The 56,795-nt window shown below is 61.7% G+C and carries 51 protein-coding genes, 3 rRNA genes and 1 riboswitch (1 of these 55 running past the window's edge); of the genes, 18 read left to right on the top strand and 36 right to left on the bottom strand.

Annotated features, from left to right (window positions below; all coding sequences use genetic code 11):
* The first annotated feature begins 47 nt into the window (after positions 1-47).
* On the top strand, positions 48-905 hold the full coding sequence (locus FHU29_RS09840; protein WP_064441015.1) for an adenylate/guanylate cyclase domain-containing protein: 858 nt from the start codon (positions 48-50) through the stop codon (positions 903-905).
* Here FHU29_RS09840 and thiD read toward each other — a convergent pair.
* Positions 902-1,765 (bottom strand): bifunctional hydroxymethylpyrimidine kinase/phosphomethylpyrimidine kinase, encoded by an 864-nt coding sequence (gene thiD, locus FHU29_RS09835; RefSeq protein WP_064441014.1) that lies wholly within the window; start codon positions 1,763-1,765, stop codon positions 902-904. The genes FHU29_RS09840 and thiD overlap by 4 nt on opposite strands.
* Positions 1,766-1,775: 10 nt before the next feature.
* Positions 1,776-3,446: a phosphomethylpyrimidine synthase ThiC gene (gene thiC, locus FHU29_RS09830; protein ID WP_064441091.1), complete on the bottom strand. Its 1,671-nt coding sequence runs from the start codon at positions 3,444-3,446 to the stop codon at positions 1,776-1,778.
* Positions 3,437-3,547: riboswitch (TPP riboswitch) on the bottom strand. (Overlaps the previous gene by 10 nt.)
* A gap of 144 nt (positions 3,548-3,691) precedes the next feature.
* On the opposite strand from thiC, the gene FHU29_RS09825 reads away from it, so the two are divergent.
* The gene (locus FHU29_RS09825; RefSeq protein ID WP_013805353.1) at positions 3,692-4,021 is read left to right on the top strand and encodes a GNAT family N-acetyltransferase; all 330 of its coding nucleotides are present in this window, start codon (positions 3,692-3,694) and stop codon (positions 4,019-4,021) included.
* Between the two features lie 79 nt (positions 4,022-4,100).
* Here the strand turns inward: FHU29_RS09825 and FHU29_RS09820 are convergent, their stop codons facing one another.
* Both FHU29_RS09820 and FHU29_RS09815 read right to left on the bottom strand, forming a co-directional pair.
* Positions 4,101-4,883, bottom strand: a complete 783-nt coding sequence (locus FHU29_RS09820) for an exodeoxyribonuclease III (RefSeq protein WP_064441013.1) — start codon at positions 4,881-4,883, stop codon at positions 4,101-4,103.
* A complete protein-coding gene (locus tag FHU29_RS09815; RefSeq protein WP_064441012.1) occupies positions 4,883-5,473 on the bottom strand; it encodes a peptide deformylase in 591 nt (196 codons plus the stop codon). Before FHU29_RS09815 ends, FHU29_RS09820 begins: the two co-directional genes overlap by 1 nt.
* 159 nt (positions 5,474-5,632) lie before the next feature.
* Between FHU29_RS09815 and FHU29_RS09810 the strand changes: the two genes are divergently transcribed.
* The 4 genes from FHU29_RS09810 (at position 5,633) to FHU29_RS09795 (ending at position 8,604) form a co-directional block, all read left to right on the top strand.
* Complete coding sequence (locus FHU29_RS09810; RefSeq protein WP_013805356.1) at positions 5,633-5,980, top strand: nucleoid-associated protein NapA; 348 nt, start codon at positions 5,633-5,635, stop codon at positions 5,978-5,980.
* A 14-nt stretch (positions 5,981-5,994) separates the two neighbouring features.
* The gene (locus FHU29_RS09805; RefSeq protein ID WP_064441011.1) at positions 5,995-6,513 is read left to right on the top strand and encodes a LytR C-terminal domain-containing protein; all 519 of its coding nucleotides are present in this window, start codon (positions 5,995-5,997) and stop codon (positions 6,511-6,513) included.
* Between the two features lie 106 nt (positions 6,514-6,619).
* Positions 6,620-7,366, top strand: coding sequence for a superoxide dismutase family protein (locus FHU29_RS09800; protein WP_064441010.1), 747 nt, complete (start codon positions 6,620-6,622; stop codon positions 7,364-7,366).
* Positions 7,367-7,434: 68 nt separating this feature from the next.
* A complete protein-coding gene (locus tag FHU29_RS09795; protein ID WP_064441009.1) occupies positions 7,435-8,604 on the top strand; it encodes a glutamate--cysteine ligase in 1,170 nt (389 codons plus the stop codon).
* Here FHU29_RS09795 and mnhG read toward each other — a convergent pair.
* From mnhG to FHU29_RS09735, 12 genes are all read right to left on the bottom strand, one after another.
* Positions 8,577-8,909 (bottom strand): monovalent cation/H(+) antiporter subunit G, encoded by a 333-nt coding sequence (gene mnhG, locus FHU29_RS09790; protein ID WP_013805360.1) that lies wholly within the window; start codon positions 8,907-8,909, stop codon positions 8,577-8,579. The genes FHU29_RS09795 and mnhG overlap by 28 nt on opposite strands.
* Positions 8,906-9,184, bottom strand: coding sequence for a monovalent cation/H+ antiporter complex subunit F (locus FHU29_RS09785; protein ID WP_064441008.1), 279 nt, complete (start codon positions 9,182-9,184; stop codon positions 8,906-8,908). The genes mnhG and FHU29_RS09785 overlap by 4 nt, the downstream gene beginning before the upstream one ends.
* Positions 9,181-9,732: a Na+/H+ antiporter subunit E gene (locus FHU29_RS09780; protein WP_064441007.1), complete on the bottom strand. Its 552-nt coding sequence runs from the start codon at positions 9,730-9,732 to the stop codon at positions 9,181-9,183. The genes FHU29_RS09785 and FHU29_RS09780 overlap by 4 nt, the downstream gene beginning before the upstream one ends.
* A complete protein-coding gene (locus FHU29_RS09775) occupies positions 9,729-11,378 on the bottom strand; it encodes a Na+/H+ antiporter subunit D (RefSeq protein WP_064441006.1) in 1,650 nt (549 codons plus the stop codon). The genes FHU29_RS09780 and FHU29_RS09775 overlap by 4 nt, the downstream gene beginning before the upstream one ends.
* Complete coding sequence (locus tag FHU29_RS09770) at positions 11,378-11,890, bottom strand: Na(+)/H(+) antiporter subunit C (RefSeq protein WP_083962383.1); 513 nt, start codon at positions 11,888-11,890, stop codon at positions 11,378-11,380. Before FHU29_RS09770 ends, FHU29_RS09775 begins: the two co-directional genes overlap by 1 nt.
* The gene (locus FHU29_RS09765) at positions 11,887-14,841 is read right to left on the bottom strand and encodes a Na+/H+ antiporter subunit A (RefSeq protein ID WP_064441005.1); all 2,955 of its coding nucleotides are present in this window, start codon (positions 14,839-14,841) and stop codon (positions 11,887-11,889) included. Before FHU29_RS09765 ends, FHU29_RS09770 begins: the two co-directional genes overlap by 4 nt.
* Before the next feature lie 70 nt (positions 14,842-14,911).
* Positions 14,912-16,324 (bottom strand): hypothetical protein, encoded by a 1,413-nt coding sequence (locus FHU29_RS09760; protein ID WP_064441004.1) that lies wholly within the window; start codon positions 16,322-16,324, stop codon positions 14,912-14,914.
* A gap of 26 nt (positions 16,325-16,350) precedes the next feature.
* A complete protein-coding gene (locus tag FHU29_RS09755) occupies positions 16,351-18,588 on the bottom strand; it encodes an AAA family ATPase (protein WP_064441089.1) in 2,238 nt (745 codons plus the stop codon).
* Positions 18,589-18,700: 112 nt separating this feature from the next.
* Positions 18,701-19,603, bottom strand: a complete 903-nt coding sequence (locus FHU29_RS09750) for a CDP-alcohol phosphatidyltransferase family protein (protein WP_064441003.1) — start codon at positions 19,601-19,603, stop codon at positions 18,701-18,703.
* Between the two features lie 40 nt (positions 19,604-19,643).
* Positions 19,644-20,357 (bottom strand): phosphatidylserine decarboxylase, encoded by a 714-nt coding sequence (locus FHU29_RS09745; protein WP_064441002.1) that lies wholly within the window; start codon positions 20,355-20,357, stop codon positions 19,644-19,646.
* Positions 20,358-20,462: 105 nt separating this feature from the next.
* The gene (gene moeA, locus FHU29_RS09740) at positions 20,463-21,665 is read right to left on the bottom strand and encodes a molybdopterin molybdotransferase MoeA (RefSeq protein ID WP_064441001.1); all 1,203 of its coding nucleotides are present in this window, start codon (positions 21,663-21,665) and stop codon (positions 20,463-20,465) included.
* The gene (locus tag FHU29_RS09735) at positions 21,607-22,134 is read right to left on the bottom strand and encodes a DUF1707 SHOCT-like domain-containing protein (RefSeq protein WP_064441000.1); all 528 of its coding nucleotides are present in this window, start codon (positions 22,132-22,134) and stop codon (positions 21,607-21,609) included. Before FHU29_RS09735 ends, moeA begins: the two co-directional genes overlap by 59 nt.
* Before the next feature lie 90 nt (positions 22,135-22,224).
* Here FHU29_RS09735 and FHU29_RS09730 point away from each other — a divergent pair, with 90 nt between their 5' ends.
* Positions 22,225-22,743, top strand: coding sequence for a PadR family transcriptional regulator (locus FHU29_RS09730; RefSeq protein WP_064440999.1), 519 nt, complete (start codon positions 22,225-22,227; stop codon positions 22,741-22,743).
* 42 nt (positions 22,744-22,785) lie between these two features.
* Here FHU29_RS09730 and FHU29_RS09725 read toward each other — a convergent pair whose 3' ends face one another.
* Complete coding sequence (locus FHU29_RS09725; protein ID WP_064440998.1) at positions 22,786-23,757, bottom strand: NAD-dependent epimerase/dehydratase family protein; 972 nt, start codon at positions 23,755-23,757, stop codon at positions 22,786-22,788.
* 276 nt (positions 23,758-24,033) lie between these two features.
* On the bottom strand, positions 24,034-24,951 hold the full coding sequence (locus tag FHU29_RS09720) for a pseudouridine synthase (protein ID WP_064440997.1): 918 nt from the start codon (positions 24,949-24,951) through the stop codon (positions 24,034-24,036).
* A 308-nt stretch (positions 24,952-25,259) separates the two neighbouring features.
* Between FHU29_RS09720 and groL the strand changes: the two genes are divergently transcribed.
* A complete protein-coding gene (gene groL, locus FHU29_RS09715; RefSeq protein ID WP_064440996.1) occupies positions 25,260-26,885 on the top strand; it encodes a chaperonin GroEL in 1,626 nt (541 codons plus the stop codon).
* A 63-nt stretch (positions 26,886-26,948) separates the two neighbouring features.
* On the opposite strand, the gene FHU29_RS09710 is transcribed toward groL, so the two are convergent.
* From FHU29_RS09710 to FHU29_RS09700, 3 genes are read right to left on the bottom strand one after another with little or no spacing between them, the layout of a single operon-like run.
* Complete coding sequence (locus FHU29_RS09710) at positions 26,949-27,944, bottom strand: PstS family phosphate ABC transporter substrate-binding protein (protein WP_064440995.1); 996 nt, start codon at positions 27,942-27,944, stop codon at positions 26,949-26,951.
* Complete coding sequence (locus FHU29_RS09705) at positions 27,937-28,251, bottom strand: hypothetical protein (protein WP_064440994.1); 315 nt, start codon at positions 28,249-28,251, stop codon at positions 27,937-27,939. Before FHU29_RS09705 ends, FHU29_RS09710 begins: the two co-directional genes overlap by 8 nt.
* Before the next feature lie 12 nt (positions 28,252-28,263).
* The gene (locus tag FHU29_RS09700) at positions 28,264-29,499 is read right to left on the bottom strand and encodes a Na/Pi symporter (protein WP_064440993.1); all 1,236 of its coding nucleotides are present in this window, start codon (positions 29,497-29,499) and stop codon (positions 28,264-28,266) included.
* A 95-nt stretch (positions 29,500-29,594) separates the two neighbouring features.
* On the opposite strand from FHU29_RS09700, the gene FHU29_RS09695 reads away from it, so the two are divergent.
* Positions 29,595-29,858 carry a hypothetical protein gene (locus FHU29_RS09695; RefSeq protein ID WP_064440992.1) on the top strand — a complete coding sequence of 88 codons (264 nt, stop codon included), beginning with the start codon at positions 29,595-29,597 and terminating at the stop codon, positions 29,856-29,858.
* 134 nt (positions 29,859-29,992) lie between these two features.
* On the opposite strand, the gene FHU29_RS09690 is transcribed toward FHU29_RS09695, so the two are convergent.
* From FHU29_RS09690 to FHU29_RS09680, 3 genes are all read right to left on the bottom strand, one after another.
* Positions 29,993-30,451 carry a PaaI family thioesterase gene (locus FHU29_RS09690; protein WP_064440991.1) on the bottom strand — a complete coding sequence of 153 codons (459 nt, stop codon included), beginning with the start codon at positions 30,449-30,451 and terminating at the stop codon, positions 29,993-29,995.
* Positions 30,448-31,728 (bottom strand): acyl-CoA dehydrogenase family protein, encoded by a 1,281-nt coding sequence (locus FHU29_RS09685; protein ID WP_064440990.1) that lies wholly within the window; start codon positions 31,726-31,728, stop codon positions 30,448-30,450. Before FHU29_RS09685 ends, FHU29_RS09690 begins: the two co-directional genes overlap by 4 nt.
* A 122-nt stretch (positions 31,729-31,850) precedes the next feature.
* On the bottom strand, positions 31,851-32,504 hold the full coding sequence (locus FHU29_RS09680; RefSeq protein ID WP_064440989.1) for a TetR/AcrR family transcriptional regulator: 654 nt from the start codon (positions 32,502-32,504) through the stop codon (positions 31,851-31,853).
* Positions 32,505-33,081: 577 nt separating this feature from the next.
* Here FHU29_RS09680 and FHU29_RS09675 point away from each other — a divergent pair.
* The 5 genes from FHU29_RS09675 (at position 33,082) to FHU29_RS23175 (ending at position 39,752) form a co-directional block, all read left to right on the top strand.
* Positions 33,082-34,603, top strand: a 16S ribosomal RNA gene (locus tag FHU29_RS09675).
* A gap of 343 nt (positions 34,604-34,946) precedes the next feature.
* A 23S ribosomal RNA gene (locus tag FHU29_RS09670) occupies positions 34,947-38,078 on the top strand.
* Between the two features lie 87 nt (positions 38,079-38,165).
* Positions 38,166-38,283: ribosomal RNA gene (gene rrf, locus FHU29_RS09665) — 5S ribosomal RNA — on the top strand.
* Together the 16S, 23S and 5S rRNA genes form the textbook arrangement of a ribosomal RNA operon.
* A 181-nt stretch (positions 38,284-38,464) precedes the next feature.
* Entirely contained in the window at positions 38,465-39,277 is an 813-nt protein-coding gene (locus FHU29_RS09660; protein WP_221194903.1) for an alpha/beta hydrolase family protein, read from the top strand.
* A gap of 352 nt (positions 39,278-39,629) precedes the next feature.
* Positions 39,630-39,752 carry a hypothetical protein gene (locus FHU29_RS23175; protein WP_260152438.1) on the top strand — a complete coding sequence of 41 codons (123 nt, stop codon included), beginning with the start codon at positions 39,630-39,632 and terminating at the stop codon, positions 39,750-39,752.
* An 87-nt stretch (positions 39,753-39,839) separates the two neighbouring features.
* Here the strand turns inward: FHU29_RS23175 and FHU29_RS09655 are convergent, their stop codons facing one another.
* Entirely contained in the window at positions 39,840-41,318 is a 1,479-nt protein-coding gene (locus FHU29_RS09655) for an amidase (RefSeq protein WP_074390897.1), read from the bottom strand.
* A 174-nt stretch (positions 41,319-41,492) separates the two neighbouring features.
* On the opposite strand from FHU29_RS09655, the gene lpdA reads away from it, so the two are divergent.
* Positions 41,493-42,896 carry a dihydrolipoyl dehydrogenase gene (gene lpdA / locus FHU29_RS09650; protein ID WP_013805396.1) on the top strand — a complete coding sequence of 468 codons (1,404 nt, stop codon included), beginning with the start codon at positions 41,493-41,495 and terminating at the stop codon, positions 42,894-42,896.
* Between the two features lie 65 nt (positions 42,897-42,961).
* Here lpdA and FHU29_RS09645 read toward each other — a convergent pair whose 3' ends face one another.
* The 11 genes from FHU29_RS09645 to ramB form a co-directional block, all read right to left on the bottom strand.
* Positions 42,962-43,516 carry a carboxymuconolactone decarboxylase family protein gene (locus FHU29_RS09645; protein ID WP_064441240.1) on the bottom strand — a complete coding sequence of 185 codons (555 nt, stop codon included), beginning with the start codon at positions 43,514-43,516 and terminating at the stop codon, positions 42,962-42,964.
* A 13-nt stretch (positions 43,517-43,529) separates the two neighbouring features.
* Positions 43,530-44,381: an SDR family NAD(P)-dependent oxidoreductase gene (locus FHU29_RS09640; RefSeq protein WP_064441239.1), complete on the bottom strand. Its 852-nt coding sequence runs from the start codon at positions 44,379-44,381 to the stop codon at positions 43,530-43,532.
* Between the two features lie 40 nt (positions 44,382-44,421).
* Positions 44,422-46,098 carry an allophanate hydrolase gene (atzF, locus tag FHU29_RS09635; RefSeq protein ID WP_064441238.1) on the bottom strand — a complete coding sequence of 559 codons (1,677 nt, stop codon included), beginning with the start codon at positions 46,096-46,098 and terminating at the stop codon, positions 44,422-44,424.
* Between the two features lie 99 nt (positions 46,099-46,197).
* A complete protein-coding gene (gene urtE, locus FHU29_RS09630; RefSeq protein ID WP_064441237.1) occupies positions 46,198-46,890 on the bottom strand; it encodes an urea ABC transporter ATP-binding subunit UrtE in 693 nt (230 codons plus the stop codon).
* Positions 46,883-47,653 carry an urea ABC transporter ATP-binding protein UrtD gene (gene urtD, locus FHU29_RS09625; protein WP_064441270.1) on the bottom strand — a complete coding sequence of 257 codons (771 nt, stop codon included), beginning with the start codon at positions 47,651-47,653 and terminating at the stop codon, positions 46,883-46,885. The genes urtE and urtD overlap by 8 nt, the downstream gene beginning before the upstream one ends.
* A 41-nt stretch (positions 47,654-47,694) precedes the next feature.
* On the bottom strand, positions 47,695-48,702 hold the full coding sequence (gene urtC, locus FHU29_RS09620) for an urea ABC transporter permease subunit UrtC (protein WP_064441269.1): 1,008 nt from the start codon (positions 48,700-48,702) through the stop codon (positions 47,695-47,697).
* Between the two features lie 113 nt (positions 48,703-48,815).
* Positions 48,816-49,700, bottom strand: a complete 885-nt coding sequence (gene urtB, locus FHU29_RS09615; protein ID WP_064441236.1) for an urea ABC transporter permease subunit UrtB — start codon at positions 49,698-49,700, stop codon at positions 48,816-48,818.
* A gap of 96 nt (positions 49,701-49,796) precedes the next feature.
* Complete coding sequence (gene urtA / locus FHU29_RS09610; RefSeq protein WP_157095253.1) at positions 49,797-51,047, bottom strand: urea ABC transporter substrate-binding protein; 1,251 nt, start codon at positions 51,045-51,047, stop codon at positions 49,797-49,799.
* A 370-nt stretch (positions 51,048-51,417) separates the two neighbouring features.
* A complete protein-coding gene (locus FHU29_RS09605; protein ID WP_064441234.1) occupies positions 51,418-51,954 on the bottom strand; it encodes a DUF6764 family protein in 537 nt (178 codons plus the stop codon).
* Positions 51,955-52,115: 161 nt separating this feature from the next.
* Positions 52,116-52,262 carry a hypothetical protein gene (locus FHU29_RS09600; RefSeq protein WP_013805406.1) on the bottom strand — a complete coding sequence of 49 codons (147 nt, stop codon included), beginning with the start codon at positions 52,260-52,262 and terminating at the stop codon, positions 52,116-52,118.
* Positions 52,263-52,411: 149 nt separating this feature from the next.
* Positions 52,412-53,884 (bottom strand): acetate metabolism transcriptional regulator RamB, encoded by a 1,473-nt coding sequence (gene ramB / locus FHU29_RS09595; protein ID WP_064441233.1) that lies wholly within the window; start codon positions 53,882-53,884, stop codon positions 52,412-52,414.
* A 482-nt stretch (positions 53,885-54,366) separates the two neighbouring features.
* Between ramB and aceA the strand changes: the two genes are divergently transcribed.
* The 3 genes from aceA to metE form a co-directional block, all read left to right on the top strand.
* Positions 54,367-55,653 carry an isocitrate lyase gene (gene aceA / locus FHU29_RS09590; protein ID WP_064441232.1) on the top strand — a complete coding sequence of 429 codons (1,287 nt, stop codon included), beginning with the start codon at positions 54,367-54,369 and terminating at the stop codon, positions 55,651-55,653.
* Positions 55,653-56,579, top strand: coding sequence for a 3-hydroxybutyryl-CoA dehydrogenase (locus tag FHU29_RS09585; protein ID WP_064441231.1), 927 nt, complete (start codon positions 55,653-55,655; stop codon positions 56,577-56,579). Before aceA ends, FHU29_RS09585 begins: the two co-directional genes overlap by 1 nt.
* 179 nt (positions 56,580-56,758) lie before the next feature.
* Positions 56,759-56,795, top strand: the 5' portion of a protein-coding gene (metE, locus tag FHU29_RS09580) for a 5-methyltetrahydropteroyltriglutamate--homocysteine S-methyltransferase (RefSeq protein ID WP_064441230.1). 2,249 nt of this gene lie beyond the right edge of the window; the window shows 37 of its 2,286 coding nt (coding positions 1-37); its start codon is at positions 56,759-56,761; its stop codon lies beyond the right edge, outside the window.

The raw sequence follows: 56,795 nt of genomic DNA, 5'->3' as shown, positions 1-56,795 counted from the left end.
CTCGAACATGGCCGTTGACCCATAGCGATTCACGTATTGTTGGAACGGTGACGGACAACGCGCCGGAGCCCGCGGCATCTCCAGCGGAGGACTCCCAGTCGGATGCCGGTCATGGTCTCACCGAGTGGCTCCAGCGCACCGACCAGAGCCCCCAGCTAGTTGGCTTGGCCAGAAGGATGCGGCGCGCGCTGCCCGGCGATCCGGGTTTCGGGGACCCACTCTCAACGGCGGGTAAGGGGAGCCCGGGACGCATCGCCCGTGTAATGGAACGCGTCCTCGATCCCGCGCCTGGCACAGCCCGTGAGGTGAGCCTGGGCGCGCTACAGGTGTGGCAGGCCGTCCTCGAACGCTGCGGTCGAGGTCGCGGGACACGCGAAGTGACTATCGTTTTCACCGATCTGGTCGGGTTCTCCACGTGGGCGCTCGAGGCGGGAGACGACGCTGCGCTGCGGTTGCTCCGCAAGGTCGCACGATGCGTCGAAACCGAAATTAATGACCATCGCGGACAGGTCGTCAAACGCATGGGCGACGGCTTGATGGCGATATTCCCCGCACCGAGCCTCGCCATTGAGGCCATCGTCAAGGCTCGGCGCGCCCTGAAAGCGGTGGAGGAGAGTGGCTACAAGCCCAAGATGCGGGTCGGTATTCACACCGGTTCCCCGCGCGCGATTGGGGATGACTGGCTCGGCGTCGACGTCAATGTGGCTGCGCGAATCATGGAGTCCGGCGGAAACGGCGGTCTGGTGATTTCGGGCGAGACCCTCGACGCTCTCGGTGACGAAGCGCTAGAAGCGATGGGGCTAGTTGCGAAGCCGCACCGCCGGTTCCTGAAGGTCAAAATGGCGGGCGTACCTGAGGGTGTGCGGCTCTACACCATCAAACGCCGCAAAGCGGAGGCCAGTTAGCTGCCGAGTGGGAGCAGGCGCCATAACGGTGAAACTGGTCCATGGCCTGCCCCGAGGGGGTAGGCGGATTCGAGGCACTTCGTGACCCACCGCTTCGCGAATGTCACCGCTCCGGGTACCGAGTAGCCATGGGCAAGGGCGCACGCAGTCGCGGCGGCGAGAGTGTCGCCGCCGCCGTGGTCGTTCCCAGTTTGCACGCGGTAGCTGGTCAGTTCGTGCCGTTCGGTGCCGTTCGTCAGCAGGTCACGGCTCTCCGCTGACGAGCGAAGGTGACCGCCCTTGATGAGCGCCCACTCGGCACCCAGTTCGAGAAGCTTCTCCGCAGCGTGCGCTTGCGTCTCACTATCAACGACGTTGATCCCGGTGAGGAGCCGAACCTCGTCGAGGTTGGGCGTGACGATGGTGGCCTGGGGAATCAGCAAGTCGCGCAGCGCATCGAGAGCATCGGAACGGAGCAGTGGGTCGCCGTGCATAGAGGCAGCAACCGGATCGACGACGAGAGGTATCTTCTGCCCTCTGCCGGTATTCCCGATGCCGAGATCCGCACACTCAGCGACGACCGCTTCGATGATCGGCGCGGATGACAGCATTCCTGTTTTGGCCGCACCGACACCGATATCCGTCACCACAGACCGGATCTGAGCGGCAACAGTCTCCGGCGGGATTTCGTGAACACCTGTGACACCGACAGAGTTCTGCACGGTTACCGCAGCTACGGCAACACATCCGTGCACCCCGCATAGCGACATTGTGCGCATGTCAGCCTGGATGCCCGCACCACCGCCGGAGTCAGATCCGGCGATGGTGAGGGCGCGCACGGGCGTTTCACCAGGCCTACTTACAGGGAGCAGCCAGTCCATTCGGTTTCCGCTATCGAGACGTGAGCGGCAGGTACACCTGATTGCCAAGTTCCGCGAACTCGGCAGATTTCTCTGCCATGCCTTCCGCGATCACACGGTCAATGTCTTCTTGCGTGGCGAGGCCATTCTGTTCGGCGTAATCGCGAACATCCTGGCTGATGCGCATGGAACAGAACTTCGGCCCGCACATCGAACAGAAATGTGCAGTTTTCGCGGGCTCCGCGGGGAGCGTCTCATCGTGGTACTCGCGAGCGGTGTCCGGGTCCAGCGACAGGTTGAACTGATCAACCCAGCGAAACTCGAACCGCGCCTTGGATAGCGCGTCATCCCGTTCTTGCGCGCGGGGATGACCTTTCGCCAGATCCGCTGAATGTGCCGCAATCTTGTAGGCAATGACGCCCTGTTTCACGTCATCACGATTAGGCAATCCGAGATGCTCCTTCGGCGTGACGTAGCACAGCATTGCGGTACCGGCCTGAGCAATCATCGCAGCACCAATGGCGGACGTTATGTGGTCGTAGGCGGGTGCGATATCGGTGGCGAGCGGTCCCAGCGTATAAAAGGGCGCCTCTTCGCAAAGTTCCTCTTCGAGCCGGACATTCTCCGCGATCTTGTGCATCGGCACGTGTCCGGGCCCCTCGATCATGACCTGAACACCGTACGACTTCGCGATCTTCGTCAACTCGCCCAGCGTGCGCAGTTCAGCGAACTGAGCTTCGTCGTTGGCATCGGCGATAGAACCAGGCCGAAGGCCATCACCAAGTGAGAAAGTCACGTCGTACTTCCGGAGAATCTCGCATAGCTCGCGAAAGTGCGTGTAGAGGAATGACTCTTGGTGATGCGCTAGGCACCACGCCGCCATGATCGAACCGCCGCGCGACACGATTCCAGTGACCCGCCTTGCAGTCAGCGGAATGTAGCGAAGCAGCACGCCCGCGTGCACAGTCATGTAGTCCACACCCTGCTCGCACTGCTCGATCACAGTGTCCCGGTACATCTCCCACGTGAGCTTCGTCGGATCGCCCTTGACCTTCTCAAGAGCCTGATAAATCGGCACTGTCCCAACCGGCACGGGGGAATTGCGCAGGATCCACTCGCGAGTCTCGTGGATGTCCTTACCGGTGGAAAGATCCATGATGGTGTCCGCGCCCCAACGGGTCGCCCACACCATCTTCTCGACCTCTTCGGCGATGCCGGAACTCACGGCAGAGTTGCCGATATTCGCATTGATCTTCACGCCGAATGCCTTACCGATGATCATCGGCTCGATTTCCGGGTGTTTGTGGTTGGCGCAGATAACTGCGCGTCCGGCGGCGACCTCGTCGCGGACCATCTCCGGCGCAACACTTTCGCGGGCCGCGATGTACCGCATCTCGTCGGTGAGGATCCCGGCGCGTGCCCACGCGAGCTGCGTGGAAGCGCCATCGACAGGGGCAGGCTTGACCCAGTTGTCGCGCTGCTTGGGCAATCCGTTTTCAAGATCGATCTGTGCGGTGGTATCCGTGTACGGCCCCGAGGTGTCGTACAAGTCGAGATGGTCACCGTTGGTCAGATGGACGCGGCGCATAGGAAACGTGAGGCTGTCCGTTCCCGGCACCGGCTTGTACACCTTGCTGCTGCCCACGATCGGTCCAGTAGTAACAGTGTCGACAACAGTGGTGGTGGCAGAATTTTTCGACAAAATTCCCTCCCTACGCCGGCATTACCCGGTCAGGTTCATACGGTCGACGGCCCAATAGCCGTCCTCTCAGCCCGCTGGTGCGAGCCCCCGTTGGAGATGTGCAGTTGCGGTTCCCCACCCTAGCGGATGTCACAAGATCATGTGACTCGGAATACACATTAGGCAGCGCCGTAGACCCCAAAGAGAGCGCGAAACGCAATCCGGTGGGAAGCTGTCCCTACAAGACTCAACGCACGGGAGGCGCGATGGCAGCCAGCGAACACTCCATTGAGGTGCTCGATAACCAGTCCCGATCACGGTACGAGATCTGGGTGGACGGCGTGCTCGCGGGAATCGAAGGGTACGAAATCGCTGATGACGGCGTGATCACCCTGCTGCACACCATCATCGATGAAGACTTCAGCCGCCAGGGATACGCGCGTGCGATGGTGCGCGGCATCCTCGATGGCATGCGTGCCCGCCAGCAGCAGCTCCGTCCACTGTGCACCTACGTGCAGCGCTTCCTTACCCGGTTCCCGGAGTATCAGGATCTGACTGCGCCACTGCCCGAGGGGGCCGCACACCGCGTTCCGTGACGGCACACCGCCACCCCGACGGTACACCCGCTGTAGACGGGTCCTGGCCGGCAATCACGGTGTTTGGTACTAAGCTGCCCTACTTGACTGCAATGTCCATGATGACGGGGGCATGATCACTCGCGCCTTTGCCTTTACGTTCGTCGCGGTCGATCCGGCCACCCGTGACATGCGTTGCTGACGACACCAGCATGTGATCGATACGCATGCCCTCCCGGCGGGGGAACCGCAGTTGGGTGTAGTCCCAATAGGTGTAGACACCAGGTCCAGGCGTGAACGGACGGACCGCGTCGCTGAACCCCAGGTCGGCGAAGCGCTGATACGCCTTCCGCTCCGGGTCTGAGACGTGCGTCGAGTTGCCGAAAACGGCCATGTCCCATACGTCTTCATCCAGGGGAGCGATGTTCCAGTCCCCGACGAGTGCCAGCGGCCTATCGGCGCTGGCATCGAGCCAGCTCGCGCTCGCATCCCACAGCGCATCGAGCCAGCGCAGTTTGTACTCGTAGTGCGGGTCATCGAGTGTCCGGCCGTTCGGCACATACAAGCTCCACACCGTGACGCCGCCGCAGTCGGCGCCGATCGCGCGTGGCTCAAGCTGGTCGCGAAAGGCAGGCTGGCCGGGGAAGCCGATCTGCACGCTGGAAAGCCCGATACGGGAGGCGATGGCAACGCCATTCCACTGATTCGTACCGTGGTGGGCTACCTCGTAGCCGACTTCTTCGAAGGCCAGGGCGGGGAACTGGTCATCGCGGCACTTTGTTTCCTGGATGGCGAGCACATCCACGTCGCTTCGGGAGAGCCACGAGGTGATTCGGTCGATACGTGCTCGCGCAGAGTTGACGTTCCAGGTGGCGATTCGCATTAGTCGTCATGTCCAAACGGGTCGGGAACGGTGCCTGGCATCCAGGACAGCCCTGGCACGCCCCAGCCGTTCTTCTTGATGGTCTTTTTCGCGGCGCGTGCATTGCGCCCAATGAGCCGGTCTACGTAGAGGAAGCCGTCAAGGTGTCCGACCTCGTGTTGCAGGCAGCGAGCGAACAGCCCGGTCCCCTCGACGTCGACGGGATTGCCCTGAACGTCCACGCCAGTGACTCGCGCCCATGCCGCGCGTCCCGTGGGGAACTGTTCGCCCGGAACCGAGAGGCATCCCTCGAGGTCATCCTCAGGATCAGGCATTGTTTCAGGAATTTCCGATGTCTCGAGCACAGGATTGATGACCTCACCGGTGCGGCGCATTACGGTCCCGTCTTCGTCGCGGTCGGGGCAGTCGTAGACGAAGACACGAAGGTCGACTCCGATCTGGTTCGCTGCCAGGCCGACACCATGCGCCGCGGCCATCGTGTCGTACATATCCTGTACGAGATCGGCCAGCTCTTGCGGTGGCTGTTCGACAATTCTGGTCGGTGCGTGGAGGACCGGATCGCCGACGACGCGGATCGGGTGGATTGCCATGATCCGACAGATTACTGATTCCGCGTGCCAATCGAGAAATGCGGGCCTTGAAGGGTGCCCCCCGCGCGGGGACTCGCCGCAGCGAGCGACCGGAGTTCAATGCTCAACGGTGGTTCAATGAAGGGCGAAAGACATGCACGTAATTCCCTGAGGAGCGAGATGGAAAGCGCAGCAGCGCGAGCCGGGCAGCCAGCGCAGGAACCGCACGGATCACTTGAGGCGCCTGCACCAGATCTCGCGATTGACGACGATTCGGGCCTGTCCCGGCGAGAACGGGACATCCTTGCGTTCGAGCGACAGTGGTGGAAGTATGCGGGCGCCAAGGAAGAAGCGATCAAGAACCTCTTCGGATTGTCGGCGACGCGCTACTACCAGGTGCTGAATGCGCTGATCGACCGGCCCGAGGCGCTGAGCGCGGACCCGATGCTCGTGAAGCGGCTCCGGAGATTACGTGCGGGTCGGCAGAAGGCTCGCGCGGCGCGCCGCTTGGGCTTCAGGACCACGTAGTCGGGAGATGACCGGTGAGTACTCCACGCCCTGATGTGAATCGACTGCCGTTGCGGTCATTCGCATTCATGTTGCTGTCCGCGGCAGTCGTGTTCATTGCCATCGGTGTATTTGTTCTGCGCGATGCCAGCGCCGATTCGGAGCCGCAGGCTAGTGCGCCGCTGGCGGCGACGACGACAACCGCAGCGCCCTCCACGACCGCGGAACCGACGCCCGAACCCACCCCGGAGGAAACCACGACTCTCGCGCCGCCGCCGGTACCTGCTGTCCAGGTACACGTGCTGAACAACAGCATAGTCCAGGGTCTCGCCGGCCAGACTGCAAATACGCTGCGCGGTTCGGGCTGGCAGGTCGGCAACACCGGCAATTACAGTGCGAGTGTTGTCGGTGGAACGACCGTCTACTACGGCGATGCACCCGGCGAACAGCAGGTCGCCGAGCGGGTCGCGGCGACGCTCGGGGCGTCGACAGCTCCACGGTTCGCCGGTATATCAGATCAGCCTCCCGGCGTCGTTGTGATCCTCACGGGATAGTGGGGCTGCTCGTCGGTTGTGTTGCCTCCACAGATATGCTGTGGCTGCGACAATGCGGTTCGGCCCCAGCCCGGGCAACGACCTTTCTGGTGAAGGAGCTTTTGTAATGGCCTCACAGGTACGGCGGACACTCCACGGTCGGGGAGTATCGTGGCGGAACCCGGGAGTGGCTGCGGCGGCAGTCGCGGCGGGCGCGCTCATTATCAGCGGGTGTGCGGCTCCATACGAGGCGCCGAGCACCATGACTGAAGAAGTGCCGCCACCGCCGGTCTGGACCGGGGAGCCTGAGCCGGTTGACTTCCATGAGGATGAGGATGAGCACGGCGATGAATCCTCCTCGCCGGGACGGACTCTGGAGGCGCAACTGGCGCTGGCAGACGGCACCGAAATCGGTCTGGTCACAATTACAGAGACAGAAGATTTCCTCCGCATCCGCGCTGTCATCCAGGCTGATTCAGATGATCTGACCCCCGGATTCAAAGGCTTCCACATCCACGAAGTCGGTGCGTGTGAGGCCAATGGCGAGGACGATGCGTTCACATCAGCTGGCGGCCACCTCAACCTCGAAGGTGCGACGCATGAAGGCACCGGGGCTAGCGGCGATCTCGTGTCCATCCAGATTCTGGAGAATGGCCGCGCGGAGCTCGTCACACTCACGGACCGCGTGACAGTCGATGACCTGCTCATCGGTGACGGAACCTCATTTATCGTGCATGAAGGACCGGACAACTTCGCCAACATCCCTGACCGCTACGAGCATGCGGAGGGTGACGACGTGCCCGACGAGCAGACCCTCGCGACAGGCGATGCGGGCGACCGAGTGGCCTGCGGTGTGATCGAGGTAAGTAGCTAAACGCACCGGAAGAAACGGATACGAGGCGCTGCTCGGCTGAGCGGCGCCTCGTATGGTTCTATCAGGGTGTGGAGATTCCGTTCAGCGGTTCACCCCGTCCCACGCTCGGAGTCGAGTGGGAGCTTGCGATCGTCAACCGGGACGACCGCGATCTGGTGAATGCCGCTGAAGCGGTGCTAGAGGACCTGGCTGAACGGCACGGTATCGATAGCACTCAAGCGACCTCACCGGTGCACAAAGAGTTTCTCCGCAACACGGTCGAGCTGGTCACCGGTATCTGCAACACCGTTGACGAAGCGATGGCGGACATTTCGCGGTCCTTGAAGGCAGTGCTCGCCGCGGGCGATCGGCTCGGTGTCGATTTCTTTTGCGCGGGCAGTCACCCGTTCGCGCACTGGACCGACGACATGCTGACGGACAAACCGAACTACGTCGAGATCATCAATAGGAACCAGTATTGGGGCCGGCAACTGCTGATCTGGGGTGTTCATGTGCATGTGGGGGTGTCACACGCAGACAAGGTCTTCCCGATCCTGAACGCGCTGCTGATGAAGTACCCGCACTTGCTCGCCTTGTCGGGTTCCTCACCCATCTGGGACTCGAAGGACACCGGTTACGCGAGCACCCGCGCCTTGCTCTTTCAGCAGCTTCCCACAGCGGGGCTGCCGTTCCAGTTCGAGACGTGGCGTGAATTCGAGCGCTTCGCCGGCGACCAGATGAAAACGGGGATCATCGAGTCGCTCGGTGGGCTTCACTGGGATATCAGGCCTGCACCATCGTTGGGCACCATCGAGGTGCGCGTCTGCGACGGGATCCCGACGCTCCGTGAACTCGCAGCACTCACCTCGCTTATCCACTGTCTTGTCGTCGACCTCGACCGTCGGCTGGAGGCGGGAGAGGATCTGCCCTCGATGCCACCGTGGCTTGTACAGGAAAACAAGTGGCGGGCTGCACGATACGGCCTGGAAGCTGAGGTCATTCTGGATCGCGAATGCAGGGAGCAACTCGTCACTGACGACCTCGCAGTGATGCTGGAGCGACTCGAGCCAATCGCCCGGCATCTGGAGTGCGCGGACGAGTTGGCTGATGTGGCAGATATTCCGCGGATCGGTGCTTCATATCAACGGCAGCGCCGGATCGCCAGCCAGGGCGGCAGCTGGGCCTCGATCGTTGACTCTCTCGTCAGCGAATTGCGCGATGGAGTGGAGGGTCAGTCGTCGCGGTTGGGTTCCATCTGATCAATTGTGATGAGGTCCTTGCGATAGAGCTGCTCGCGATATGCGAGCCGGCCAACGCGGTGCGCGACCACCGGGACGGTGAGGCCAGCGAAGAGTATCGCAAGGAAAAGCATCCCTACGTCAACCGAACCCCACAGTCTGATTCCGGCTGCGCTCAGGACAAGGATGACGCTGAGGATTTGAGGCTTCGTCGCGGCGTGCATGCGCGTCAGAGTGTCCGGAAAACGCACCACACCGATGGCGGCGATCAGGGCAAGGCCACAGCCCGCGAGCAGCAGTGTCGCGACGATGATGTCGATGATCATGGGCCGCTCGTTCCCGTCTCGGTATCAGATACGCGGTACCGGGTGATCGAAACTGAACCGATGAACCCGAGCAGAGCGAGCGCGACCACAGCGGACACGACCGTGGTGTCGCGGGAATATGCCGCCCATGCAGCAAGTCCACACAAGCAGAGTGCGACGAGCATGTCCACGGCCACTAGCCGGTCAAGTGAGTTCGGCCCCGCGAGCAGACGGTACGTCGTGATTATGCTCGCCGCTACGAGCATGGCCCCACAGACCAGGAACACGATGTTCATAGTTCCTCCCGCCCCATTGACGCGTTCGAGGTGATGTCCCGCCACTCATCCCGGCGCTCGAAGGCTCGCACGAACCAGCGGACCAGCCGATCAGTGTCTTTGTGGAACTTGGCGATCGCGCGTTTGTCGGAAATATCGATGACGTGAACGAAGACCACTCGCTGTACCTTGTCGACCTGCAGGACGAGACTGCCAGGGATAAGACTCAGCGCGTCGACGATGAGCGTGAGAACAAGGTCGGATCGCACATCCACCCGCCGCTTCAGAATCGCGCTGTTCGGTGGCGGGCCGGGCCGAATCGTGATCCAGGCGACCTGCAGCGTGGCGCGCAGCAGCATGAACGCGACAACGGCGTTGAGAACTAGGAAAGAAATCGGGTGCAGGCGCCCGCCAATCGGAATCCGCGGCAAGGGCAGCAGGTACACGACGGCCAGGCCGATGAGAATCCCCGAAAGAACATTGCCGACCGACACTGTTCCCCACAGCAGCACCCAGATACCGGCGAGCCAGAGAACGCCTGATATTCGCAGCAGCGCGGTGCGTATCAACGGTCACCTCCGAGGGCATCAGTCCCGCTTATCGGTGTGTCGAGGCCTTGGAGTACCTCGGGGTCGACGTCAAGAACGGTACTGATGTAGTCCGTGCGTTCACGCAGGTTCTCGGCGGCACGATTGGAGTATGCGAAGAACGGTCCCGCGAGCAACGTGAGAGTGAGCCCGAGAACGGCTAGTCCTGCAGTCGGCGCGACCATGAGGGCGGGCATGCGTCCTACATCAGCGCGCTCGCCATAGGGGACGTCGAACGCATCGTCAACGAGAGCGGTAGGCCGGGAAGCGATGAGATGGCCTTCCGGCGCGTCCTCGCGTTCACGCCAGAACGCTTTCGTCCAGATGCGCGCTACGACGTAAAGAGTCAGCAGGCTGGTGACGATACCGCCGGCGACAAGTATCCACGCCAAGAAGCTCGCATCGTCAACACCTGCCTGGACGAGTGCCACCTTCCCAATGAAACCACTGAACGGGGGAATCCCGCCCAGGTTCAGCGCGGGCACGAAGAAGATCAGCGCGAGCAGTGGGCTTGCCTTCGCGAGACCACCCAGTCGGCGCAGTGACGCGGAACCAGCCTGCCGTTCGATCAGACCGACCACAAGGAACAGGGTGGTCTGGACGATGATGTGGTGCGCTGCGTAGAAGATGGCGCCTGCCAGCCCCAGACTCGAGGACAAGGCGATTCCGAACATCATGTACCCGATGTGGCTGACGAGAGTAAACGACAGAAGGCGTTTGATGTCGGACTGCGCGATTGCTCCGAGGATGCCGATGAGCATAGTAAGAAGCGCCGCCACGAGCAGTACATCGTCGAGCAGTCCGCCGGGGAACACGAGCGTGTGGGTGCGGATGATCGCGTAAATACCCACTTTGGTCAGCAAGCCCGCGAACACCGCGGTCACCGGGGCTGGCGCGGTGGGGTAGGAGTCCGGGAGCCAGCCGTACAGGGGAAAGACGGCTGCTTTGACACCGAAAGCGACGAGCAGGACCGCGAAGATCGCGGTGCTGGTGCCTTCCGGCACGTCCTGCATCCGTACAGCCATATGCGCGAGGTTCAGTGTGCCTGTGGCCGCGTACGCGAACGCGATACCGATGAGGAAAATGATCGACGACACCATCGATACGAGCACGTAGGTAATACCGGCGCGGACACGTTCCTTGCTGACACCGATCGTCAGCAGCACAAAGCTCGCAGCGAGCAGGATCTCAAACCCGACGTAGAGGTTGAACAAGTCACCGGCGAGAAATGCGTTGCAAATACCTGCGGTCAGCGCCAGATATGTCGGAGCGAAAATCGATACGGGCTGTTGATGGTGGCCGTCGCGAATACCCTGCCCCACGGAATAGATAAGGACCGCAAGCAGCACCGCCGAAGAGATCAGCAGCATCAGCGCTGAAAGCCGGTCCGCGACGAGCGATATGCCTACCGGCGCGCCCCACCCGCCGACCTGAACGACATGGGTGCCGTACTGGTCTGTGAGGTACATCAGCATCGCTGCCACCACGAAAACTGAACTCAGAACGGCGAGCGTGATGTATCGCTGCACCCGATAGTGGCGGCTGAAGAACAGGGTGGCGGCCGCGCCAAGAAGCGGCAGCAGTACGGGCAGCGGGATGAGGGCCGGGGCGATCGATTCGTTCAGCATCAGCTGTCACCACGCTGTGTCTTGCCGTTGGCGCGGCGCTCCGATTCGTCGAAGTCAGAGTCGGAACCATCCACGGGAGGGCCGTAGGGACCTTCGGGTGATGCTGGTGTTTCGGATTCCGGTTCGTAGTCGGGCGCTTCGATGCGGGTCCGGTGCGCGACTCGTACGTCTTCAGTGTCGTCGTCGACATCGTCCACGGTCTGGAGGGTGAACGACCGGTAGATCAGCGCGATCACAAACGCGGCAAGTCCCATACCGATGACGATGGCTGTCAGAATAAGGGCCTGCACCAGAGGATCCGCCATATCGCCATGTTCGGCCGACTCTCTGCCAATGATGGGCGGTGCACCAGACAGGCCGCCCATGTTGATGATCAGCAGGTTGACGGCGTTGGTCAGAAGAAGCAGTCCGAGCAGCATCTTCAGGATTGTGCGTTCGAGAACCAGGTAGATGCCGCAGCCAAACAGGATGCCGACGATGAGGAGCATTCCAAAGCTAGTAGTCAAGCTCATTGCCGTGCCACCTCGATCCGGGAATCAAGCCGCGCGCCTAGGCTGCGGAGCACATCGACCACCAGGCCGATGACGAGGAAGTAGACGCCAATGTCGAAGAACAGCGCTGTCACCAGTTTGACCTCACCGAACAGTGGTACATCGAAGTACATCGTCGCCGATGAGAGTGCGGGCGCGCCGAAAAGTATCGACGCCATAGCGGTCCCCGCCGCGAGCGCGAGACCGAACCCAAGGATCTTTCCAGCATCGACGCGAACCGACTCGCCGAGTTCGTATCGCCCACCGGCAAGGTAGCGAAGGACCAGTGCGAGTCCGGCTACGAGGCCTCCCGCGAACCCACCACCTGGCGCATTGTGGCCGGCGAACAGGAAGTACAGCGAAAGCACCATCATCGCGGGAAATAGCAGCCGGGTGGTGACCTCCAGAATGAACGACCGGTTGCGGGGATTGCGGAGTTCGCTGCCACGCAACCAGACGATCTCGGTGTATTCGAGGTGCCTGCGCGTTGGCATGGCGGCCATTTCTGGGGAAGCCGTTTCTGGACTGTCGTCATCTGGCTGCTGGTCGGGTGCAACGACTTCCTGCCTTCTCTCGACAGCGGCAGTGACTGAGACCTCGAGAGGCTGCTGAGACTGAACGGGCGCATCCGCGACGCGGGGGGCGCTGCCGTAGCGGCGGTGCCGGAAGATCAGACTGGCCACGCCCGTCGCCGCGACAAGGAGCACGCTGATCTCGCCGAGTGTGTCCCACGCGCGGATGTCCACAAGAACCACATTGACAACGTTCGCGCCGCTTCCCTCCGAATACGCCAAATCTGGCAGAAATGCCGAAACGGGCTGCGCCGAGCGTGCGCTCACAGCGAAGAGACCCACTATCACGACCATGACACCCGATCCGAAACCGAGTGCGGCGCGGATCGCGCGGTGCCCCATGGGGCGGTAGGGGTGGGGTTCCGCGGGTAATTTGCGCAGCAGCAAGATGAAGATCACCAGCGTCAGCGTCTCCACCACCACTTGCGTGAGCGCAAGGTCTGGGGCGCCGTGCAGCGCAAAGATCACCGCTGTCCCGTAGCCGGTGATGCCAATGAGCAGCACAGCCGCGAGGCGGTTGCGCAGTACAGTCACACCGAGCGCGGCCGCGACCATGATGCCTCCGACCGCGAGTTGCAGGACTGACCCTGGCGGCCCGCTGGGCAGAGATGGCCACTCCGGCCACAGTAGGAGGGCGAGCGAGGGCAGCGCGATCAGCGTCGCAAGGATGATGGCCTGTGTGAACTGCAACGACCCGCGCTGCGTCACACTCGTCACCCGCTGCGACAGCAGGTCAGCGATGCGGAGCGTGGCGTCGTACACGCGGTCCGCGTTGCCCAGCGGTGGTGTGCTGAACCGCAGTTTAGAGACGGTGCGGTGCGCGAAGAAGACGAAGATACCGGCGATGATGGCGAACGCACTGAGCGCCAAAGCCAGCTTCGATCCACCTAGATGCGGGTGCTCACCCTCAAGGCCAACGGGGAACAGATCGACATACGGGAGCATCCAGTCCACCAGCGGAACTGTCAGGAATCCGGCCGCAAGTCCACCTATGGACAGGATCGCGGGGGACGTCAGGAAAAGCTTGCCGGGTGGTGTCATCTCTGACACCGCTTGGCTCGGTTCAGGCTTGCCCTTCCCCGCGAAAGCGCCAGACACGAACCGCAACGTGTAAGCGACCGTGAAAACAGATCCGAGCACGATCGCGATCAGTGTGGCGATTTGCCAGCCCTGGAATGGTCCATCCGACTCGGAGAGCGCTGTGAACGCGGTCTCCTTACCGTAGAACCCGAGAAACGGCGGGAGACCGGCCATGCTCGCGGCCGCGGCGATGCTGATCGCGGCGAGTACCGGAGCCCGTCGTCCCAGCCCCCGGAGCTTTCGCACGTCGCGGGTGCCGGTGGCCCGGTCGATGATGCCGACGACGAGAAAAAGTGTGCCCTTGAACAGCGCATGGGCGATGACCAGCCCGATTCCGGCAAGGGCCGCATGGCGGGTGCCAATACCGACGAGGACCATCAGGAAGCCGAGCTGACTGACGGTCCCGAAGGCAAGAATGAGTTTCAGGTCGAACTCGCGCAGCGCACGCCAGCCTGCGAGGACCATCGAGAGCGCCCCGAGGGTGATGATGACCAGTCGCCATGGCGACGCATCGGCGAAAGCGGGCGACAGCCGCGCTACAAGGAAGACGCCGGCCTTGACCATGGCGGCGGCATGGAGATAGGCGCTCACCGGTGTGGGCGCGGCCATCGCAGCCGGCAGCCAGAAGTGCAGGGGCACGATCGCGGACTTTGAGAGGGCTCCGACGAGAATCAAGACCAGGGCGACGTCAGCGAGCGCGCCCTGCGGTGGCGAAGCAAGCAGGTCTGACATCAGATAACTGCCCGTCATCTGACCGAAGATGATGATTCCGACGAGCATCGCCAGCCCGCCGAAGGTCGTGACGAGCAGCGCCTTAGTTGCAGCGCGGCGACTGACCTGTTTCTCCGCCTTGTAGCCGATGAGCAGAAACGACAGGACGGTTGTCGCTTCCCAGAAAATGAACAGCACCAGCATGTTGTCGGAGGTGACGATGCCGAACATCGCCCCCGCGAAGGCGACAAGGTACGCGGCGAAGGAGCCTAAGCGGATCGCGTTCGGCGGAAAGTAGCGGGCGCAGTAAATGAGAACGAGCGCACCGACCCCGAGGATGATGCACGACATGATGGCTGTGAGGCCGTCGAACCAGAGCTCGATGTCCATTCCGAGTTCCGGCGCCCAGGGGATGCTGATCCGGTGCGGGTCGCTGAAGTGCGCGAGAGTCCAAAGGAAACCGCCGAATGGGACGACCGCCAGCACCAGGAACGCGTTTCTCCCGAGAATCCGGACGAGCAAGGGCGCAATGAGGGCGGCGAGCGCATGTGCCACGAGGACCGCGATCAAAGGCCACTCCGTCCGGGTCGTGGGCACGAGCGCCCTGGGCGGGATGCGTTCTCATCTTAGGGCCTAACGATCAACGAGAAGTTAACCATCGGCGACGAGCCAGGCGGTACGCACTGTAACCCACCGTGAGAACACCCACACCGCACAGCCCAATGAGACTCACTGCCAGGATCGAGCCTGAGCCTTCGGGTATCACGGCCCACCAGGAGTGCGGCACCTCGACCGCGCTCGCAGAGAGGGGCGTTGCGGGGACAGCTCCGCTGGAGGGGCTGGCACCGAACAAAGCGCCGTAGGTCTGCGCGGTGAGCGGAACGCCGAGCGCCAGTACGGTGGCAGCGGGCCCCGCACCTGGCAGACACACACCGATCGCGAAGCCGCCCCCCACCGCAAGCAGGACGAGTTGGAGCAGTACAGCGAACGCGGTTCCGTCGGCGATGAGCCCGATTACGGGGACCGCCGCGAGAAACAGGAGTCCGTTGACGGCGTGATAGCCGCGGTGGCGCTGCGTGACACCAGCAGCGACCGCGGCGGCGAACAGGGCGGCGGGAATCAGCAGCATCCACTGGGTGCCTATGCGAGGGGCCTCAGACACGACCGGCAGGGCAGCTGCAGCGAACGCGGACGTGACGAGGATAAGCGCGCCAGACCAAGGGCTGTCCTGCAGTCCAAGCCACATCGCGGCGATCCAAGTCGCAATGAACAGCAATCCGATTACCGCTGCCGCGGCGGTGAAGCGTCCAAGCGGCGGCCAGAAAAGAGCGGTACGTGCGAGCACGTCGACGCCAAGAACCTGCAGTGATGTGAGCGCTCCAGCGATGAACACGAGACCCGGCACGGAGCGCGGCATTCGCGCTCGGGACAGACTCGCTGGCGGCGGCGCGTCCATGATCATGGCAACGGTAGCGACGGCTACCGCTCCGGTAAGTATGACCCAGGTGAAGAAGGTGGCACCACCAGTCGATCCAAGGAGATAGGCGCCAGGAATGAGGCCCGACCCGGGTCGGGCAATCGCCTCAGCGAGCAGCATCGAGACCCCGAGTCCGCTCACAGCGGCGACCGCGGGTATCGCTGACGCGTGCGTCCACGCGCGCGAGAAGGCGGCGCCGAGCGCCACACCCGCGCCGATGACCAAGACGCACCGGAGAAGCAGGTATGAGTTCACCGTGACTGCGCCGAAGTAGCCAGAGCTGCCGAAGAAGGCCAGCAGCACCATTGGCACGAGTAGTCCGAAAAGTGAGATCAGCCAGGTGCGATGGCTGCGTCCAGCCACTGCCGCTGCGATCACGGCGGCCATGACACCAGCGCCTGCCGTCAGGGGCTCTCCGTACGCCAGTGCCGTGATTCCTTCGCTGTACGCGGGAGTCGTCACCGTCACTGGAATTGCGCCCGCGAGAAGCAGCACCGCGGCAGCGGGGATCAGGAAGGTCGCGAGCGCTGCGATCGGGAGCAGACTGTGGTCCGAGCGGAAGTCAGTGGCGGTCATCAGCGCCTAACGTACCTGCTGCCATCTCACTCAGCGGACCGGCGATCAGCGAACGCTTTGATGCTCGCGACTTGATCGGGATCAAGCGAGGGCCGTACTGCCTTTCTCGCTGTGGCGACGTCGTCCGCGGTGACGTCGGTCGCATCCATTGACCGTCGCATTGCCGCGAGCGCGGCTTCGCGCAAAAGTGCAGCACAATCGGCCGCCGAGTATCCGTCAAGGTTCTCGGCCAGCTCATCGAGGTTTACATCGTCGGCAAGTGGAATGGAACCACCGGCCGCGCGCAGGATCGCGGCGCGGGCATCGCTGTCCGGCGGCGGGACGAAGACGAGCCGCTCGAGCCGACCTGGCCGAAGCACCGCCGGATCAATGAGTTCGGGCCGGTTGGTCGCTCCCAGTACGACGACGTCGCGCAGCGGCTCCGTACCATCGAGTTCGGTCAGCAGTGCGGCCACTACCTTGTCGCCGACGCCCGAATCGGTGCTTTGACCGCGCCGCGGGACCAGTGCGTCGATCTCGTCGAGGAAGATGAGTGAGGGTGCGGTATTGCGGGCTCGCTGGAAGAGATCACGCACTGCTTTCTCGGACGCTCCGACCCATTTGTCCATGAGCTCGGAGCCCTTCACCGAGTGCACACTCAGCTGACCGGAGCTGGCGAGCGCGCGGACAACAAACGTCTTGCCGCACCCTGGCGGTCCGTAAAGAAGGACACCGCGCGGTGGGTCCACACCGAGTCGCTTAAACGTGTCTGGGTGCCGTAGTGGCCACAGCACAGTTTCGGTCAGGGCTTGTTTGGTTTCGACCATGTCGCCGACGTCGTCAAGTGTCAGACTTCCGATCGACAGTTCTTCGGTGCCGGAGCGGGAAAGCGGACGGATGACCTCGAGCGCACCGAGAAGATCGCGCTGTTCGATCACCCCTTCCGTGCCATCTTTACTGGCGCGGGAGGCCGCTCGAAGCGCTCCTTCCCGGCGCAGAGCCATTAAGTCCGCCGCGACGAAACCGGGCGTGCGCAGCGACACCGCCTCCAGATCGAGTTCAGCAGTGGGCACGTCGCGCAGCAAGTGATCGAGGAGCGCTCTTCGCGTCGAACTGCCGGGCAGCGCAACGGTGATTTCCCGATCGCAGAGGTCTTGGCCCCGGATCCTCCTGTCAACACCATCGGGATGCGCGGTTGTCGCGATCAGGACGACGCCTTCGTCGCTAATGGCGCGGCGGAGCCGACTGAGAATCAGGCTCGACACAGGTTCCGGGTCTGAGGGCAGCAGCGCGTCAATTTCCGTGATCAGGAGTACGCCACCGCCGCGCGCTGACTCAATAGCCTGCGACACGGTTTCCGCGCGGCTGCCGGCTTCGAGCGCGCCGGTGCCCGGCCCGTCGAGTTCGACCAACGCACGCTTCGCACACACCGCCCTGGCGAAAGTCGCTTTGCCGACTCCCGCGGGGCCGGTGACGAGAACCCCGAGACGCGGTGACGCTCCAAGCGAAGCCAGCAGTTCGGGCTCGTCGAGCGCGAGACTCAGCCAGTCTGTGAGCATGGTGACCTGTTCAGCCATGCCAACTAAGTCACCAACCGAGATTCCCTCATCGTGTTTGGGCGTCTCCGGCTGCCAGTTTGAGCGTGTTCCTGTGTCGTGCTGTTCACGCTGATGGACCGTGATCGTGCCTGCTCCGGTACCAGATGACTGCCGCGCGGCTGCATTCGAGGATTCGAACGTGCTGGAAGGCCGCGCACCTGGCTGCTGGCGGGAAGTGGTCTTGTCCCAGGACAGTGCTGAGTTCGGCTGGACACTCACTGCGCCGCCGGGGTCTGTGCTGACGACAGTCAGAAGTTCCGAGGTCCACGTGATGCCGACCGAGAGGCGCAGGGCCTGTGTCGCCGTGGAAGTGCTGGTGCCAGGCCCGAGGTCGCGAGGGAGCAGTGACACGGTGTCACCCACAGCCAGAACCTTGCCGAGGAGCGCCTGGCGCAGCGTGCCAGGGTCCAGCGAGGTGGTGGTCAAAGCGGAACCGCTCAGCACGATTCGGCGCGCGCCCTGCACAGCGATGGGGCGGACGATTACCGTTGCGTCTTCGCGGATACCGGCGTTGGACAACGTCACGTCGTCGAGTAGTGCGACCCGCGGTGCGGTTCCCTCGGGGGAGCGCGCGACGACTGCGGCGGTACTGCGCGTCCCGTACAGCCCAATCGCGTCCCATTCGCGCAGGCCCAGCGCGGACAGGACCTCAGCATGGACGCGAACAACGCCCCGGCGGGAATCCATGTGCGACGTGTTGAGCCGCGCGACCAGGGTTACTTGTGCATCCTCGGCGTGGTTCACGATCACGAGCCTAGACGAGACCCACGGTCTCTACCTGAGCGGATTTGCGTATGCGCTACCGGGCGCGTCCCCGGCCCGCCACGCGGGAGGAGCGGCCCCTCGGTTTCGATCGCCGGAGACCGAGTCTGGCTAGCGAGCGGCGCTGAGCGTTGGAACGGCGCAGCGCCCGCCGTTCCGCGGGTGGGATGTGCCACGTTTCGGGCCGTGCCGCTACCCAGCGTTTCGTATGAACCGCGTACGGGATGTGCGCGAGATAAAGGAAAACCACCGCGATCAGAAGGATGTAAGGGTAGGTCACTAGTCCGGCTGCCATCAGCGCTACGGAAATCAGTAGCGCGACCGCCATGCGCGGCGGTACTGAAACCTGCTTCATCGCCAGCGTCGGGATGCGGCTGACAATGAGCGCCGACGCGATGACCATCCAGATCACGACAAGGGGGAATGAAGACCACCAGCCCGCACCCCACTGCGCGTATGCGGCGAGCGGTGCAAGTGCGATGAGGCCACCTGCTGGAGCCGGGACCCCTACGAAGTAGTCCTTGTGATAGGCGGGCGCTTCAGTGTCGTCGATAAGTGTGTTGAACCGCGCGAGCCGGAGAACGATTGACACCGCGAAGATCAGCGCCACTACCCAGCCGAAGTTGTTTCCGGTCAGCAAAGTTACGTAGAGCACGATGGCTGGCGCGACACCGAACGAAATAGCGTCTGCCAGCGAATCAAGTTCGGCGCCGATACGCGTGGTCGCGTCGAGGAGACGCGCGATGCGTCCGTCCACGCCGTCAAGTAGCGCTGCAGCACCAATGAGCGCAATCGCGAGTCCTACGCTGCCGTCGAGCGCCATCTTGATTGCAGACAAGCCAGCACACATCGCCAGGACCGTGATAGCACTTGGGACGAGCCGGACACCGGCCGACCGGATCGGCCGGCCCTGCTCGCCGGTCATCTCGTGCTCATTCATCAGACGCCACGTTCATCCTTGACCTCACTCACCCTGTGTGTCACGGGAGTTCAGCGATCACCGTTTCCGCGCCGATGGTCCGCTGCCCTCGCTCAACGAGTACACGTGATCCAGCGGGAAGGAAGGTGTCGACACGCGAACCGAACCGGATCAGTCCGTACGTTTCACCGAGGGTGAGGACGTCACCAGGCCGTGCGTCGCAGATGATCCTCCGGGCAACAAGACCAGCGATCTGCACGACGACGATCTCACGGTCGTCAGGGGTGCGGATGATCATGCTGTTCCGCTCGTTCGCGTCGCTCGCTTCGTCTAGGTCAGCAGACATGAACCTGCCCGGCTGATGGACCACGTTGACTACGTGTCCCGCAACAGGGCAGCGCTGGACATGGACGTCCAGCACCGAAAGGAAGATGCTGACTCGCGGGAGCGGAGCAGTACCCAGTCCTAGCTCTGCGGGTGGGGTGGCGGTGTCAACGAGTGTGACTTCACCATCGGCTGCCGCCACGACGACATCGGTCCTGTTAGGCGGGACCCGATGGGGGTTGCGGAAGAAGGCGGCGTTGGCTGCGGCCAGAGTGAGGCCGCTCCTGCGGATCCAGCGCTTGTTCCGGCCGAGAGCCGCGATAGCGAGCGGTACGGCGATGAAGGGGAGTCCCGCCGGGTGGACGGGAGGGATGTGCGAGCGCACCAGGGACAGCGCGTGCCCCACTGCATTACTGGGCTGCTGCCCGGGCGGCGTCGGTCTTCGGGCCACTTTCTGTCGGCACCTCTCCAATTGGGGTATCGGGTTCAGACGTCGAGTTCTCGTGTCAGAGTACGGCACGCCTGCAGTCCCATAGTTGCGTCGAGTATGCCTTATTCAGCCCGATTCAAGGTCCCACACGGTCACAGCATCTCCAGCGTTCAGATCGGTGGACCCTTCGGGGACGTCCACGAGGCAGTTCGCTGACGCCAGCCAGCGCAGGTGGTGGGACGCCGGTGGTCCGATCGGCTTGACGGTGCCGCATACCCGGTCCAGGATGCCTCGGCGGAACTGGCGCTTTCCGGCCGGCGAGCGGACGGGTTCAGTGAGTTCCGCCTTGATAACCGGACGTGAGATGGAGGGCAGACCCATGGCCCGGCGCAGTGCGGGACGGATAAATACCTCGAACGAAACGAGCGCACTCACCGGGTTCCCTGGCAGTGTGACAATAGGCGTGTTCTCGAAGACCCCGCAGCCCTGCGGCATGCCCGGTTGCATCGCTACTTTGAGGAATTCGACGCCGTGCTGGGCCAGCGAATCCTTGACGACCTCGTACGCTCCAGCGCTCACCCCGCCTGAAGTGATGATGAGGTCAGCCTCGGGTGCGCGGTTGCGAAGAGTTTGCAGGAACTCGTCTGGATCGTCGCTGACGAAACGCAATTGCGCAGCCTCGCCGCACGCCTCGCGGACGGCGGTGGCGAGCATGATGCCGTTTGATTCGTAGATCTCGCCCCTGCGCAACGGCTGCCCGGGAGCGACGAGTTCGCTTCCCGTCGAGAGGACGATTGTTCTGATTGGTGGAATGACCGGCGCGGTGGCGTAACCGAGCGCGGAAAGTAAAGCCAGGTGCGGAGCACCGAGGACTTGCCCGCGACGCAGCGCGACCTCCCCGGCGGAAATGTCTTCACCCGCCCGGCGAACATGCTGGCCCAAGCGCGGCGCTTGGTGAATCTCGACTGATTTGGTGCCACCGTCGGTAAGTTCTACGGGTACTACCGCGTCGGCCCCGCTCGGCAGCGCCGCGCCCGTCATGATCCGGTGGGCGGTGCCCGCGTCCAGTGGGGGTCCGTCGGTACGCCCAGCGGGGATATCTTCAGCCACGCGGAGTACGACAGGTGTCTCGGTGTTCGCGGTCTCGGTGTCCGCGGAGCGCACGGCGTAACCGTCCATCGCGGAGTTGTCGAAGCCGGGGAGAGCGCGCGTGGCTACCACGTCGCGCGCTAGCACCCTCCCTGCGGCGGCGGACAGTTGAAGCTCTGTGTCAGGCCTGCTCGTAACGAGTGCGGCGATGGCGGCTTGATGATCGGTGACCGAGCGCATGCAGCCATTGTTCCCGGTAGTCGTGCGCGAGGTGCACAGCAGGGCGCGAATCAGCTGATCTTCCGCACGCGCGCCGTTCAGGACCAAAGGACCTGGCGATCAGGACTGCACCCCAAGGTCCAATTACCCACATTGGCCAGGGGTATAGCACCGAGCCCGCAAACAGTGAGGTCAACAACCAGATTCCGAGGCAGAGAAGACCCACCCCGGCCCATGTTGCCCATTCGGCACGAAGCCAGATTGGCGCGCGGCTGCCCCGTGGCGCTGCGGGGTTTGCGACAGGAGCCGGCGTCGGCAGGTCTTGCAGCACGGCTTTGATGTCGGCAGTTGTGACGGCGCGGTAGACGTGATCGACGCGATGCTCGAATTCCTCGAGCGTCAACCGTCCGTCGCTCGCATGTTTGCTGAGTGCTGTGACGGCATGTTCGCGGTCGTTGCTCGATGCGCGTACGCCGTTTGCGATGTCCATGGGTTCCTCCCGCCTCAACATTCCACTGTGGAAGGTCTATTGTTAATAGTCGACCTAGCACAATGGAATGTCAAGGGCGGAGGGAGCGACATGGCCCGCCAGATCAACTCAACGGCTGCGGCTCTGCTTGGCTTTCTTCATCAAGGCCCCATGTCGGGGTGGGACCTTGCTGCCATCGCCAACCAGCGCATCGGCGACTTCTGGACGGTCACTCGCAGTCAGGTGTATCGAGAGCTTTCGTCGATGGCCGAAGCCGGCCTCGTTTCGCGCGGTGAGGCGGGGGCTAGGGAACGCGTCCCGTATTCGATAACGGACCAGGGAAAAGCGGCCTTCCGGGAATGGATCATGCGCGAGCCCGGCAGCGACACGATTCGTGTCCCGATGCTATTGACCCTGACGTTTGGCGAGCACTTGCAGAATGCTGACATCAAGGCGATTCTCGAACGCCACCGCAAGGAGCATGAAGTACGTTTGGCCGGCTACATGAAGCAAGTAGATGTGGGTGTTGGCTCTCCCTACGGCCGCGCGACGCTGGAGTTCGGAATTCTCTACGAGAAGGCAGTGCTTGAATGGTTCGAACGGGTGCCGGGCATCCTGGCGGGCCGCTGACGTCAGCTTCCCCAAAAACGGGACACATTCATGGGAAACGACTCATGCATCTGTCCCGTTCCGTGTGAGTTTGTTTCGCTCCTCGACCTTGAAGCCGGTCGCCCGTGCTATTTCATCGAGGCCTACCACGTGATGCAGGTGCTGAAGCCCTGGCTCCAGCCGCTCGGTGAAGTCGGCGACGCTCGCGGTCACTGTCGCGGTGGCGTGTGACTGTCCGCGCCCAGAAATGTAGCTGATCGCACCGAGGTGAGTGCGTGCAAGCACAAGCCAGCGGTCAGTTGTTCGTGGCAGTGGCTTTCCGGAGGTGAGTTTCGGGGCCCACGGGAGCCGGGTAAGTAGCGCTAGGCCGCCGGTTGCGAGTCGTGAGTCGAGCATGAAGTAGCTGCGTACGGGGGTCTGGAACTCACGGCTAAGGATGTGCTGGTCTGAGAAATCCGCACGATAAACGCGGCGCCTCCCGTAGCCGGGCACCTCGACGATGACCGGCGCGCTGAAGTTCCGTACCCGCGTGCCGTGGTCAGAGAAACTGGAACCCACCAGCCGAGCGGTCCACTCCGTCGCAGCGGCTCCGTGGTGCTCGCCGGCGCCGAGCGCGACAATGATGTCGATCGGTCCGGGGCTATTCCGGTGCATTCGTGCTGCGAGCAGGTTGGTGAGGCCAGGAGCGATGCCGACGCTGACGAGAACGGGCGCCTGGAATTGTCTAGCTGAGAGGGCGCTGATGTAGCTATTGGTGGCTGTGATGTCAACGAACGCTGCGCCGGGCTCGGTGACGGCCGACGCCAGCTCGGGGTCTTCCGAACCAGTCGCATTGATGACAAGATCGGCGCCTTTTGCCGCTGCGGCTGCGGAACTGGAATCTGTGATGTCGAGGGCCGTGTCCACGCGGTCAGCGTCACGGCCTGCGGTACGGACGGAGTGACCGCGCTCGCGCAGCTGGCGTGTTACCGAAGCGCCAACCGCGCCATACCCGCCGAGTACTAGGACGTTCTTCGCGGGGGAGTGTGTCGCCACTGTGGCTCCTAAGATGAACAACGCTGTATGAGTTACCCAACTTATCCGAAGACTGGCTGATCGCGGTCTATTGCAACGTCGTGCATGGCGCTGTCGAGGAAGTCGCGGCAGGGCGCCTGGGGGAACGGGATGCGGCGGCCGCTATCACTCAAATATTGGACCGCGCGTTCGCGCCTGTGTGACCGGAAGCGCATTTCCGAGAGAAACCGTGGATTTCCTTAGGAAACAACCCGAGTAAATGTCCAGCTTCTCGAGGAAATCCTAGTCGCAGTCGCCTCACAGGCCAGTGAGGGTGCGCTCGCTGACAAACCTTCGCGCAAGCTGGGTAATTGGGTCGGTGAACGCCAGCGTCTGCGCCAGCAGTTGTAGCGGTTCTTTTGAGTAATCTGCTGGTGTGACCGTCGTGACATTCGGAAACAGATTGTCGCCGCGGATTGGAATCCCTAAAGCGTTCATGTGGACCCGAAGCTGGTGCGTGCGGCCAGTGACGGGCTGAAGACGGTAACGCCCCCACACCGCGTCGTGCTCCTCGAGGTCTATATGAGTGATGGCATTAACCTCGCCCTGGACCTCGCATGCCCGCTGTGCGTCCCGAGGTTTGACGATTCTGCTGGAGCGTGTCAGCGGGAACGTGAGATCCGGACTATGGGGTGCGATGGCAAGGTACTCCTTCGTGACACCGTGCCGCGCGAAAAGCTCCTGATATGCGCTGCGAACCCCCGCGTGAATAGTGAAGAGGAGAATCCCTGCGGTCATCCGGTCAAGTCGGTGGGCGGGAGTGAGCTCAGGGAGCCGGAACTGTCTGCGGAGCCGCACGGTTGCTGTCTCTGCGACGTGCTGGCCTCGTGGCATGGTCGCGAGGAAGTGGGGCTTGTCAGCGACAACGATATTGCAGTCCTGGTAAAGAACAGTGATATCGAACGGGACGGGGTCCTCAACCGGGAGATCGCGGTAGTAAAACAGCGTCATACCGCGCCGCAGCGACGTGTCCTCGTGAACGGGGAGCCCGCCCTGATCGACGACCTCACCGCTTGCGAGCCGCTGCGCGAACCGCTCCCAATGCGCTGGATATCTGACGCTGATCGCCTCGCCCACTGTCGTCCATGGCGAGAAGTCAGGAAAACGGATCCAGGCGGCGTCGATTCCGTCGCGGGAGGGCAGGGGTGACTGCCGACTGGGGGACCGATGGGGCATGTCACTCCATTCCTTCCTTGCGAAAAATGATCGTCACCGCAGGCAGTGCCAGCAACGGTTCAGGCTGCAGGCGTGTTCGCTCAGCGCGGATCCGACGGGCCGCCGCACCATCTTGCACTCACATGCTACGAGTGCTAAACATGGATCTGGCACTCAAGACATGAGAGTGCTAGGTCGGGACGGTGAGGCCGGGGCTGACACCCCCAGTCGTCCGTCGCGGGCACCGCGCCTGGCCAACCGCGCAGCTGGAGCGATCTGTCAAACAATCGCTCTGTGTGTCAGCCTCATACCTGGAGGATCACTACGCAATGGCCAAGATCATCGCGTTCGACGAAGAGGCACGCCGTGGCCTCGAGCGAGGGCTCAACGCTCTCGCCGACGCAGTAAAGGTGACGCTGGGACCCAAGGGTCGCAACGTCGTTCTGGAAAAGAAGTGGGGCGCCCCCACCATCACCAACGATGGCGTCTCAATCGCTAAGGAAATCGAGCTCGACGATCCGTACGAGAAGATCGGCGCTGAGCTCGTCAAGGAAGTTGCCAAGAAGACTGATGACGTCGCCGGTGACGGCACGACGACAGCCACGGTCCTGGCACAGGCGCTGGTCCGCGAGGGCCTGCGCAACGTCGCTGCTGGCGCTAACCCGATGGCGCTGAAGCGCGGCATCGAGAAGGCAGTCGAGACGATCGTTGCACGTCTCCTCGAGACCGCCAAGGAGATCGAGACCAAGGAGCAGATCGCTGCTACCGCCGGTATCTCCGCAGGCGACCCGCAGATCGGCCAACTCATCGCAGAGGCGATGGACAAGGTCGGCAAGGAAGGCGTCATCACTGTCGAAGAGGCTCAGACCTTTGGGCTGCAGCTTGAGCTCACCGAGGGTATGCGCTTCGACAAGGGCTTCGTCTCGGGCTACTTCGTGACCGACCCTGAGCGTCAGGAAGCAGTCCTCGAGGACGCCTACGTCCTCCTCGTCTCATCCAAGATCTCGACGGTCAAGGACCTCCTACCGCTGCTTGAGAAGGTCATTCAGTCGGGCAAGCCGCTCGCGATCATCGCTGAGGACGTCGAGGGTGAAGCGCTGTCGACCCTCGTCGTGAACAAGATTCGCGGAACCTTCAAGTCGGTGGCCATCAAGGCGCCTGGTTTCGGTGACCGCCGTAAGGCAATGCTGCAGGACATGGCCATCCTCACCGGCGGCCAGGTCATCAGCGAAGAGGTCGGTCTCTCGCTCGAAACCGCTGGTCTCGAGATGCTCGGACGCGCCCGCAAGGTTGTCATCACCAAGGACGAGACAACCATCGTCGAGGGTGCTGGTGATGCTGCTCAGATCGAGGGCCGCGTCAACCAGATCCGTGCCGAGATCGAGAAGTCGGACTCCGACTACGACCGCGAGAAGCTGCAGGAGCGCCTCGCCAAACTCGCCGGTGGCGTCGCAGTCATCAAGGCGGGAGCAGCGACCGAGGTTGAGCTCAAGGAGCGCAAGCACCGCATTGAGGACGCTGTCCGCAACGCGAAGGCAGCTGTCGAGGAGGGCATCGTCGCCGGTGGTGGCGTCGCACTTCTGCAGGCATCGCCTGCTCTCGACGACCTGCAGCTCGAGGGCGACCAGGCAACTGGCGCGAACATCGTTCGCGTGGCGCTCGAAGCTCCGCTGAAGCAGATCGCGTTCAACGCGGGCCTCGAGCCTGGCGTCGTCGCGGAGAAGGTTCGCAACCTCCCCACCGGTCACGGTCTGAACGCTGACTCGGGCGATTACGAGGACCTCCTCGCTGCCGGCATCAACGACCCGGTGAAGGTCACCCGCTCGGCGCTGCAGAACGCAGCATCGATTGCGGCACTGTTCCTGACCACCGAGGCTGTCGTCGCCGACAAGCCAGAGAAGAACGCGGCTCCGGCCGGCGATCCGACGGGCGGCATGGGCGGCATGGACTTCTGATCCAGCCAAACCTGAAAGCCCGGTGCATCTCAGATGCACCGGGCTTTCGTCACATTCTGACCCTCATCTTTCCTGCAGAGTCTCCATAATTGGCCGCGCGGTGAACGGGTCACCGCCGAACATTGTGCCCGTGATGCGGTCGTCGAACCGCTGCTGTACGAGCGGATATGCGTCCGCTGGGAGCGCGTAGAAGAACACGCGCGGCAGCATCCCCCGTACCGTTCTGAGGTAGTACTCAACGAAGTCAGCGACGGCCGCGTCCTCTGCCGCCGATGCCGATACGTAGATGAAGAGTGGACGCGTGAAGGGTTGATAGGTCCCATCCTGGGCGTTGCTCCGACTCGGTGCTACACCCTCCACTGACACATTCGCGATGCGGTCGCGGTACTCCTCGTCGGCCGCCAGGTAGTTTCCGGCGCCCATGAATCCGAGGCTGTTTTCATCTTCGGCGATCCAGCGTGCAAGTTCCGCCATGTCGTCGGTGGCTCGGTAGTCGCTTCTGATTGAGCCAGCTTCTCCGACGGCGAAGTGCGTGAAGTAGTCGAATGTTCCCGAACCGTCAGGGCGCCCGTACAGGCTGATCGCTTCTGCAGGCCAGTCTGGGCGAATGTCGCTCCAGCGCGTGATCCCCGAATCTGGTGACCAAATTCGCTTCAGTTCATCGAGCGTCAGATCCTGAGCGAAGTCGTTCGCTTCGTTGCGCACCAAGCTGAGCGCGTCGAGGCCGATCGGAAGCTCGATGTACTCGACTCCGTTCTCGGCGCACATCGCAACGTAATCTGTCCGCTGGCCAGGCCCCGGGATTGCTTCAGAGGCGTTGTTGATCGGAGTTTCACCGTTGCAGAAGCGAGCAAATCCGTCTGTCGTGCCTTCCGGCGTGACTGCCACATCGAAGCGACCGTCCCGCGCAATCGCTTCAGTTATTGGTGCGACGGTCGACGATCCGGATACCTCGATCGGCGCCGCCGCTTCTGAACTGCTGCATCCCGGCGTGACGAGGAGCGCGAGCGCTGCGACTGAAACCACAGGAAGCGCCCGCTGAGTGAGAAGGTTACCCACGGTCGTTCTCTCCTTCGTGCCGTGCTGTGATCCCGGTCGAGCGGGCCTGGCTGGCGGACTCCCGGGAGAGCAACTGGCTCAGCACGTCTTCGAAGAAGGCGCGAACCTCGCTCCATTGGACCCGTGCGTTCGCCATGTGCTCGTCGAGCTTGTCGATTTCTGCATGCTGAGCTGCGAACTCACGACGGCTATGGAGTTCACGGCGCAGCCGGACGACCGTCGCTTCGGCTTCCTCGAGCAGCTGCTCGAGCTCACGGTCAAGGTCGGCCCCGCTGCGCCCGCTAGCGAAATCCTGGTTGTCAGTCATTTGTTTCTCCGGTCAGAAGAGGACGGTGAGGGCGATCAGGGCGAGTGGTACTAGGACGAACACGCCGAGCACCCAGGTGGCTGCATAGAGCTTGTTTTCCGTGGCCATTCCAGCAAGCCAGCTTGCGCCCCGCAGCGGCACGACGCGCAGGAACGGAAGCCCGAAGATCAGTGTTGTCGCGAATAGGTTGAATAGCAGGTGCACGTACGCGGCTTGTAGCGCGAGGGAGGCCTCGATCCCGGTGAACCCGAAAGCAGCAATGAGTGCGGTCACCGTTGTGCCGATGTTCGCGCCGATTGTGAAGGGATAGATCTGGCGCAGTGAGAACTGTCCAGAGCCGGCCAGGGGTACTGCCAGGCTGGTGGTCGTTGAGGAGGACTGCACCATCACCGTTACTACCGCGCCAGACGTGATGCCGGTGAGAGGACCGCGGCCGATGGCCGTATGCAGTACCTCAGCGGCCTTGCCCACCATCAGGACCTTCAGCAGTTTTCCGATGAAGCTGATGACGAACAGGATCAGGGCGATGCCGATGAAGATCAGCGAAATGCCGTACCACGGGTCGGGGAGCGGCCCAGCGGCCCACTTCACGGCATCTGCGCCGGGTGTGGTTACCGCCTTGACGAACTCGCCCAGACCGCCGAAGACTGTCGCGAAGATACCTCCGTCAGTGCCCGAGGTCTGGTCGGCCAGCCAGGCGGAAGACCGTGCAAGGACACCGAACATCAACTCGAGTGGCAGGAAGATTGCCACCGCAATCAGGTTGAAGAAGTCGTGGATGGTGGCCGCGGCGAAAGCGCGTTTGAAACCCTCTTTGTCGCGCACCATGCCCAGGCTGACCAGTGTGTTCGTCAGTGTTGTACCGATATTGGCGCCCATCAGTACCGGAATCGCGATTTCGAGGGGCAAGCCGCCGGCGACCAAGCCGACCGTGATTGACGTCGTTGTGGAGGACGATTGGGTGGCTGCGGTCGCTAGTACACCGATCATCAGTGCGATGAACGGGTTGGACGCGAACTGGAACAGCTGGCCAGCCTGATCGCCCGTCGCTGCCTTGAAGCCCGCCCCGATCAGACTCACTGCGGTGATGAGTACGTAGACGCCAGCGACGACGCCGAGCCAGTTCGCGTACTTCTGCGCCTGGCCACTCAGCGGCAGAAAATCCAGTGGACCGCGAATTCGAGACGGTGGCCGGGAGGCTTCACTGGCGACGGTCGCAGACGTGCCCCCTCTTGGCGGGTTGGACATCTGTGCTCCATTCCGGATGACTAATAGGCGAATAACACCACGAGTCGATCACCGGAAGCCGTGCGCAGTCCCACGGGGAGGTAGCGCAAAGGTGAATGGTTGATGTAGAGCATGAGTTGTCCGTAGATCGGCGTGTCTACCTGGAGGCCCCGCACCGCAACCTGCTGAATTTAAGCTGGCTGGATAACGTCGCCTGGTCTCACGATGCCGTCGTAGCAGCGGCGGCAAAAGGCGAGTCGGCAGAATCTTTCAACGCGTTCGGGCTCATCAAAGACCGCTCGGAGTGCGGGGTTACGCGCGCATTTGCGCGGCACCGACGATGGTTCGGCAGCCGCGTCAGCATCGAAGGCGCAGGCTAGGCGGGAGGACGACGGTGCCATTGGATGACGGGCCGGGAGGCGATCAGGAACTGATTCGCCGGATCGACGCGAGCCCTGAATCCGATGAACGTGGCCTCGCCATCGGGCCACTGCTGGGGCCTGACTGAGTTTGGCTACGTTCCGTGCTTACGCAACTGATAGATCCCGTGGGTGGTAGCGACTACCTGCCCACTGGTGTCGGTGAGTTCGGCATCTAGTTCGAAGTCTGCTTTGCCATTCGCTTCGGCCGCCTCAGCAACTGTCTCGACGATGTCAGTTGGGAGCACGGTTGTCGCACGAATCGTCGTGGTGGCCGGACGACGGAAACGGATTCGCACATCCTTCACGATGGGGTAGAAGTTCGCGCTGTCGAATGTCGGCAAACAGATTGCACCGCCGAGCACCTCAGCGACGGTGAACAGCACTCCAGCGTAGATGGTCCCGATATGGTTCGTGTTGCCGTCAACCGGGACTTCACCGACGACACGGCCTTTCTCGAGCTCGACAATCCTTACGCCCATGCGGTGCGCTGGCGGCAGCATGTGCTCGATCCCGGCGTTGGCCATCATGAGATAGGGAGGTTCGTCACTCATTTACCTAGCAATCCCTTCGCGACGTGGGTGATTTGGACTTCGTTGCTGCCCGCGTAGATCATCAGCGACTTAGCGTCGCGCGCGAGCTGTTCGACTCGGTACTCCGACATGTATCCGTTGCCACCGAAGAGTTGTACGGCGTCCATAGCCACTTCAGTGGCGGTTTCAGAGGCGTACCATTTCATTGCCGATGCTTCCGCCAAGGAGGGCATCTTGCCTGCTCGTCCCATTTCGATGCCCTGGAAAACCATGTTCTGGACGTTGACGCGCGCCACCTCCATCTTCGCGAGTTTGAGCTGAATCAGCTGCAGATCGGCTATTGGTGTGCCCCAAAGCTTTCTGTCCTTCGCATACTCGATGCACAGGCGCCGACACTCATTGATGACGCCGAGGGCCATTGCGGCTACGCCCATCCTCTCTACGACGAAGCCCTCCTTCGCGCTTTGGCGGCCGTCCCCGCCTTCGTGGTTCTCGGTTTCGCCGAGAAGGCGGTCGCGGCCGAGGCGGACGTTGTCGAAGAACAGTTCACCGGTGGGGGAGGAGTGGAGACCCATCTTGCGCATTGGCCGGGATTGGGTGAAACCCTCCATCCCTTTGTCGAGCACGAATGTCAGTACCTTACGGTCGCGCGGCGGAGTGCCGTCCTTCTCATCTAGCTTCGCGTAGACGATCACGGTGTCGGCATAGGGTCCGTTCGTGATGAAGGTTTTCTGGCCGTTGAGCAGGTAGTCGTCACCGTCACGTTTGACGGTGGTTTTCATGCCACCGAACGCATCGGAACCAGAATCGGGTTCGGTGAGCGCCCAGGCGGCGACCTTCTCCATGGTGACGAGTGGGGGGAGCCACCGTTCCTTCTGTTCGAGCGTGCCCCGTGCCTGGATGGTTGCGGCTCCCAAGCCAAGGCTGACGCCCATGGCGGCGAACATCCCCATGCTTACGCCGCAAAGCTCGCTGCACAGAATCGCGCCGAGCGATTCTTGTCCTCCTCCAAAACCGGCCGAACTTCGCCGTTCGCCGGACTTCTTGTTGGCGTCCTTGTCGGGTGGGGCTTCGCCCGCTGCGACAGCTGCCTCTCGTGCCCGCTGTTTGTCGAGCATCTTTGTCACAGTCTCACGAGCCATCACGTCGATGCCGAAAGACGTGAAGAGTTTCCTCAGCAGGTCGTACGGCGGCATGTCGCCGTGCTCGAGTTCGTCTACGTGCGGGCGGACCTCTTTGTTGATGAACTCGCGGATAGCATCGCGCATCATGAGGTCGGTTTCGGACCACTCAATCATGTGATTCTCCGTTGAATCGGCGCGTTCACTGGGTGTACGCGCGACGTCGCCATCGAGCCCCCATTGAAGTGAGGACGGCTGTCATCAATCTATTTGTGATCGTAAGGGCCGTCAATCAGAAGTTAAGAAGTTGGGCGTCGCGGTGCGTAGGAATTGAGGATGAGGATGACGCAGTGATCGGTGAGTTCGTCACGGGTGACGCGCAACGTGCCCGCGAGCCACGCAGAGAACAGGGCGCCGAGAGATCCGGTGAGTCCAAGGGCGGTCATCGCCCGGGAGGTGCGGCTCGGCCGATCGGTTCCGGCGGGGAACTGGGCGCGCATCAATTTTGTGATTGTCGGCCCGAACGTCACGCCCACGCCGGTCAGCGCCTTCTCAGCGAGTGGCTCGACGAGCAAAAGCCTGCCCTTGCGGGGATCATCGATGGCGAACGAAAGGAACGCATTGACGATCGTGCGCGCTCGAGTTTCGAGTGAATCATCGGGAAGGCTCGAGATGGAGTCCCGGAGAAGAGTGAGAGCTTCTACGGCCACTTCGTCGAATGTTGTAACGACAAGATCGTCGCGGCCGTTGAAGTTCTCGTAGAAGTATCGATCCGTCAGGCCGGCTTTGCGGCAGACCGACCGGACCGTGACCGCCGTGCAGCCCTCGTCTCCGATTAGAGAGAGCGCGGCTTCCATCAGATTCCGCCTGCGCTCGGCCCGACGTTCCTCAAGTGTGGTGCCAGCCCAAACTTTTCGCTCTGATCCTTTTGGTGAATCGTCCGGGGCAGCCATATACACCTTTCCGATGCGCCTGCGTGAAGACAGTCTAGTGCGGGTGCGGGTTTCTACACTCGCTCTCGGCGTCGGTCAGGGTGCCGCACAGCGAGGGTGGGCGTGCCCGTTGCGGCGTGCGGGTGGTGCCCCGACGTAAGACAGGCAAGCTCCCTACCAGCGCATTTGTTTTTCCGTTTGCATGTGTGTAACTTTCTTGGAGCCAGCGGATGCGGAGAGAAACTTCCCCCAGCCGAAGGCAGTCCCTCAAAGCACACCGACTCACTCAAACAAGGTCCCTTCGCGGAACTTGCGGGAGCGAATCAGCGCTGCTAGGGTGGACGATCGTGCCCTGAGGGGGTCTGGACTGTTTGGTTTGGGTCTTGGGGTGTGTTGTTTGAGAACTCAACAGTGTTTTGGTTTTTGTTTGATGGTGCCGGGATTGATGGCAGTCCTTTGGTGCTGTTGTTTGGATGCCTGATTCAGATCCCTAGTCGGGGTTGGGTGTCTGTTTTTTGTTTTTTTTGCCAGTTTTTGGCTCTGTTTTTCTGATCGTGCTCTGGTGCTCCTTTGTGGGGTGTTGGGGTGTGTTTGGTTTTTAACGGAGAGTTTGATCCTGGCTCAGGACGAACGCTGGCGGCGTGCTTAACACATGCAAGTCGAACGGTAAGGCCTTTCGGGGTACACGAGTGGCGAACGGGTGAGTAACACGTGGGTGATCTGTCTTGCACTCTGGGATAAGCCCGGGAAACTGGGTCTAATACCGGATAGGACCTGCTCCTGCATGGGGGTGGGTGGAAAGCGCTATGTAGCGGTGTGAGGTGGGCCCGCGGCCTATCAGCTTGTTGGTGGGGTAATGGCCTACCAAGGCGGTGACGGGTAGCCGGCCTGAGAGGGCGACCGGCCACACTGGGACTGAGACACGGCCCAGACTCCTACGGGAGGCAGCAGTGGGGAATATTGCACAATGGGCGCAAGCCTGATGCAGCGACGCCGCGTGGGGGATGACGGCCTTCGGGTTGTAAACCTCTTTCAGCGCCGACGAAGCGAGAGTGACGGTAGGCGCAGAAGAAGCACCGGCCAACTACGTGCCAGCAGCCGCGGTAATACGTAGGGTGCGAGCGTTGTCCGGAATTACTGGGCGTAAAGAGCTCGTAGGTGGTTTGTCGCGTTGTCTGTGAAAACCTACTGCTTAACAGTGGGCGTGCAGGCGATACGGGCAGGCTGGAGTACTGCAGGGGAGACTGGAATTCCTGGTGTAGCGGTGAAATGCGCAGATATCAGGAGGAACACCGGTGGCGAAGGCGGGTCTCTGGGCAGTAACTGACGCTGAGGAGCGAAAGCGTGGGGAGCGAACAGGATTAGATACCCTGGTAGTCCACGCCGTAAACGGTGGGTACTAGGTGTGGGTTCCTTCCACGGGATCCGTGCCGTAGCTAACGCATTAAGTACCCCGCCTGGGGAGTACGGCCGCAAGGCTAAAACTCAAAGGAATTGACGGGGGCCCGCACAAGCGGCGGAGCATGTGGATTAATTCGATGCAACGCGAAGAACCTTACCTGGGTTTGACATGCACTAGACGCGTCCAGAGATGGGCGTTCCCTTGTGGCTGGTGTGCAGGTGGTGCATGGCTGTCGTCAGCTCGTGTCGTGAGATGTTGGGTTAAGTCCCGCAACGAGCGCAACCCTTGTCTCATGTTGCCAGCACGTAATGGTGGGGACTCGTGAGAGACTGCCGGGGTCAACTCGGAGGAAGGTGGGGATGACGTCAAGTCATCATGCCCCTTATGTCCAGGGCTTCACACATGCTACAATGGCTGGTACAGAGGGTTGCGATGCCGTGAGGTGGAGCGAATCCCTTAAAGCCGGTCTCAGTTCGGATCGGGGTCTGCAACTCGGCCCCGTGAAGTCGGAGTCGCTAGTAATCGCAGATCAGCAACGCTGCGGTGAATACGTTCCCGGGCCTTGTACACACCGCCCGTCACGTCATGAAAGTCGGTAACACCCGAAGCCCATGGCCCAACCCCTTGTGGGAGGGAGTGGTCGAAGGTGGGATCGGCGATTGGGACGAAGTCGTAACAAGGTAGCCGTACCGGAAGGTGCGGCTGGATCACCTCCTTTCTAAGGAGCTTTGCTCTTAGAGATAATTATTGCGGCCTGGCTTGCGTGACCGTTCGTGTCACGGGCTGTGGGCCGTGCCGGGTGGACATCATCAAACAATTTCTCCGCTGTGTGCGGGGTGCTGGAACACTGTTGGGGTTCTGAGGCAGCATGCCTGGTCTCTCCTGTTGTGGGGGGATTGTGTGGGTGTGGTGTTTTCAGGGGCATGGCTGATAGTGCCTGGCGGGAGTGGATGTTCACACGGTGTGTGGGGTCTGTGGCTGGGTGGTGTTGGTTGTGTGTGTTGTTTGAGAGCTGGATAGTGGTGTGACGAGTGTTTATTGCTTGTGATTGATTTTTTGTGTTGTAAGTGTTTAAGGGCGCATGGTGGATGCCTTGGCATCAGGAGCCGATGAAGGACGTGGGAGGCCGCGATAGGCCTCGGGGAGCTGTCAGCCGAGCTGTGATCCGAGGGTGTCCGAATGGGGAAACCCAGCACGAGTGATGTCGTGTTACCTGCCGTTGAATGTATAGACGGTGTGGAGGGAACGCGGGGAAGTGAAACATCTCAGTACCTGCAGGAAGAGAAAACAATTGAGTGATTCCGTGAGTAGTGGCGAGCGAAAGCGGATGGTGGCTAAACCTTGTGCGTGTGATACCCGGCGGGGGTTGCGTATGAGGGGTTGTGGGGCAGTGTTGTTCTGTTACCGCCGTGACAGTCAGATCCAGTGTGTGTGTTAGCGGAAGCCGCTTGGGATGGTGTGCCGGAGAGGGTGAGAGTCCCGTACGCGAAAATGTATGCCTGGTCTGTGACGTTGTACCCGAGTAGCAGCGGGCCCGTGAAATCTGCTGTGAATCTGCCGGGACCACCCGGTAAGCCTGAATACTCCCTGATGACCGATAGTGGATAAGTACCGTGAGGGAATGGTGAAAAGTACCCCGGGAGGGGAGTGAAATAGTACCTGAAACCATGCGCTTACAATCCGTCAGAGCCTTCCCCTTTTGGGGTGGGGTGATGGCGTGCCTTTTGAAGAATGAGCCTGCGAGTTAGTGGCATGTCGCGAGGTTAACCCGTGAGGGGCAGCCGTAGCGAAAGCGAGTCTGAATAGGGCGTTGCAGTGGCATGTTCTAGGCCCGAAGCGGAGTGATCTACCCATGGCCAGGGTGAAGCGTCGGTAAGACGTCGTGGAGGCCCGAACCCACTTAGGTTGAAAACTGAGGGGATGAGTTGTGGGTAGGGGTGAAAGGCCAATCAAACTCCGTGATAGCTGGTTCTCCCCGAAATGCATTTAGGTGCAGCGTCACGTGTTTCTTGCCGGAGGTAGAGCTACTGGATGGCCGATGGGCCTCACCAGGTTACTGACGTCAGCCAAACTCCGAATGCCGGTAAGTGAGAGCGTGGCAGTGAGACTGCGGGCGATAAGGTTCGCTGGTCGAGAGGGAAACAGCCCAGATCGCCGGCTAAGGCCCCTAAGCGTGTGCTAAGTGGAAAAGGATGTGGGACCGCTCAGACAGCCAGGAGGTTGGCTTAGAAGCAGCCACCCTTGAAAGAGTGCGTAATAGCTCACTGGTCTAGTGGTCCTGCGCCGATAATGTAGCGGGGCTCAAGCACACCGCCGAAGCCGCGGCGCTCCAGCATGACATCCGCACACCTCTTTGGGGGTGTGTGCAGTGGCTGGGGTGGGTAGGGGAGCGTCCTGCATCCAGGGAAGCAGCCGTGTGAACGAGTTGTGGAGGGTGTGGGAGTGAGAATGCAGGCATGAGTAGCGAAAGCAGAGTGAGAAACTCTGCCGCCGGATGACCAAGGGTTCCTGGGGCAGGTTAATCCGCCCAGGGTGAGTCGGGACCTAAGGCGAGGCCGACAGGCGTAGTCGATGGATAACGGGTTGATATTCCCGTACCCGTGTGGGCGCGTCCGTGGTGAATCGGTGAGACTAACCACCCAGAAGCCCTCTGTCCCGCTTCGGCGGGTGTGAGGGTGGATGCGTGGGACCTGATCCGGTAGTAGCCAAGCGATGGGGTGACGCAGGAAGGTAGTGGGGCCAGTCAGTGGTAATACTGGTGTAAGCCTGTAGCCCGGTGGATAGGTAAATCCGTCTGCCATCAAGGGTGAGAGGTGATGCGACCCCGTTGAGGGGGATTCCATGATCCTATGCTGCCGAGAAAAGCCTCTAGCGAGTTCCCGCATGGCCCGTACCCCAAACCGACACAGGTGGTCAGGTAGAGAATACTAAGGCGCTCGAGTTAACTGTGGTTAAGGAACTCGGCAAAATGCCCCCGTAACTTCGGGAGAAGGGGGACCACGCCCGGTGAGCCACCATTGCGTGGGGAGCTGGGGGTGGTCGCAGAGACCAGAGAGAAGCGACTGTTTACTAAAAACACAGGTCCGTGCGAAGCCGCAAGGCGAGGTATACGGACTGACGCCTGCCCGGTGCTGGAAGGTTAAGAGGACCGGTTAGCCCGTTAGGGCGAAGCTGAGAATTTAAGCCCCAGTAAACGGCGGTGGTAACTATAACCATCCTAAGGTAGCGAAATTCCTTGTCGGGTAAGTTCCGACCTGCACGAATGGCGTAACGACTTCTCTGCTGTCTCAACCACAGGCTCGGTGAAATTGCATTACGAGTAAAGATGCTCGTTACGCGCGGCAGGACGAAAAGACCCCGGGACCTTTACTGCAGCTTGGTATTGGTGTCTGGTTCGGTTTGTGTAGGATAGGTGGGAGACTGTGAAACCCTCACGCCAGTGGGGGCGGAGTCGTTGTTGAAATACCACTCTGACCGGATTGGGCATCTAACCTCGGACCCTGAACGGGTTCAGGGACAGTGCCTGGTGGGTAGTTTAACTGGGGCGGTTGCCTCCTAAAAAGTAACGGAGGCGCCCAAAGGTTCCCTCAGCCTGGTTGGCAATCAGGTGTTGAGTGCAAGTGCACAAGGGAGCTTGACTGTGAGACGTACATGTCGAGCAGGGACGAAAGTCGGGACTAGTGATCCGGCACCCCCGAGTGGAAGGGGTGTCGCTCAACGGATAAAAGGTACCCCGGGGATAACAGGCTGATCTTCCCCAAGAGTCCATATCGACGGGATGGTTTGGCACCTCGATGTCGGCTCGTCGCATCCTGGGGCTGGAGTAGGTCCCAAGGGTTGGGCTGTTCGCCCATTAAAGCGGCACGCGAGCTGGGTTTAGAACGTCGTGAGACAGTTCGGTCTCTATCCGCCGCGCGCGTTAAGAAACTTGAGGAAACCTGTCCCTAGTACGAGAGGACCGGGACGGACGGACCTCTGGTATGCCAGTTGTCCCACCAGGGGCACGGCTGGTTAGCCACGTCCGGAAGGGATAACCGCTGAAAGCATCTAAGCGGGAAGCCCGTTCCAAGATGAGGTTTCTCACCAACACGATTGGGTAAGGCCCCCCACAGACCATGGGGTTGATAGGCCAGAACTGGAAGCACGGCAACGTGTGCAGGTGACTGGTACTAACCGGCCGAGGACTTACACACAACCCAACACAACACAAAAACACGCGCACACCACTACCCAGCATCTGAAACAACACACCACCCCTTGCCACAACAAAAAAAGCTTGTCACGGCGGCCATAGCGGAGCGGGAAACGCCCGGACCCATCCCGAACCCGGAAGCTAAGCCCTCCAGCGCCGATGGTACTGCACACGCGAGAGTGCGGGAGAGTAGGACACCGCCGGACACCAACAAACAGAGGGGGACCCACCAGGGTCCCCCTCTGACCCATTTCTGGACCAATTTTCGGCTACTTGGCCCGCTGCTGGTTACTCCGCGTTACGCGCACTAGAAGCATCACAAGATCCAATCGCCTACTGTGGAAGCATGATCGGTAGGGGTGCACAGTGATCACCATCCCGGTACAGATGCCTGACTCGAGTGTCACGCCTGTCCGCGTCTTCGAAGCGTCAGAAGGTGCGCCGGTGATCGTGGTGTGGCCGGGATTCGGGCTATCAGCCAGCTACTACGATCCGTTTGCCACAGCGCTTACAGAACACGGTATCAACGTCGTAGTTGCTGAATTGCGAGGCCAAGGGGCCAGCGAACCCAGTCCTAGCCGGGAAAGTTCCTTCGGATACCAGGAAATGCTTACCGTTGATTTCCCCGCTGTGCTGGAAGTCGCGCGTGAGCAGTTTCCCGCAAGCACCCCTTTTCTGCTCGGCCACTCCGTTGGTGGTCAGCTGGCAGTGATGTTCGCCGCGCGGGTTGGGCACAATCTGGGTGGGCTGATTCTCGTGGCGGCAGGGTCCCCATATTTCAAAGGCTTCCCGGGAGCGCGCGTGTTCGGGCCACTAATCGGTGCGCAAGCGATGTCGCTTACCGCCAACATCGCTGGTTACTGGCCGGGGGACAAAGTGAACTTCGCGGGTTTCGGGCCCCAATCCAAGACACTCATCACCGATTGGTCGAGGTTCGCCCGTACGGGACGGATGGCGCCCACAGGCGCTGATATCGACTACGAAGAACGAATCGCTGAGATCGATCTACCTGTGCTGGCTGTCTCCGTTGCGCGCGATGAGCTGGCTCCTGGGCAGTCTGTCAAAAACCTAGTCAACAAACTGCAGTCCGCGAGGGTCACGTCGTGGCGCAACACTCAGCCGCTAGGTCACGTCGGCTGGATTCGGGAACCCGCCACGACAGTCGCCCGGATAAAGGACTGGCTCGAGGGGTTGAGTTGAGTTCTCTCTTTACTATCGGGCCGTCGTTAATGTTCGATTAGGGTAGCGGTTTCGCACCGGCCTACTGCAACTGCCTTCCACTACCTGGCGTTTCAGGCGCTGTTTGCTCAATACCCCTAATAATGGATTAACCCGTACGAAAATTTATTAGCAGAACTAATGTGCGCTTCACACTATTTATTCCACCCACTGTTGTGAATTTCACGGTAATCAACTGTGATCTGTCCGTGATAAAAGTACACGTACAATTATGGTATTGCTCTTCCAAATTTGAGCCCCAAATGTTCCAATATCCTTGGGCGCCATATGGGGCCTATGTAGGGAATCTGTTTTCAATCACACAGGAGTGAACATGGGAAGCCTGGAAGCTTTTGCCGACTTCGGCGCGATGTTTGATGCGTTCTTCAACTTCTTCGACTTCTTCGGTGGCGGTGGAGAAGCCGGTGGCGACGGAGGCTTCACCTTCCTCAGCTGATGCCGGAGACCGTCTATCGGTCTCCGCTGACTGAAGCCGACAAGGCGCCCGGGCTACACGCTTCGGGCGCCTTGTCTGTTGTGCGGCCTAGTATTCGACGCGCCGTGCCGGAGGGCTCCAGCCACCGAGGCCAGTCTCGAGCGCCAGTGCAATACGAAGGGCGACGTGATCGTTGCCGGGTGCCGCCGCCACCTGAAGACCAAGGGGCAGCCCAGAACTATTAAGCCCGGTGGGTACTTGAGTGACCGGTAAGCCGAGGATATTGAACACGATCGTGTTGCTCGCGAGCCATGGCTGTCCGTAAGTGGTGAAGTGTCGGGGTGCGAGCCGCGGAAACGGCGGAAACAGGAGCGCGCCGTCTCCCAGGAGATCGGTAAGGTGGTCCGCGGCCTTCTGAGCACCGTCGACGAGACGGCGGGCAGCCCGGGTGCGTAAGCGCCGCGCAGGCGCTGCTTCAGCGAGACGTAGCAGAGCGACAGGCGCCGTGGCGAGGCTCCGAAGAGCCGACGGGTTCGCGGTATTCGAGGCGCCAACGATTTCGGCCACAATGCTCGCGAAGTCGAGACTTGACGAAAGCGCCGCGAGCGCCTGGGCGATTGTCCAACGCAGCGAAGGGAGTGAAACCTCGGTGACCTGAGCTCCTTGAGCTTCGAGCATCCGCCCTGCCAAGAACCGCGCCGTCTCGAGGTCCGCCCGTGGCTTGGTAAGTGTCGCGCCGGTGGCCAGCACCACCCGGAGCCCGGCGAGGCTAACGTTCTCGGGGTCACCGAGAGGCATCAGGGCGGAGACAGGGTCACTCGCATGAGGACCGCCGATGATCTTCAAAACGAGGTGAAGGTCCTCAGCGCGTCTGGCTACTGGGCCCAGGAACAGCGTCCTGCGGGCATCCCCGTTTGCCATCGGGAAATGTCCAGTAGTGGGGACGAGGCCAACAGAGGGCAGGTGCGCGAAAACGCCGTTGAAGAACGCGGGGATGCGCAATGACCCGCCGAGGTCCGACCCAATCGAAACAGGTGATCCGCCGCACGCAACGGCGGCTCCATCGCCTCCCGACGAGCCGCCAGCGGTGCGTGACAGATCGTAGGGGTTGTTGACCCGCCCGTAGAGGGGGTTGTACGTCTCCATCCAAAAGACGGGACCAGCTGAATTAGTGACTCCGAGGACGATCCCGCCGGCTGCGCGCAAGCGGGCAATAGCAGGAGCGTCTTCCTCGGGGATGACGTTGCGCCGGTGCGGGAAGCCCGCAGAATTGGGCAACCCCCGGACAGCGATGAACTCCTTGACTGTAAACGGGACCCCGCATAGCGGCGGTATGGGTGTGTCTCGATGCGCACTAGCCAGAAAGTCATCCGCACGCTCGGCGTCGGCAAGCGCTTCAGCGAAGCGGCCGCGCGCGATCGCACCGAGATTCTTGTTCCGCTCGAGCATCAAAATGTGCTCTTGCACGACTTCGCGTGATGTGAGTTGTCGCGATGCGATGGCGCGGGCGAGTTCACGCGCTGACCATTCGGTCAGGCGTTTCTTCCGCCCAGCGCGGACCTGCTGTGGCTCCGCTAGTTCCGTCATAACCAGCCCCTCACCGTTGAGTACTGGTGCGTGTGTTGAGACTGAGGTCAGTATGGACCACTGTGAATTGAGTCGCTGACGATTGTCCCGATTGTGACCGTATGCGCGATCCCACATCAGTAAATCCGACCCAACTCAGGACAGCGACTGGGCACACGACTACGATTTTGTAGCGTGGCTGCACATTATGACGTTGTTGTTCTCGGAGCTGGACCTGGTGGGTACGTAGCGGCGATCCGCTGTGCGCAACTAGGACTTAAAACTGCGATTGTGGAAGAGAAGTACTGGGGTGGGGTCTGCCTCAACGTGGGCTGTATCCCGTCGAAGGCGCTGCTGCGCAACGCCGAACTCGCCCACCTCATTACTAAAGAAGCCAAGGTATTTGGCATCGAGGGAGAAGTGAAGCTCGATTTCGGAGCTGCCTACGACCGGAGCCGTAAGGTCGCTGACGGCCGGGTCAAGGGTGTCCACTTCCTCATGAAGAAAAACAAGATCACCGAATATGAAGGGCGCGGCTCCTTCACGGATGATCACACGATTTCTGTCGAGTTGTCTAAGGGCGGGACTGAAGAGGTCACGTTCGACAACGCGATCATCGCGACTGGTACCGAAACCAAGTTGCTGCCGGGCACGGAGCTCAGCGAGAACGTTGTGACCTACGAAGAACAGATCATGACTCGGGACCTGCCGGGGTCGATCGTCATCGTCGGTGCTGGCGCGATCGGTATGGAGTTCGGCTACGTGCTCGCCAACTATGGTGTCGACGTCACCATCGTTGAGTTCCTCGACCGCGCGCTGCCAAATGAGGATGCGGACGTCTCGAAGGAAATCGAGAAGACGTACAAGAAGCTCGGCGTCAAGGTCAAGACAGGCGCTTCGGTGCAGAGCATCGAGGACGACGGTTCGTCCGTCACGGTGAAGATCAAGGACAACAAGACCGAGAAGACCGAAACCGTTACGGTCGACAAGGTGCTTCAGGCAGTCGGATTCGGTCCGCGCGTGAAGGGTTTCGGGCTCGAAAACACGGGTGTAGAGCTCACCGATCGTGGGGCGATCGAAATCGACGCGCGCATGCGTACGAACGTGCCGCACATCTATGCGATCGGCGACGTCACCGCCAAATTGATGCTCGCACACGTTGCAGAGGCGCAGGGCGTCGTGGCCGCGGAAACGATCGGTGATGCCGAGACGCTCGAGCTCGGTGACTACCGGATGATGCCGCGCGCTACCTTCTGCCAGCCTCAGGTTGCGAGCTTCGGGCTCACCGAGCAGCAGGCCAAGGATGAAGGTTACGACATCAAGGTCGCGACCTTCCCGTTCATGGCTAACGGCAAGGCGCATGGCTTGGGGGATACGACCGGCTTTGTGAAGCTCATCGCTGACAAGAAGTACGGTGAACTCCTCGGCGGGCACCTGATCGGCCCGGACGTGTCCGAACTTCTTCCCGAGCTGACTCTCGCGCAGAAGTGGGACCTGACGGTGAACGAATTGGCACGGAACGTGCACACGCACCCGACTCTCAGCGAAGCGCTCCAGGAAGCGATTCACGGCCTCGCGGGACACATGATCAACTTCTAGACAACCGACTGTGGAGGGGTGCGCTGCTCACGAATGGGGCAGCGTACCCCTCCACATCGTTTGGGCTACTTCGGTGCTAGCGCACCGCGCTTGTGGTCACGTTCGATGCGCAGCACGCGGATTGTCGTTGCGAGTGCGTCATATTGACCGATGAGCATGACGATTTCGATCAGCTCACGCGTCTTGTAGAACCGGCTCAGTCGTTCCCAGGTCTCATCATCGATATCTTTAGTTTGTATGACCTGGTCCACTGCTGTTAACAGAGCGGCGTGACGAACTGACCACCCAGGAGCAGACGGCCCACGCTCGATGCGATCGATGATCGCGGGGCTGAGCCCCGCGCGCTTTCCGAGGCGTTCGTGATGGTCATACTCGTAGTCGCAGCCGCGCAAATAGGCGATTCGCAGAATCGCCATTTCCACCTCGTACCGGGGAATCGAGCCGAAGGGCATAAGCCGTGCCGAGAACATCAGCCACGCGCGGAAGAGTCCGCGCGCCTGGCCAAGCGTGCTGAAGAGATGCACGTCGTCGACGCGCATCACCTGTGACGCGAGACGGCTGAACCCCCAGTTGGCTGGGCCGAGTTCGGCGAGGGAACCAGGCGAAATCCGGGGCTTCATCGTCACAGTTCTCCTACTCAGGTTGCGGGGTCGTGAGCGGCGCCCGCTCAGTTCGGGCCACCTCGAGGGCAGCGGCAACGTTACGCCGCACCGTAAGGTCGACCACGCGCTGGGCGAGCGGCCGTACGTAGCGTAGTGGCTTCGCATGCGAAGGCGCTGCGATGACCCTTGCGCGGCTAGCGATTCCTCTTTCGAGCGCCGTAATCGCTGATTCGAGGGGGGCCACTCCTGGCAGATGTGACGATTTCGTCAGCGCGTGCGCCGCGTCAGTGCCGAACCCGCGGCTTGTCATGTCGGTGTCGATCCTGCCGAAATACGCTACCCCTACGCGGGCGCCGGTCGGGTGGAGTTCAGTCCGGAGGGTATTGCCGAGCGCTTCTACGCCCGCCTTGGACGCGCTGTACGCGCCGACCAGGGGCAAGTTGATGACAGCAGCGAGGGAGGAAACGAGGAGAAAGTAACCGCGCTTGCCTGCGATGTGGGGCGCTGCGGCGTAGATGGTGTTGTAGGCGCCAGTGAGGTTGACTTCGATAGTGCGGCGGAAGATTTCGGGATCACCCTCGATCAGCGGCAACTGTGCCGCGATGCCGGCGTTCGCGACGACCACATCGATGCCGTCCAGGCGTGTACGAACCGAATCGACAGCAGCGTGAACGCTTTCTAGCTTCGCGACATCGCATTCGTGCCACGGTGCGCCGCCGCACTGCGTGGCGACGCCTTCAAGCAGATCGGGTTCGAGGCCGATCAGGCCGACATGCGCGCCCCGGTCAGAGAGGCGCTGAGCAAGTGCCGCGCCGATTCCCCGTGCCGCGCCGGTGATGAGTATGCGGCGGCCACTGAGCTTCTTATCGAGTTTCCCCGTCACGCCCCCACCATACGTGCCGGGAGCGTGCGCGCGACGCAGTTCATCTGTGTGCACGCGCGGATGGGGTTTGATACGCCGCCCAGCCCCCGTATCCAGAAATGTCGTTACCCTCGGGTTCGCTGCAGCCGAATCCGACTACCCACCTTCCGTCCTCGAGTTCAGTTTTGCCCAGTGTCATTGGGCGGGGAAGTGCCGCAAGGAAACGCCCGAGACCTGCGTGCGGGAGCCGCCATAGTTCGCCCCTGAGGCTCACACCGTCGGCTGCCCGGATTACTGCGGGCTTGGCGATAGGTCCAGGCAGAGCGAACATCTGATAAGCGGCGGCGGTTCGCACATCGCTGACGAACCGCGCCCCAGCATCCAGAAGCTCATGATTCAGCGGGAAGCCGCGCATGTGTGCGCCAAAAACAGCCACCTCGGCGCCGGTTTCGGTGAGGATCCCCGGCTCGGTGCCGGTTATCAGAGACGCAATATCAATTGCCGCTTGATCGTCGAAAGCTCGCGTTACGACGCTGACACCGAAGAGTCCGCCGTCCGCCGCACCTGCTGGCACGGCGACCGCAGCCATGTCGAGCAAGTTCAGAAAGTTGGTATAGGTCCCCATCATGGCGTTGACGCCGAGCGGGTCAGCGGCAACTTCGGCGAGGGTGGGGTGCGTGGGCGCTGTGGGAAGGAGCATCGCATCGAACCCCTCGAGCAGTGCCTGCGTCTGGAGCTTTACGCCGCGCAGGTGCTGTTGGTCGCGTGCCAGTTGCGCGCCCGTGACGTGCTGCGCCTTGGCCGCAATCTGCTGGACTGACGCGTCGGCGGTCACGCCTGCGCCGGTCACGAACTCACCGAATGACGCATAGCGTTCCGCGACGAGCGCCCCATCGTAGAGCAGTCTGGCGGCACTGAGGAACGTGGAAATATCGATCGCCGACACTCTCGCGCCAGCAGCTTCGAGCTGTGTCACCGCCGCGGCGAAACACTCACGCGCCTCGCGCGAAAGCAGGCTCAGATCCTTCTCGGACGGTATTGCTATGTTGGGCGTCAGCGGTGCTGCGAGACGGGCATCTGGAGGCCATTGCCGTGATGCTGGGTCCCTTGGTGAAGGCCCCGCCATGGTCCGCATGACGCGCACCGTATCGGCGAGTGTCGGCGCGAACGCGGTCAGACAGTCGTATGAGGGGCATGCTGGGACAACGCCGTCTGCCGGGATCAGGCCCAGCGTGGCCTTCATACCGACGATTCCGTTCAGGGCTGCTGGCACACGTCCCGACCCTGCCGTGTCTGTCCCCAGCGCGAAGTCCGCAATCCCAAGTGCCACTGCGACTGCGGACCCTGAACTCGAACCTCCTGCGATTCGCTCAGGGTGGTGCGCATTCCGGCACGCACCGTAGGGGCTTCGCGTGCCGACGAGGCCGGTAGCGAACTGGTCGAGGTTCGTTTTGCCGAGCACGAGCGCCCCCGCATCGACCAGCCGCTGAACTCCAGTCGCGGAGCGCTCTGGGGTGTAGGCGAACTCTGGGCACGCTGCTGTAGTAGGCAGCCCGGCTACGTCGATGTTGTCCTTGACGGCGAACACCGTTCCTGCGAGCGGAAGCGCGGAGTCTACTGCCGCGGCCTCCGCAAGCACATCCCCAATTGGGCGCAGGTGAATCCAGACCTCTGGGCGATCCGTCTCCGCGATGCGTTCGTAGGCTCGAAGGACTCGGTCTTGGGGTGTCGGTGACATGGCACTCACTCCTTATCTGTCACACGATAGAAATTGCTGAGCGAAATGTGCGCCCAGATGACACCTCAGCAGGGCACCTGGGCGCAGCGCAGGCGCTTATCAGATCGTCATGGCAGCCCGAACCTCGTGGGCCGCTGCCGTACCGCCCGGGCCAGATGCAGTGACGCGGCCGGCTTCCAGGACGTAATACCTACTCGCAGCGCGCAACGCGAACCCGATGTGCTGTTCCACTAGCAGCACACCCAGCCCGCCCCGCTGCGTGAGCGTGAGGATCTTTTCCTCGATCTCCTGAACAACCGAAGGCTGAATGCCCTCCGTGGGTTCGTCGAGGATCAGCATCCGGGGCTCCGTGATCAGTGCTCGCGCGATAGCGAGCTGCTGCCGCTGACCACCGGAAAGCAGCCCAGCACGCCTCGTGAGAAGCTCCTTCAGCGCGGGAAACATATCCAACGATTCGTCGATGAGCTCCTTGCCGCGGGCTCGCCCATCCGCGACAACCTGAAGATTCTCCATCGTCGTCAATTGGCCGAACGACTGCTGGCCCTGCGGAACATACGCAAGCCCGCGCATGACCCGGGCGCTGGGTCGCATCGAGGTGACGTCCTCACCGTCGAAGTGGACGCTGCCTTTGCTAGCTTTAAGCAGCCCGACTGCGGTGCGAAGCAGAGTCGTTTTCCCGGCCCCGTTGTGGCCCATGATCGCCACAACCCCGTCCGTCGGGACCTCGATCGACACGTCGTGGATGACGGTGGTTTTGCCGTAGCCAGTGTGGACGCCCTTCAGCTCAAGCATCGTCACCCTCCTCAAGTTCGGTGCCAGCCGCGGCGGCTGTTCCGAGGTAAACCTGCTGGACCTTGGGGTCGGCCTGTACTTCGGCCACGGTGCCCTCGCTCAGCACTTTTCCGCCGTGCAGCACTGTCACCGAAGTAGCGAACTGCCGCATGAAATCCATGTCGTGCTCAACAACGACGACAGTCCGCTCACCCCCGATGCGGCGAAGCAGGTTTCCGGTTTCCTCACGTTCCTCATGGCTCATGCCAGCCACAGGTTCGTCGAGCAGCAGAACAGTCGAATTCTGGACGAGCAGCATGCCAATTTCGAGCCACTGCTTCTGCCCGTGCGCGAGAACCCCCGCGGGTTCGTCGCGCAACCCGCTGAGACCGATGATGTCGAGCGCCTCGTCGATCTTCGCCTCCACGCCCCTCCGGGTACGGAGCAGCGCGAGCGCTGAACGCCGTGCTCCCGCAGCGATATCGAGATTCTGCAGGACCGTCAGGTTCTCAAAGACACTCGCGGTCTGAAACGTGCGGCCGACACCGAGGCGGGCAATCTTGTGTGCCCGCTTGCCGATCAGTTCAACACCAGACTTCTGGACCGAACCGGTGGCGGAGACAAGGCCTGTAATGGCATCTACCAGCGTTGTCTTTCCGGCGCCGTTGGGGCCGATCAGGAAGCGCAGATCTCCCTGCAGCAGCGTCATGTTCACGCCGGAAACCGCTTTGAATCCGTCGAAGTCGACAGTCAGGTCCGAGATCTCTAGGTACTCGGACCCCATACCGACGTTGCCGCCGTAGGCGGGTGCATGTGTGGCAGTTGTCACGGGGTGCCCTCCTTCTGCTTCTTGCGCCGACGAAGCAGGAACAACGACGCGATCCCGCCGGGCAGGAACCCGACGACAAGCACGAACAGTGCGCCCTGGGCGTACGTCCACGCGGACGGGAACTGCTCCGACAACGTCGTCTGCGCCCAGGCGACAGCGATTGCACCTAGCACTGGTCCGAGCAGGGTGGTGCGGCCACCAATCGCGACACCGATGATGAATGCGATCGAGGCGAGAACACCGACGTCTTGCGGGGTGATGATGCCGACGATCGGGACGAACAGCGCTCCCGCGATCGATGCCCACAAGGCCGCGACGACGTAAGCGACCAGCTTGATGTTCGCGGGGTCGTAGCCGAGGAAGCGGACGCGCTCCTCCTGGTCCCGCACGGCGACGAGTAATTCGCCGTACCGGCTGTTCATCAGCTGCCGGGTGATGAACATGACCACCAGCAACGTACCGGCGGCGATGAAATAGAGCATTTGCTTATTGACCGGATCATTCAGCGTGAAGCCGAACCAGGTGCGGAAGTAACTTATGCCGTTCGAGCCGCCAAGCGTGTTCTGCTGACTGATAAGCAATATGGCAAATGCCGCAGCGAGTGCCTGGCTGAGGATTGCAAAGTACGCGCCCTTCACCCGCCGCTTGAAGATACCCATACCGAGCAGCAGCGCCAGCAACGGCGGGATGGTCAGAATCATCAGCAACGTCGCGAATGGGCTCGTGAATGGGAGCCAGAAGCCGGGTAGGTCACGCTGTCCGCCGAGTTGCATGAAGTCGGGCAGTGCTCCCGAACCGTCGCGGATTTCTGCGTCGGCGAGCTTCATGTGCATGGCCATCATATAAGCGCCGAGTCCGAAGAACACGCCCTGCCCGAGGGTGAGCATTCCACCGCGGCCCCACGCCAGACCGATGCCAACAGCGACGATGGCGAAGCACAAGAACTTGCCAAGCAGATTGAGGCGGAAATCGCTCAGCAAGGCAGGTGCGACGACGAACAACATCAGAGCGCCAGCTGCGAATCCGAGGGCTACGCCGTAGCGCTCGAACCACGACCGCTCAGCTTTCGGGATCTTCGGCTTCGCGGCGTCGGGGGAATCCTTGACCAAAGTGCTGATCATACGAGGCTCCTAGTCTTGACGCTGACGAGGCCCTGCGGCCGAACTTGCAGGAAGATGATGATCGCAACGAACACCAAGACTTTCGCGATGCTCGCGGTGGTGGAGTATTCGATTACCGAGTGCAGCACTCCCAGCGCGAACGCAGCGATCACCGCCCCGCGAATCTGTCCGAGACCACCAGCGATGACGACCAGGAACGCGTCGACGATGTAGCTCTGACCAATCGTCGGGCTTGTTGATCCGATCAGTGTCAGCGCGACCCCAGCTACTCCAGCGAGACCAGAGCCGATGAAGAAGGTCGTGAGGTCGGTGCGCCGGCTTGAGATTCCGCTCACTTCAGCAAGGTCACGGTTCTGAACGACCGCGCGGATCCGGCGCCCTATGGAGGTGTACTTCAGCGCTGCGGCGAGAACGGCAACGCACACAATGGCGAGAATCAGGATGAACAGGCGTGATTTCGTTAGCACGACGCCGAGTACTTCGATGTTGCCGCGCAGAAACTCTGGTGTGGCGACGTTGACGGCGGGAGCGCCGAAGATGTCCCGCGCTACCTGCTGCAGGATCAGCCCGACACCGAACGTGACGAGCAACGTGTCCAGCGGCCGGTGATACATGCGTTTAAGCAGGGTCGCTTCGAGTATTACGCCCATCGTGCCGCCGACGCAGAAACCGACAATCAGCGACACGAACAGCGACACCCCGGCACTCGAAATAACTTGTTGAACAACGAATGCGGTGTACGACCCGGCCATGATGAACTCACCATGCGCCATGTTGATGACGCCCATCTGGCCGAACGTGAGGGAGAGGCCCAGCGCGATCAGAAGCAAGATCGAACCGATGCTGAGCCCGGTGAAGAGCTGGCTGGCTAAAACGTCCATCGACACCAACCTTTCGTGTGAGAACTGACTTGTGGCCGCACGCTGGGGCCTGTACCTGTCAGGCACGGGCCCCAGGCCGCTAAATCAGTTGGGGCATCAGTTGCCGGACAGGCCTTCAGCCCACTCGTACGACTCGAGGTAGGGGTCCGGATCGATCGGGCCGTCGGACTCCCACACGGTGTCGATGAGTCCGTCACTGTTGATCACGCCGATGCGTGACGTCTTGGTGATGTGGTTGTTGTCGCCATTGATCGTCACGGTGCCTTCGGGCGCAGCGAAGGACACTCCACCTGCCGCAGCCTGTACGTCGGCGACGTCGAATGATTCAGCCTGCTCGACTGATTCCTTCCAGAGGTAGACCGAGGTGTACGCGGCTTCCATCGGATCGGAGGTCGGCTTATTGTCGCCGAATCGCTCCTTGTACGCAGCAACGAATGTCTGGTTCTCCGGAGTGTCGACGGTCTGGTAGTAGTTCCACGCGGTCAGCTGGCCCTCGATGTTCTGCACACCGATGCCGCCGACCTCTTCCTCCGCAATGGACACTGAGACGACCGGCATCGCTTCGGCAGTGAGGCCCGCGTTGGAGTACTCGCGGAAGAAGGCGACGTTGGAGTCACCGTTCAGGGTGTTGAAGACCGCATCTGCTCCAGCGGTGCGGACTTTGTTGACGATGGTCGAGAAGTCGGTTGAACCCAGCGGGGTGTAGTCCTCACCGAGGATCTCGATTCCATTCGCTTCGGCATAGGCCTTGATCACAGAGTTTGCCGTGCGCGGGAACACATAGTCGCTGCCCACGAGGTACAGCGATTCTGTGCCCTGTTCTTTCAAGTAATCAAGGGCTGGGACGATTTGCTGGTTCGTGGTAGCGCCGGAGTAGAAGATGTTCGGGGAGGCTTCGAGACCCTCATATTGGACGGGGTAGTAGAGCAGGGAATTGTTGTCCTCGAAGACCGGCAGCATCGCTTTACGGCTTGCGGAGGTCCAGCCACCAAAGACTGCTGCCACACAGTCCTGGCGGATCAGCTTTTCCGCCTTCTCGGCGAATGTGGCGGGGTCGGACGCGCCATCTTCACCGACGACCTGAATCTGCTTGCCGAGGACGCCACCGTCAGCGTTGATTTCTTCCACCGCGAGGCGGATCGAGTCGCGAACGGTGACCTCGCTGATCGCCATCGTGCCCGAGAGCGAGTTCAGGGACCCAACCTTGATTGTGTCACCACTTGTATCCACGCACGATTCCGCGCTGGCAGCCGCTTCATCGCCAGCACGGCTGCCGCACGCCGTGAGAAGTAGACCGATCGCTACCAGTGCGGTGGGGGCAGCGATCATGCGCCTGGACAACCTCATCGGCACACCTTTCGTTCCGTTCGTCGGGAGCTTTCGGTGACGCCGTGAGGGCGCCACGTTGAAGCCAGTCCTGGGGAACGGTATTGAGTGCCTGTTTCGGTCAAGTGACCAGTTGTCACGGTGAGGTGAATCACTGTTACCGGGTGGTAAACAGTCCCAAAGTGGGCGAAAAGGAAGTGTGACGGGCGCTGGGTGAAGCACACAGCGCCCGCCACTATCGTCGTGAACCCTCCGGGCCGCAGCCCGCAACCCCCGCGATGGATGGCGGTGTGCGGGGGCGGCTCACTGGGGCTGGGCCCGGGGTCGCACGACGACCATCGGGTGCCGTCACCCGGTGGGGCGGGCAGTGGGGCGGCACCCGAAGACTAGGTCAGCCCAGAGGGACGGTGCTCATCCCGTCGGAAAAGCAGCCTTTACCTGTCTGGAAATCACCCGCGAACGCAAGCCCGCCCATGCACTGGGGCGCGGCGGTTCCGGAGACCATGACAGTGGCACTCGGTCCTGCGATTCCGATTGAAAGCCCCGGGTTGAGGCCCCACGTTTCCGCCGTTGCACCATCGCCGATGGCAATGGCAGCGGGGCCTGAGAAGTTGGTCGCCGCGCTCGTCGCGGTACCACCATCCGCCGCAATCGCCAGGGAAAGTCCGAACATTTCTCCGGCCGCTGCGGCGTTTCCGTCAAAGCCAAATGCTGCTGCCGCGCTCGAATCGTCTGCGGTCGCAGAACATGATGATGTGGCAGAGGTTGCTGCCGGGCCCGTTCCCGGAACCGCCGGACACTCCACGGGCGCGGCTGCTGCTGTCGTCGCACCCAGTAGTGACGCCGAGCCGGCTATCAGGGCGCCGCTCGCAGCGAGAGCGAGGCGGCGTGTAACGCGATGGTGTGTTGATACTGCCGTCTGAGACATGCCATCTCCATCGGGGTGAAGGTGTGAACTGCCTTACACACAGTCTTCGGAGCATGAGTTCAGACGGATTGGGTCAGAGCGAAACTTTCGGGAAAATTTCTGAGAAACGAGTTAGCGCGGGTCCGGAAGCCGGGACCCGCGCTAACTTGCACACGCTGCCCTTAGGAGCCGAGGAAACCATCGACGGAGCCAGCGAGGTCGCCGAACATGTCGAAGACCATCTCGAAGTTGCTGAAGTCGCCAGTGCCGTCGTTGTCTCTGATCCACAGCGCGAACGCCGCGATCATATCGAGAATCGAACCGAACATGTGCGTAACCCCTTCACAGTAAACCGCTTTCAGCGCGGGCATTCCGCGCCTGCTGTAACGGTATGTTGGGGCAGTACCGAATCCGGTCACCGATCAGGCTCGGCCGAATGACGATACGCTCACAATCCGCGCGCCGCGGCCCCGAACCGTCACAGGTGCGGAGCGAACTCCTCGTCCGGTATCCGCTCTCGCACGCGATCCCGCGAATCTTCCCGCACTAGGTACGGGGAAATGGTGCTGCGGTGTTCGTTGAGGTCGATGTCCTTCCCGATAGCGGGAAAGGCCCGCTGCGGACAGGTATCCCGTTCGCAGATCCGGCAGCCCACTCCAATGGGGGTTGCTGTGCCGGAATCTGAGATATCAAGGCCATCCGCGTAAACCGTGCGTCCCGCGTGGCGCAGCTCGCACCCCAGTCCGATCGCGAAAGTCTTACCGGGCTCGCCGTACCTCGAGGCCCGTCGCTCGACCGTTCTGGCGATCCACAGGTAGCGGCGGCCGTCGGGCATTTCGGCGATCTGTCGCATGATCTTGCCGGGATAGGCGAAAGTCTCGTAGACGTTCCACAGCGGACATGTGCCGCCGGTCGACGAGAAGTGAAACCCCGTTGCCGATTGCCGTTTCGACATGTTGCCTGCGCGGTCTACCCGCACGAAAGAGAACGGCACTCCGCGGAGGTTCGGCCGCTGCAGCGTCGACAGTCGGTGACAGATTGATTCGTAGCTGACCGAGTAGAAGGCGGACATCCGCTCAACGTCGTACTTAAAGTCCTCAGCCACCTCGTGGAACTGCCGGTAGGGCAGCATCGTCGCGGCGGCGAAGTACTTGGCGAGGCTGACCCGGGCGAGCCGTCGCGCGGCGTCGGAGCTGAAGTTGCCTTCGTCCACAAGCTCATCAAGGAGTTCGCCGCACTCGAGATACGCGAGCTCGGTGGCGAACTTGAAGACTTGCTGGCCGGGAGAGAGATGTGTCGAAATCTCCATCACCCGGGTTTCGGGGTGGTAGCGGTGCAGTACGGAATCCCCAAGGTCGATGCGCTTGATGATCTGCACGCCGTGCACCCGCTCGAGCCGCCGGGCGATCTCCCTCCGCACGTCGGCGTGGTGCATGCGCATCTGCACAGTCAGCTGCTCGGCGGCGGTGTCGAGTTCGTGGAAGTAGTTCTGCCGTTGGTAGACGTAGTCACGGACTTCCTCGTGGGGCATCGTGATCGCGCCGGATCCGCTGCCGTCGTTGTACCGGTCTTCCGTTGCGGCTGCCAGCTGGGAGGTCGTGTTGCGGTAGCGGCGGTGCAAGTTGACGACCGCCCGGGCGATTGCGGGGTGCGTTTGCACCAGGCTGGCAACCTCTTGCGCGTCGGCATCCACGCCGACTTCAGAATCGAGGAGAACCTCCCGCATTTCGGCGATGAGACGGGTGGTGTCCTGAGACGCGAAGAACGTCGCATCGACTCCGAATAGCTCGGTGATCCGCAGCAGAACGGGGACGGTCAGCGGTCGCACGTCATGTTCGATCTGGTTCAGGTAGCTCGCCGAGATGTCGAGCATCTTCGCAAGCTCGACCTGGCTCAGGCCCCGCTCGGCTCTCAGTTGCCGCAAGCGTGCACCGACAAACGTCTTTGCCACGAGTTCCAGGCTATGCGCAGGCTGGCGGGACTGCTAGCCGATTCCCATGACCAGGTTCGCAATATTCACAGCGGTGCGCGTGGCAAGCGCACATTCCGGCCGTCTAGTCGAATGTGAATGTGCTCACATTGCTCCAGTGTTGTGCCTCGGCTGGCGTAGAGGGGTTGCGGGCGGTGCGCCGAGGTGGTGACTGAGGGCCCGTTGCGCTCACCTGCGCTAACGTAACGCTCGTACTGTTTTTTCTCGGCGGCTCCTCGGCGCTTCTTCGCAAAATTTGCAAGACCCCTCGTAAACCTAGCCACAATTGGCACTTGCAAGGGGTAGACCAGCGTCTTTATGGTGTGGCATCGTCGGTTAAGTAACCGAACCACCGAGGTACAAAGATGCGAAGCCGGTCACATGTGTGAGCACTCGGTAACGAGCCGTTTACACGGGCCGCTTCACGCCTCGTAAGGGTCAGACTCACAGAAACTGGAGAATCGATGTCTAACGTCGGTAAGCCACGTACCGCCGCTGAAATTCAGCAGGACTGGGACACCAACCCTCGCTGGAAGGGAATCACCCGCGACTACAGCGCTGAGCAGGTCGCCGAACTTCAGGGCAGCGTCGTAGAAGAGCACACGCTGGCTCGCCGCGGTGCGGAAATCCTGTGGGAAGGCGTCAACAGCGACGATTACATCAACGCTCTTGGTGCACTGACCGGCAACATGGCCGTTCAGCAGGTCCGCGCGGGCCTGAAGGCCATCTACCTGTCCGGCTGGCAGGTCGCCGGTGACGCGAACCTCTCGGGTCACACCTACCCTGACCAGAGCCTCTACCCGGCAAACTCAGTTCCAGCTGTTGTTCGCCGCATCAACAACGCGCTGCTCCGTGCCGACGAGATCGCGCGTGTCGAGGGTGACACGGCAGTTGACAACTGGCTGGTGCCGATCGTCGCTGACGGTGAAGCGGGCTTCGGTGGCGCGCTGAACGTCTACGAGCTGCAGAAGGCCATGATTGCCGCGGGCGCCGCTGGTACCCACTGGGAAGACCAGCTCGCGTCGGAGAAGAAGTGCGGCCACCTCGGTGGCAAGGTGCTGATCCCCACCCAGCAGCACATCCGCACGCTGACCTCGGCCCGTCTCGCAGCGGACGTTTCCAACACGGAAACCGTCGTCATCGCTCGTACCGACGCTGAGGCCGCGACACTCATCACGTCTGATGTCGACGAGCGTGACCGCCCGTTCATCACCGGCGAGCGCACCGCTGAGGGCTTCTACAACATCAAGAATGGCATCGAGCCCTGCATCGCCCGCGCGAAGGCTTACGCACCGTACGCGGACATGATCTGGATGGAGACCGGTGTTCCGGACCTCGAGGTCGCGAAGAAGTTCGCCGAGGCTGTGAAGGCTGACTTCCCAGACCAGCTGCTGTCGTACAACTGCTCACCGTCCTTCAACTGGCGGGCGCACCTCGACGACTCGACGATTGCGAAGTTCCAGAAGGAACTCGGCGCGATGGGCTTCAAGTTCCAGTTCATCACGCTCGCGGGCTTCCACGCACTCAACTACAGCATGTTCGACCTGGCTTACGGCTATGCCCGTGAAGGCATGACCGCCTACGTTGACCTGCAGGAGCGCGAGTTCGCGTCAGAAGCTCGCGGCTACACCGCCACCAAGCACCAGCGCGAGGTTGGTGCCGGCTACTTCGACCGCATCGCTACCACAGTGGACCCGAACACCTCCACCGCAGCCCTCAAGGGGTCGACTGAAGAAGGCCAGTTCCACTGATGACCGGGCAAGCTGACACTCCCGCCGCCAAGCCGGGCGCCGGAGACAAGATCTCGCGAGTGGGTGTTATCGGCGCCGGCCAGATGGGTGCTGGTATCGCGGAGGTGTGCGCTCGCGCACACGTCGACGTGCTGGTGTTCGAGCAGACCCGTGAACTCGCCGCCGCAGGCCGGGCGCGAATTCTCCGGTCGCTTGACCGTGGTGTGAGCAGCGGGAAGATCACCGAGCGTGAGCGGGAGCAGGCCGCCTGGCGACTCCGCTTCACCTCCGATCTCGGTGATTTCGCTGATCGTCAGCTTGTCGTTGAGGCTGTTGTCGAGGAGGAGAAGGTCAAGACGGAAGTCTTCCGGGAACTTGACCAGATCGTCACCGACCCAAAGGCAGTACTGGCTTCCAACACCTCGTCCATCCCGATCATGAAGCTGGGCATGGCCACCAAGAACTCCAGCCGTGTAGTGGGCATGCACTTTTTCAACCCGGTGCCGGTCCTGCCCCTGGTTGAATTGGTGACCACCTTGATGACCAGTTCCGACGTATCCGAGCGTGCGGAAGCGTTCGCTCGCGATGTGCTCGGCAAGCAGGTTGTGCGGTCTGCGGACCGTTCCGGCTTCGTGGTCAACGCCCTCCTTGTCCCGTACCTGCTTTCCGCGATTCGTATGGTCGAATCTGGATTCGCGACGGTGGAGGACATCGATAAGGCGATCGTGCTTGGTCTTGCGCACCCAATGGGGCCGCTCGCGCTGAGCGACTTGGTTGGGCTCGACACCATCAAGGCCATCGCGGACTCGATGTACGAGGAGTTCAAGGAGCCTTTGTACTCGCCGCCGCCGCTGCTGCTGCGCATGGTTGAGGCGGGCAGGCTGGGCAAGAAGGCAGGGCACGGGTTCTACCAGTACCCAGCGTCCGGCCGTCCGTCCGCGAAGTGATCGGCTAGCCAGCCAAGCGGGCGCTCAAACATCAAGGGGTGCGGTTATTCCACAGCGAACGACCGCACCCCTTCTTGTCGTTTACGGCCTTTAGCGCAGTAGGGTTGCATCGAGCACAAATACTGGCCGCCAGCACTCGGGACGGGCCGGGCTGCGGCGCAGGAAAGGTGAAGGCAGGAATGACCAGTTCCCCCCACATGAGTGAGTATCGCTCAA

It is taken from the genome of Hoyosella altamirensis (genome assembly GCF_014191505.1).
GTDB lineage: Bacteria > Actinomycetota > Actinomycetes > Mycobacteriales > Mycobacteriaceae > Hoyosella > Hoyosella altamirensis.
This window is presented reverse-complemented; position numbering and strand designations above follow the sequence as displayed.

Excerpts from the sequence above, each read along its gene's own strand:
- thiD (WP_064441014.1), bottom strand. The coding sequence starts at position 1,765 with ATGGACTGGCTGCTCCCTGTAAGTAGGCCTGGTGAAACGCCCGTGCGC.
- FHU29_RS09825 (WP_013805353.1), top strand. The coding sequence starts at position 3,692 with ATGGCAGCCAGCGAACACTCCATTGAGGTGCTCGATAACCAGTCCCGA.
- FHU29_RS09820 (WP_064441013.1), bottom strand. The coding sequence starts at position 4,883 with ATGCGAATCGCCACCTGGAACGTCAACTCTGCGCGAGCACGTATCGAC.
- FHU29_RS09815 (WP_064441012.1), bottom strand. The coding sequence starts at position 5,473 with ATGGCAATCCACCCGATCCGCGTCGTCGGCGATCCGGTCCTCCACGCA.
- FHU29_RS09810 (WP_013805356.1), top strand. The coding sequence starts at position 5,633 with ATGGAAAGCGCAGCAGCGCGAGCCGGGCAGCCAGCGCAGGAACCGCAC.
- FHU29_RS09800 (WP_064441010.1), top strand. The coding sequence starts at position 6,620 with ATGGCCTCACAGGTACGGCGGACACTCCACGGTCGGGGAGTATCGTGG.
- mnhG (WP_013805360.1), bottom strand. The coding sequence starts at position 8,909 with ATGATCATCGACATCATCGTCGCGACACTGCTGCTCGCGGGCTGTGGC.
- FHU29_RS09785 (WP_064441008.1), bottom strand. The coding sequence starts at position 9,184 with ATGAACATCGTGTTCCTGGTCTGTGGGGCCATGCTCGTAGCGGCGAGC.
- FHU29_RS09775 (WP_064441006.1), bottom strand. The coding sequence starts at position 11,378 with ATGCTGAACGAATCGATCGCCCCGGCCCTCATCCCGCTGCCCGTACTG.
- FHU29_RS09770 (WP_083962383.1), bottom strand. The coding sequence starts at position 11,890 with ATGAGCTTGACTACTAGCTTTGGAATGCTCCTCATCGTCGGCATCCTG.
- FHU29_RS09760 (WP_064441004.1), bottom strand. The coding sequence starts at position 16,324 with ATGACCGCCACTGACTTCCGCTCGGACCACAGTCTGCTCCCGATCGCA.
- FHU29_RS09755 (WP_064441089.1), bottom strand. The coding sequence starts at position 18,588 with ATGGATTCCCGCCGGGGCGTTGTTCGCGTCCATGCTGAGGTCCTGTCC.
- FHU29_RS09750 (WP_064441003.1), bottom strand. The coding sequence starts at position 19,603 with ATGAATGAGCACGAGATGACCGGCGAGCAGGGCCGGCCGATCCGGTCG.
- moeA (WP_064441001.1), bottom strand. The coding sequence starts at position 21,665 with ATGCGCTCGGTCACCGATCATCAAGCCGCCATCGCCGCACTCGTTACG.
- FHU29_RS09735 (WP_064441000.1), bottom strand. The coding sequence starts at position 22,134 with ATGGACATCGCAAACGGCGTACGCGCATCGAGCAACGACCGCGAACAT.
- FHU29_RS09730 (WP_064440999.1), top strand. The coding sequence starts at position 22,225 with ATGGCCCGCCAGATCAACTCAACGGCTGCGGCTCTGCTTGGCTTTCTT.
- FHU29_RS09720 (WP_064440997.1), bottom strand. The coding sequence starts at position 24,951 with ATGCCCCATCGGTCCCCCAGTCGGCAGTCACCCCTGCCCTCCCGCGAC.
- groL (WP_064440996.1), top strand. The coding sequence starts at position 25,260 with ATGGCCAAGATCATCGCGTTCGACGAAGAGGCACGCCGTGGCCTCGAG.
- FHU29_RS09705 (WP_064440994.1), bottom strand. The coding sequence starts at position 28,251 with ATGACTGACAACCAGGATTTCGCTAGCGGGCGCAGCGGGGCCGACCTT.
- FHU29_RS09700 (WP_064440993.1), bottom strand. The coding sequence starts at position 29,499 with ATGTCCAACCCGCCAAGAGGGGGCACGTCTGCGACCGTCGCCAGTGAA.
- FHU29_RS09695 (WP_064440992.1), top strand. The coding sequence starts at position 29,595 with ATGGTTGATGTAGAGCATGAGTTGTCCGTAGATCGGCGTGTCTACCTG.
- FHU29_RS09690 (WP_064440991.1), bottom strand. The coding sequence starts at position 30,451 with ATGAGTGACGAACCTCCCTATCTCATGATGGCCAACGCCGGGATCGAG.
- FHU29_RS09685 (WP_064440990.1), bottom strand. The coding sequence starts at position 31,728 with ATGATTGAGTGGTCCGAAACCGACCTCATGATGCGCGATGCTATCCGC.
- FHU29_RS09680 (WP_064440989.1), bottom strand. The coding sequence starts at position 32,504 with ATGGCTGCCCCGGACGATTCACCAAAAGGATCAGAGCGAAAAGTTTGG.
- FHU29_RS09660 (WP_221194903.1), top strand. The coding sequence starts at position 38,465 with ATGCCTGACTCGAGTGTCACGCCTGTCCGCGTCTTCGAAGCGTCAGAA.
- FHU29_RS23175 (WP_260152438.1), top strand. The coding sequence starts at position 39,630 with ATGGGAAGCCTGGAAGCTTTTGCCGACTTCGGCGCGATGTTTGATGCG.
- FHU29_RS09655 (WP_074390897.1), bottom strand. The coding sequence starts at position 41,318 with ATGACGGAACTAGCGGAGCCACAGCAGGTCCGCGCTGGGCGGAAGAAA.
- FHU29_RS09645 (WP_064441240.1), bottom strand. The coding sequence starts at position 43,516 with ATGAAGCCCCGGATTTCGCCTGGTTCCCTCGCCGAACTCGGCCCAGCC.
- atzF (WP_064441238.1), bottom strand. The coding sequence starts at position 46,098 with ATGTCACCGACACCCCAAGACCGAGTCCTTCGAGCCTACGAACGCATC.
- urtE (WP_064441237.1), bottom strand. The coding sequence starts at position 46,890 with ATGCTTGAGCTGAAGGGCGTCCACACTGGCTACGGCAAAACCACCGTC.
- urtD (WP_064441270.1), bottom strand. The coding sequence starts at position 47,653 with ATGGGGTCCGAGTACCTAGAGATCTCGGACCTGACTGTCGACTTCGAC.
- urtC (WP_064441269.1), bottom strand. The coding sequence starts at position 48,702 with ATGTTGTTCGTCGTCGCACCTGCCTTGCTGAGCGATTTCCGCCTCAAT.
- urtB (WP_064441236.1), bottom strand. The coding sequence starts at position 49,700 with ATGGACGTTTTAGCCAGCCAGCTCTTCACCGGGCTCAGCATCGGTTCG.
- urtA (WP_157095253.1), bottom strand. The coding sequence starts at position 51,047 with ATGAGGTTGTCCAGGCGCATGATCGCTGCCCCCACCGCACTGGTAGCG.
- FHU29_RS09605 (WP_064441234.1), bottom strand. The coding sequence starts at position 51,954 with ATGTCTCAGACGGCAGTATCAACACACCATCGCGTTACACGCCGCCTC.
- FHU29_RS09600 (WP_013805406.1), bottom strand. The coding sequence starts at position 52,262 with ATGTTCGGTTCGATTCTCGATATGATCGCGGCGTTCGCGCTGTGGATC.
- aceA (WP_064441232.1), top strand. The coding sequence starts at position 54,367 with ATGTCTAACGTCGGTAAGCCACGTACCGCCGCTGAAATTCAGCAGGAC.
- FHU29_RS09585 (WP_064441231.1), top strand. The coding sequence starts at position 55,653 with ATGACCGGGCAAGCTGACACTCCCGCCGCCAAGCCGGGCGCCGGAGAC.